Source organism: Pseudogracilibacillus auburnensis (genome assembly GCF_003201975.1).
Classification (GTDB): domain Bacteria; phylum Bacillota; class Bacilli; order Bacillales; family Amphibacillaceae; genus Pseudogracilibacillus; species Pseudogracilibacillus auburnensis.
The window spans coordinates 1-57,671 of record NZ_QJJQ01000022.1 but is presented as its reverse complement, the minus strand read 5'-3'; the positions used below and the strand labels follow the sequence as shown (position 1 = coordinate 57,671).

Annotated in this window: 58 protein-coding genes and 1 riboswitch; of the genes, 33 read left to right on the top strand and 25 right to left on the bottom strand. The window is 35.2% G+C overall.

Going from position 1 to position 57,671, the window contains the following annotated elements; genetic code table 11:
- Nucleotides 1–556 precede the first annotated feature (556 nt).
- The 7 genes from DFR56_RS20875 to DFR56_RS20845 all read left to right on the top strand — a co-directional run bounded on the left by DFR56_RS20875 (nucleotide 557) and on the right by DFR56_RS20845 (nucleotide 6,886).
- Nucleotides 557–1,387 carry a sulfite exporter TauE/SafE family protein gene (locus DFR56_RS20875; RefSeq protein WP_307786946.1) on the top strand — a complete coding sequence of 277 codons (831 nt, stop codon included), beginning with the start codon at nucleotides 557–559 and terminating at the stop codon, nucleotides 1,385–1,387.
- Nucleotides 1,388–1,399: 12 nt separating this feature from the next.
- Nucleotides 1,400–2,797, top strand: coding sequence for a bifunctional metallophosphatase/5'-nucleotidase (locus DFR56_RS20870; protein ID WP_110397393.1), 1,398 nt, complete (start codon nucleotides 1,400–1,402; stop codon nucleotides 2,795–2,797).
- 57 nt (nucleotides 2,798–2,854) lie between these two features.
- Complete coding sequence (locus DFR56_RS20865) at nucleotides 2,855–3,160, top strand: YunC family protein (RefSeq protein WP_110397392.1); 306 nt, start codon at nucleotides 2,855–2,857, stop codon at nucleotides 3,158–3,160.
- 102 nt (nucleotides 3,161–3,262) lie between these two features.
- Nucleotides 3,263–4,048, top strand: coding sequence for a sporulation protein YunB (gene yunB, locus DFR56_RS20860; RefSeq protein ID WP_110397391.1), 786 nt, complete (start codon nucleotides 3,263–3,265; stop codon nucleotides 4,046–4,048).
- Nucleotides 4,049–4,249: 201 nt separating this feature from the next.
- Complete coding sequence (locus DFR56_RS20855) at nucleotides 4,250–5,788, top strand: sodium-dependent transporter (RefSeq protein ID WP_110397390.1); 1,539 nt, start codon at nucleotides 4,250–4,252, stop codon at nucleotides 5,786–5,788.
- A 38-nt stretch (nucleotides 5,789–5,826) separates the two neighbouring features.
- Nucleotides 5,827–5,934, top strand: a complete 108-nt coding sequence (locus DFR56_RS20850) for a methionine/alanine import family NSS transporter small subunit (protein WP_110397389.1) — start codon at nucleotides 5,827–5,829, stop codon at nucleotides 5,932–5,934.
- Between the two features lie 349 nt (nucleotides 5,935–6,283).
- Nucleotides 6,284–6,886 carry a GNAT family N-acetyltransferase gene (locus DFR56_RS20845; protein ID WP_110397388.1) on the top strand — a complete coding sequence of 201 codons (603 nt, stop codon included), beginning with the start codon at nucleotides 6,284–6,286 and terminating at the stop codon, nucleotides 6,884–6,886.
- Nucleotides 6,887–6,952: 66 nt separating this feature from the next.
- Here the strand turns inward: DFR56_RS20845 and DFR56_RS20840 are convergent, their stop codons facing one another.
- Nucleotides 6,953–7,942: a M23 family metallopeptidase gene (locus DFR56_RS20840; protein WP_110397387.1), complete on the bottom strand. Its 990-nt coding sequence runs from the start codon at nucleotides 7,940–7,942 to the stop codon at nucleotides 6,953–6,955.
- A gap of 260 nt (nucleotides 7,943–8,202) precedes the next feature.
- On the opposite strand from DFR56_RS20840, the gene DFR56_RS20835 reads away from it, so the two are divergent.
- Nucleotides 8,203–8,475 (top strand): YutD family protein, encoded by a 273-nt coding sequence (locus DFR56_RS20835; RefSeq protein WP_110397386.1) that lies wholly within the window; start codon nucleotides 8,203–8,205, stop codon nucleotides 8,473–8,475.
- 158 nt (nucleotides 8,476–8,633) lie between these two features.
- On the opposite strand, the gene DFR56_RS20830 is transcribed toward DFR56_RS20835, so the two are convergent.
- From DFR56_RS20830 to DFR56_RS20820, 3 genes are all read right to left on the bottom strand, one after another.
- Nucleotides 8,634–8,903, bottom strand: coding sequence for a hypothetical protein (locus tag DFR56_RS20830; protein WP_110397385.1), 270 nt, complete (start codon nucleotides 8,901–8,903; stop codon nucleotides 8,634–8,636).
- An 88-nt stretch (nucleotides 8,904–8,991) separates the two neighbouring features.
- On the bottom strand, nucleotides 8,992–10,443 hold the full coding sequence (locus DFR56_RS20825) for an amidase (RefSeq protein WP_242694852.1): 1,452 nt from the start codon (nucleotides 10,441–10,443) through the stop codon (nucleotides 8,992–8,994).
- A gap of 529 nt (nucleotides 10,444–10,972) precedes the next feature.
- A complete protein-coding gene (locus tag DFR56_RS20820) occupies nucleotides 10,973–11,173 on the bottom strand; it encodes a hypothetical protein (RefSeq protein WP_110397384.1) in 201 nt (66 codons plus the stop codon).
- Nucleotides 11,174–13,285: 2,112 nt separating this feature from the next.
- Between DFR56_RS20820 and DFR56_RS20810 the strand changes: the two genes are divergently transcribed.
- On the top strand, nucleotides 13,286–13,840 hold the full coding sequence (locus DFR56_RS20810; protein ID WP_146214346.1) for a PepSY-associated TM helix domain-containing protein: 555 nt from the start codon (nucleotides 13,286–13,288) through the stop codon (nucleotides 13,838–13,840).
- Between the two features lie 153 nt (nucleotides 13,841–13,993).
- Here DFR56_RS20810 and DFR56_RS23795 read toward each other — a convergent pair whose 3' ends face one another.
- Entirely contained in the window at nucleotides 13,994–14,122 is a 129-nt protein-coding gene (locus tag DFR56_RS23795; RefSeq protein ID WP_280523484.1) for a hypothetical protein, read from the bottom strand.
- Nucleotides 14,123–14,533: 411 nt separating this feature from the next.
- Between DFR56_RS23795 and DFR56_RS20800 the strand changes: the two genes are divergently transcribed.
- Genes DFR56_RS20800 through DFR56_RS20790 form a run of 3 tightly spaced genes read left to right on the top strand, consistent with a single transcriptional unit; the run spans nucleotide 14,534 to nucleotide 16,441 of the window.
- Nucleotides 14,534–14,977 carry a DUF86 domain-containing protein gene (locus tag DFR56_RS20800; protein ID WP_110397381.1) on the top strand — a complete coding sequence of 148 codons (444 nt, stop codon included), beginning with the start codon at nucleotides 14,534–14,536 and terminating at the stop codon, nucleotides 14,975–14,977.
- A gap of 11 nt (nucleotides 14,978–14,988) precedes the next feature.
- Nucleotides 14,989–15,618 (top strand): helix-turn-helix transcriptional regulator, encoded by a 630-nt coding sequence (locus DFR56_RS20795; protein ID WP_158525747.1) that lies wholly within the window; start codon nucleotides 14,989–14,991, stop codon nucleotides 15,616–15,618.
- A 55-nt stretch (nucleotides 15,619–15,673) separates the two neighbouring features.
- A complete protein-coding gene (locus DFR56_RS20790) occupies nucleotides 15,674–16,441 on the top strand; it encodes a TIGR01457 family HAD-type hydrolase (protein ID WP_146214345.1) in 768 nt (255 codons plus the stop codon).
- Nucleotides 16,442–16,493: 52 nt separating this feature from the next.
- Here DFR56_RS20790 and DFR56_RS20785 read toward each other — a convergent pair whose 3' ends face one another.
- On the bottom strand, nucleotides 16,494–17,003 hold the full coding sequence (locus DFR56_RS20785; protein ID WP_110397378.1) for a phosphatidylglycerophosphatase A family protein: 510 nt from the start codon (nucleotides 17,001–17,003) through the stop codon (nucleotides 16,494–16,496).
- 177 nt (nucleotides 17,004–17,180) lie between these two features.
- On the opposite strand from DFR56_RS20785, the gene DFR56_RS20780 reads away from it, so the two are divergent.
- Nucleotides 17,181–18,143 (top strand): 2-hydroxyacid dehydrogenase, encoded by a 963-nt coding sequence (locus DFR56_RS20780; protein WP_110397377.1) that lies wholly within the window; start codon nucleotides 17,181–17,183, stop codon nucleotides 18,141–18,143.
- 91 nt (nucleotides 18,144–18,234) lie between these two features.
- Here DFR56_RS20780 and DFR56_RS20775 read toward each other — a convergent pair whose 3' ends face one another.
- A complete protein-coding gene (locus DFR56_RS20775; RefSeq protein ID WP_110397376.1) occupies nucleotides 18,235–18,459 on the bottom strand; it encodes a NifU family protein in 225 nt (74 codons plus the stop codon).
- 164 nt (nucleotides 18,460–18,623) lie between these two features.
- Between DFR56_RS20775 and DFR56_RS20770 the strand changes: the two genes are divergently transcribed.
- Together DFR56_RS20770 and DFR56_RS20765 are read left to right on the top strand one after the other, a co-directional pair.
- Entirely contained in the window at nucleotides 18,624–18,941 is a 318-nt protein-coding gene (locus DFR56_RS20770) for a YuzD family protein (protein WP_110397375.1), read from the top strand.
- Nucleotides 18,942–19,026: 85 nt separating this feature from the next.
- Nucleotides 19,027–19,383: a HesB/IscA family protein gene (locus DFR56_RS20765; RefSeq protein ID WP_110397374.1), complete on the top strand. Its 357-nt coding sequence runs from the start codon at nucleotides 19,027–19,029 to the stop codon at nucleotides 19,381–19,383.
- A 131-nt stretch (nucleotides 19,384–19,514) separates the two neighbouring features.
- Here the strand turns inward: DFR56_RS20765 and DFR56_RS20760 are convergent, their stop codons facing one another.
- Nucleotides 19,515–20,501, bottom strand: a complete 987-nt coding sequence (locus DFR56_RS20760) for an NAD(P)/FAD-dependent oxidoreductase (RefSeq protein ID WP_110397373.1) — start codon at nucleotides 20,499–20,501, stop codon at nucleotides 19,515–19,517.
- A gap of 241 nt (nucleotides 20,502–20,742) precedes the next feature.
- Here DFR56_RS20760 and DFR56_RS20755 point away from each other — a divergent pair, with 241 nt between their 5' ends.
- Entirely contained in the window at nucleotides 20,743–21,072 is a 330-nt protein-coding gene (locus tag DFR56_RS20755) for a YuiB family protein (RefSeq protein ID WP_110397412.1), read from the top strand.
- Nucleotides 21,073–21,198: 126 nt separating this feature from the next.
- Entirely contained in the window at nucleotides 21,199–21,873 is a 675-nt protein-coding gene (locus tag DFR56_RS20750) for a 3D domain-containing protein (RefSeq protein ID WP_110397372.1), read from the top strand.
- A 189-nt stretch (nucleotides 21,874–22,062) separates the two neighbouring features.
- Here the strand turns inward: DFR56_RS20750 and DFR56_RS20745 are convergent, their stop codons facing one another.
- Nucleotides 22,063–23,940, bottom strand: coding sequence for a GTP-binding protein (locus tag DFR56_RS20745; RefSeq protein ID WP_110397371.1), 1,878 nt, complete (start codon nucleotides 23,938–23,940; stop codon nucleotides 22,063–22,065).
- Nucleotides 23,941–24,762: 822 nt separating this feature from the next.
- On the opposite strand from DFR56_RS20745, the gene DFR56_RS20740 reads away from it, so the two are divergent.
- The gene (locus tag DFR56_RS20740; RefSeq protein ID WP_110397370.1) at nucleotides 24,763–24,966 is read left to right on the top strand and encodes a hypothetical protein; all 204 of its coding nucleotides are present in this window, start codon (nucleotides 24,763–24,765) and stop codon (nucleotides 24,964–24,966) included.
- 18 nt (nucleotides 24,967–24,984) lie between these two features.
- Complete coding sequence (locus DFR56_RS20735) at nucleotides 24,985–25,251, top strand: DUF4368 domain-containing protein (protein ID WP_110397369.1); 267 nt, start codon at nucleotides 24,985–24,987, stop codon at nucleotides 25,249–25,251.
- A 61-nt stretch (nucleotides 25,252–25,312) separates the two neighbouring features.
- Here the strand turns inward: DFR56_RS20735 and DFR56_RS20730 are convergent, their stop codons facing one another.
- The 4 genes from DFR56_RS20730 to DFR56_RS20715 all read right to left on the bottom strand — a co-directional run bounded on the left by DFR56_RS20730 (nucleotide 25,313) and on the right by DFR56_RS20715 (nucleotide 27,823).
- Nucleotides 25,313–25,792 (bottom strand): divergent PAP2 family protein, encoded by a 480-nt coding sequence (locus DFR56_RS20730; protein ID WP_110397368.1) that lies wholly within the window; start codon nucleotides 25,790–25,792, stop codon nucleotides 25,313–25,315.
- Between the two features lie 126 nt (nucleotides 25,793–25,918).
- Nucleotides 25,919–26,626, bottom strand: coding sequence for a purine-nucleoside phosphorylase (gene deoD, locus DFR56_RS20725; protein ID WP_110397367.1), 708 nt, complete (start codon nucleotides 26,624–26,626; stop codon nucleotides 25,919–25,921).
- A gap of 18 nt (nucleotides 26,627–26,644) precedes the next feature.
- Entirely contained in the window at nucleotides 26,645–27,037 is a 393-nt protein-coding gene (kapB, locus tag DFR56_RS20720) for a kinase-associated lipoprotein KapB (protein WP_244916603.1), read from the bottom strand.
- Between the two features lie 243 nt (nucleotides 27,038–27,280).
- Complete coding sequence (locus DFR56_RS20715) at nucleotides 27,281–27,823, bottom strand: hypothetical protein (protein WP_110397366.1); 543 nt, start codon at nucleotides 27,821–27,823, stop codon at nucleotides 27,281–27,283.
- Nucleotides 27,824–28,477: 654 nt separating this feature from the next.
- Here DFR56_RS20715 and DFR56_RS20710 point away from each other — a divergent pair.
- Nucleotides 28,478–28,678: a hypothetical protein gene (locus DFR56_RS20710; protein ID WP_242694853.1), complete on the top strand. Its 201-nt coding sequence runs from the start codon at nucleotides 28,478–28,480 to the stop codon at nucleotides 28,676–28,678.
- 134 nt (nucleotides 28,679–28,812) lie between these two features.
- Nucleotides 28,813–29,397 carry a superoxide dismutase family protein gene (locus tag DFR56_RS20705; protein ID WP_110397365.1) on the top strand — a complete coding sequence of 195 codons (585 nt, stop codon included), beginning with the start codon at nucleotides 28,813–28,815 and terminating at the stop codon, nucleotides 29,395–29,397.
- A gap of 14 nt (nucleotides 29,398–29,411) precedes the next feature.
- On the opposite strand, the gene DFR56_RS20700 is transcribed toward DFR56_RS20705, so the two are convergent.
- The 3 genes from DFR56_RS20700 to DFR56_RS20690 form a co-directional block, all read right to left on the bottom strand.
- Nucleotides 29,412–30,590: a MalY/PatB family protein gene (locus DFR56_RS20700; RefSeq protein WP_110397364.1), complete on the bottom strand. Its 1,179-nt coding sequence runs from the start codon at nucleotides 30,588–30,590 to the stop codon at nucleotides 29,412–29,414.
- Between the two features lie 257 nt (nucleotides 30,591–30,847).
- Nucleotides 30,848–32,161 (bottom strand): glucose-6-phosphate isomerase, encoded by a 1,314-nt coding sequence (locus DFR56_RS20695; protein WP_110397409.1) that lies wholly within the window; start codon nucleotides 32,159–32,161, stop codon nucleotides 30,848–30,850.
- Nucleotides 32,162–32,647: 486 nt separating this feature from the next.
- Nucleotides 32,648–33,184, bottom strand: a complete 537-nt coding sequence (locus DFR56_RS20690) for a thioredoxin family protein (protein WP_158525746.1) — start codon at nucleotides 33,182–33,184, stop codon at nucleotides 32,648–32,650.
- 162 nt (nucleotides 33,185–33,346) lie between these two features.
- Between DFR56_RS20690 and DFR56_RS20685 the strand changes: the two genes are divergently transcribed.
- From DFR56_RS20685 to DFR56_RS23595, 3 genes are all read left to right on the top strand, one after another.
- Nucleotides 33,347–33,811: a GNAT family N-acetyltransferase gene (locus tag DFR56_RS20685; RefSeq protein ID WP_110397362.1), complete on the top strand. Its 465-nt coding sequence runs from the start codon at nucleotides 33,347–33,349 to the stop codon at nucleotides 33,809–33,811.
- A gap of 335 nt (nucleotides 33,812–34,146) precedes the next feature.
- On the top strand, nucleotides 34,147–34,356 hold the full coding sequence (locus DFR56_RS23600) for a hypothetical protein (protein ID WP_244916602.1): 210 nt from the start codon (nucleotides 34,147–34,149) through the stop codon (nucleotides 34,354–34,356).
- A 26-nt stretch (nucleotides 34,357–34,382) separates the two neighbouring features.
- Complete coding sequence (locus DFR56_RS23595; protein ID WP_244916601.1) at nucleotides 34,383–34,577, top strand: DinB family protein; 195 nt, start codon at nucleotides 34,383–34,385, stop codon at nucleotides 34,575–34,577.
- Nucleotides 34,578–35,090: 513 nt separating this feature from the next.
- Here DFR56_RS23595 and DFR56_RS20675 read toward each other — a convergent pair.
- Nucleotides 35,091–35,441 (bottom strand): YhjD family protein, encoded by a 351-nt coding sequence (locus DFR56_RS20675; RefSeq protein ID WP_110397361.1) that lies wholly within the window; start codon nucleotides 35,439–35,441, stop codon nucleotides 35,091–35,093.
- Nucleotides 35,442–37,176: 1,735 nt separating this feature from the next.
- Between DFR56_RS20675 and DFR56_RS20670 the strand changes: the two genes are divergently transcribed.
- Entirely contained in the window at nucleotides 37,177–37,947 is a 771-nt protein-coding gene (locus DFR56_RS20670) for a divergent polysaccharide deacetylase family protein (RefSeq protein WP_110397360.1), read from the top strand.
- 334 nt (nucleotides 37,948–38,281) lie between these two features.
- Here DFR56_RS20670 and DFR56_RS20665 read toward each other — a convergent pair whose 3' ends face one another.
- Nucleotides 38,282–39,007, bottom strand: coding sequence for a polysaccharide deacetylase family protein (locus DFR56_RS20665; protein WP_110397359.1), 726 nt, complete (start codon nucleotides 39,005–39,007; stop codon nucleotides 38,282–38,284).
- 606 nt (nucleotides 39,008–39,613) lie between these two features.
- Nucleotides 39,614–39,763: riboswitch (FMN riboswitch) on the top strand.
- Nucleotides 39,764–39,911: 148 nt separating this feature from the next.
- Between DFR56_RS20665 and DFR56_RS20660 the strand changes: the two genes are divergently transcribed.
- The gene (locus DFR56_RS20660; RefSeq protein WP_110397358.1) at nucleotides 39,912–40,496 is read left to right on the top strand and encodes an ECF transporter S component; all 585 of its coding nucleotides are present in this window, start codon (nucleotides 39,912–39,914) and stop codon (nucleotides 40,494–40,496) included.
- A 338-nt stretch (nucleotides 40,497–40,834) separates the two neighbouring features.
- Here the strand turns inward: DFR56_RS20660 and DFR56_RS20655 are convergent, their stop codons facing one another.
- From DFR56_RS20655 to DFR56_RS20645, 3 genes are read right to left on the bottom strand one after another with little or no spacing between them, the layout of a single operon-like run.
- The gene (locus DFR56_RS20655; protein WP_110397357.1) at nucleotides 40,835–41,599 is read right to left on the bottom strand and encodes an NRDE family protein; all 765 of its coding nucleotides are present in this window, start codon (nucleotides 41,597–41,599) and stop codon (nucleotides 40,835–40,837) included.
- Between the two features lie 15 nt (nucleotides 41,600–41,614).
- The gene (locus DFR56_RS20650) at nucleotides 41,615–42,001 is read right to left on the bottom strand and encodes a hotdog fold thioesterase (protein WP_110397356.1); all 387 of its coding nucleotides are present in this window, start codon (nucleotides 41,999–42,001) and stop codon (nucleotides 41,615–41,617) included.
- A 12-nt stretch (nucleotides 42,002–42,013) separates the two neighbouring features.
- Entirely contained in the window at nucleotides 42,014–42,949 is a 936-nt protein-coding gene (locus tag DFR56_RS20645; RefSeq protein ID WP_110397355.1) for a 1,4-dihydroxy-2-naphthoate polyprenyltransferase, read from the bottom strand.
- A 259-nt stretch (nucleotides 42,950–43,208) separates the two neighbouring features.
- Here DFR56_RS20645 and DFR56_RS20640 point away from each other — a divergent pair, with 259 nt between their 5' ends.
- From DFR56_RS20640 to ytkD, 7 genes are all read left to right on the top strand, one after another.
- Nucleotides 43,209–44,609 (top strand): isochorismate synthase, encoded by a 1,401-nt coding sequence (locus tag DFR56_RS20640; protein ID WP_110397354.1) that lies wholly within the window; start codon nucleotides 43,209–43,211, stop codon nucleotides 44,607–44,609.
- Nucleotides 44,596–46,338 (top strand): 2-succinyl-5-enolpyruvyl-6-hydroxy-3-cyclohexene-1-carboxylic-acid synthase, encoded by a 1,743-nt coding sequence (gene menD / locus DFR56_RS20635; protein WP_110397353.1) that lies wholly within the window; start codon nucleotides 44,596–44,598, stop codon nucleotides 46,336–46,338. The genes DFR56_RS20640 and menD overlap by 14 nt, the downstream gene beginning before the upstream one ends.
- Nucleotides 46,331–47,167, top strand: coding sequence for a 2-succinyl-6-hydroxy-2,4-cyclohexadiene-1-carboxylate synthase (gene menH / locus DFR56_RS20630; RefSeq protein ID WP_110397352.1), 837 nt, complete (start codon nucleotides 46,331–46,333; stop codon nucleotides 47,165–47,167). The genes menD and menH overlap by 8 nt, the downstream gene beginning before the upstream one ends.
- Complete coding sequence (gene menB / locus DFR56_RS20625; RefSeq protein WP_110397351.1) at nucleotides 47,164–47,982, top strand: 1,4-dihydroxy-2-naphthoyl-CoA synthase; 819 nt, start codon at nucleotides 47,164–47,166, stop codon at nucleotides 47,980–47,982. Before menH ends, menB begins: the two co-directional genes overlap by 4 nt.
- A 1,124-nt stretch (nucleotides 47,983–49,106) precedes the next feature.
- On the top strand, nucleotides 49,107–50,561 hold the full coding sequence (locus DFR56_RS20615) for an o-succinylbenzoate--CoA ligase (RefSeq protein WP_110397349.1): 1,455 nt from the start codon (nucleotides 49,107–49,109) through the stop codon (nucleotides 50,559–50,561).
- Between the two features lie 72 nt (nucleotides 50,562–50,633).
- A complete protein-coding gene (locus tag DFR56_RS20610) occupies nucleotides 50,634–50,966 on the top strand; it encodes a hydrolase (protein ID WP_110397348.1) in 333 nt (110 codons plus the stop codon).
- A gap of 96 nt (nucleotides 50,967–51,062) precedes the next feature.
- Nucleotides 51,063–51,539: an RNA deprotection pyrophosphohydrolase gene (gene ytkD, locus DFR56_RS20605; protein WP_110397347.1), complete on the top strand. Its 477-nt coding sequence runs from the start codon at nucleotides 51,063–51,065 to the stop codon at nucleotides 51,537–51,539.
- A 93-nt stretch (nucleotides 51,540–51,632) separates the two neighbouring features.
- Here the strand turns inward: ytkD and DFR56_RS20600 are convergent, their stop codons facing one another.
- From DFR56_RS20600 to pckA, 4 genes are all read right to left on the bottom strand, one after another.
- The gene (locus DFR56_RS20600; protein WP_110397346.1) at nucleotides 51,633–52,439 is read right to left on the bottom strand and encodes an ABC transporter permease; all 807 of its coding nucleotides are present in this window, start codon (nucleotides 52,437–52,439) and stop codon (nucleotides 51,633–51,635) included.
- Nucleotides 52,423–53,214 carry an ABC transporter ATP-binding protein gene (locus DFR56_RS20595; RefSeq protein WP_110397345.1) on the bottom strand — a complete coding sequence of 264 codons (792 nt, stop codon included), beginning with the start codon at nucleotides 53,212–53,214 and terminating at the stop codon, nucleotides 52,423–52,425. The genes DFR56_RS20600 and DFR56_RS20595 overlap by 17 nt, the downstream gene beginning before the upstream one ends.
- An 11-nt stretch (nucleotides 53,215–53,225) precedes the next feature.
- Nucleotides 53,226–54,215 (bottom strand): ABC transporter substrate-binding protein, encoded by a 990-nt coding sequence (locus DFR56_RS20590; RefSeq protein ID WP_110397344.1) that lies wholly within the window; start codon nucleotides 54,213–54,215, stop codon nucleotides 53,226–53,228.
- Between the two features lie 1,179 nt (nucleotides 54,216–55,394).
- Complete coding sequence (pckA, locus tag DFR56_RS20585; protein ID WP_110397343.1) at nucleotides 55,395–56,978, bottom strand: phosphoenolpyruvate carboxykinase (ATP); 1,584 nt, start codon at nucleotides 56,976–56,978, stop codon at nucleotides 55,395–55,397.
- Nucleotides 56,979–57,671: the final 693 nt, after the last annotated feature.

The window sequence follows — 57,671 nt, the reverse complement described above, 5'->3', positions numbered from 1 at the left end:
ATTGATCCGGCGAGTTGATTATTCTTATTTTGAAATCAAGAACAAGGTTTGATTACATTTCCGAAATCATAAAGCTGATTGGGATATAGTATACTGTTGATAGGGGATAACCTCCTCAGCTGTCAAACTCTTATCATTGTCTTTTTTACAAAGTGCAGTGATAAGGGTTATTTTCTTATGAGAAAAAGGACCGCTGTAAAAGCGATCTTAAAACGTGCCATTTTCAAGCCATATTTAATAAATGTCATTTAAACAAAAAATATTAACTTACTTTTCTAGAAATCAAATTCGATGGATGCTACTATAGAAAGTATATGATTCCTGTTCCAAGAAATTGGGTGATTTTTATTTAATGGCAGCTAAGAAACTGTAAAATCTTCTTAGCTACATAGTGCAACTAAAGCTTTCGCCTAAAGACCTAGTAAATAAGCAACTATTTATTTACATAAGTGCAACATCACTTAGTCACCGCCTCGACGGCTTGCCAATCGGTGTATGTTCTTTAGCGATAAGCCAAGTTTCCTAATAATTTTACACCAATAAATAAAAAGGATTGGTGATTTGTTTGGTTATTATCATAGCGTTACTTATCGGATTTTTATCAGCCTTTGTTGGAAGTCTTGTTGGTCTAGGTGGAGGAATCGTTTTAGTACCAGCAATGTTATTTTTGTATGATAATTTTTCCAGTTTTTCATGGGCAAATCCGCAAGCAATAGTTGGAATTTCACTTATTACGATGGTGTTTACAGGACTTTCTTCCACTTTGGCATATTATCGCTTGAAAAGAGTCGATATTAAAACGGGTGTCATTTTTCTAATTGGAAGTCTTCCGGGAAGTGTTGTCGGTTCTTGGATCAATACACGACTGGAGACAGATCAATTTTCACTTTATTTTGGTATTTTAATGATCATTATTTTTATCATGATGCTAGTGGATAGAGAAAAACTGAGAAAAAATAAACCATTAGAAATTACCGATCAAACACGAACATTTATGATCGATGGAGAGACACATCAATATAATATTACCTATGTTCCGGCTATTATTTTATCGTTTGCGGTTGGGTTATTATCTGGTTTATTCGGTATTGGTGGTGGAACGATTAGTGTTCCCGCGATGATTCTCTTTTTCGGAATTCCGGTACAAATTGCGATTGCAACATCGATGTTTATGATCTTTTTTATTAGTATTATTAGTGCGTCGGCACATATTGTTTTAGGTCATATCGTTTGGAGTTATGTGTTGTTTTTCGTTATCGGTTCGTATATCGGTGGTACTGTTGGAGCTAAAACGAGTAAACTATTTAAAGGTAAAACATTAGAATGGATTTTAAGAATTGTGATTGTTATTGCAGCCATTCGGTTAATAATCGAAAGTTTTCATTAGGGAGTAAACAGCATGAAGGAAACAGTCCATTTTTATTATACGAATGATTTACATAGTTATTTTGATCATTGGTCACAAGTTGCCACTTTCATCAAAAATAAGCAGCATGAAAGTAAAGAAAAAAATGAATCTTCTTGGACAATCGATATTGGTGATCATCTGGATCGGGTTCATCCAATTACCGAGGCTACGATGGGAAAAGCGAACGTTAAGTTAATGAATAATTTAGGCTATGATTTTGTGACGATCGGAAATAATGAAGGGATTACTCTTTCACATCAAAATTTATTTCATCTATATGACGATGCACAGTTTGATGTTATTTGTTCCAATTTGAGGTGTACGATATCTGAAAATCCACATTGGCTTCAAACATCAAAAATTGTCTCGTCTAACCACGGAATCAAAATCGGAATAATTGGTCTTACAGCAAGATTTAATCCCTACTATCATTTATTGGGTTGGGATGTTCAACCACCATATGAAGTGATAGCCAAGGAATTAAAAAAACTTGAAAAAGAAACAAATATTATTGTTTTACTATCACATTTAGGGATAAATGAAGATCAAGCAATCGCAACTAAATTCCCACAAATTGATTGTATTATTGGTGGGCATACACATCATTTATTACGTACAGGAGAAATGGTAAATGAAACGATTATTACTGCTGCTGGAAAACACTGCTCGTTTGTTGGAGAAGTATTATTAACATGGGATCATGAAAAACAACAGTTAATTGATAAGCAAGCATATACGACAAATATTACCCATCTCCCGAAAGATTTAACAACAGAACAACGTTTAATGGAATTAAAGGAAGAAGCAGATTTGATTTTAAGTAAAAAAATTATCCATACAGATGAAAGGATGAAAGTGAATTGGTTTAAAGAAACGCCGATCATGAAAAAATTTACGGAAAAATTGCGCGTTTGGACAGATGCAGATTGCGCGATGCTAAATGCTGGATTATTATTAGATGATTTTCAGCCTGGGAATATAACATATAAAGATGTTCACCGTATTTGCCCACACCCGATAAATCCTTGTGTTGTTGTATTGAATGGAGACGAGTTGCTTGAAGTAGTAAGGGCTTCTTTATCAAAACAATTGATGGAACTAGAGCTCAAAGGTTTTGGGTTTCGGGGAGAAATGATTGGAAGAATGGTCTTTGCTAATTTAGACGTGCAAACAGATTTTCATCCAAATGGTCTTGAATTTGTAAAAGCAGTACTTTTTAACGGTGAACCACTTGATTCAGACAAGAAATATAAAGTTGCTACCGCTGATACATTTACATTTGGTCGCCTACTTCCTGAAATAGCTAAATCGGAAGTAAAGCAATTATTTTTGCCTGAATTAATTCGTGAATTACTCGTACAAACACTACTTGAATATGAGCAGGATTAAGTATTTGTGACATATCTCTTCTTGATGCATACATTATAGTGGCGAAGGGGTGAGGATATGATTACAATAAATCCTGTTGATATTGAAGGGATTATTTTTACCGCAATTCGAGTCGAACTTCCGAAAACAAATTTACTTGTTGTCTGTAATGAAATTGGCTACATTATGTGTGCAGCATTAGATGTAGATATTTTAAATGAAAAATTAAAAGAAAGAAAAGTGATCGCAGGAAGGGGTATGGGTGTTAGAACGATTGACGACTTGCTTCATGCTCCTTTAGAAAGTGTCACAGATGCGGCAAAGGAACAATACGGCTGGGAAGTAGGCATGATCGGAAAGGATGCCTTATTAAAAATAGCTTAACTCTAATGGAGGAAGTTTTGCCAATTATCGATGAAAACTTCATAAGACAAACTAGTCTAACCCCCTTAAAACAATCATACATTGTTTTAAGGGGGTTTTTATGTGCGACATCGCAATATATTCTCACAAAGAAGAAGATATCCACCTCCAAGAAGGCATATCTTATTGTTGACCACAATTATTTTTCTTAGTGTCATTATGCTAAGTTTGTGGTTGATTGACAGAGGGATCAGACCGGCATTAATGGATATTGCAGAATTAAAAACGATTGAATTTGCAACGAGAACAATCAATTCTGCTGTAAAATCTACTGAAAATATTAGTTTTGATGATCTTGTTGAAATTAATATGGACAATAATGGGAATGTAGCTACATTAGGATGGAATTCAGAGGCAGTAAATCGTGCGTTACGTTCGGCAACGGAGCGAGCGGAATATTTTTTATATGGAATGAATAAAGGAGAGCAAATTGATTTAGATGATCCAGATTTACAGCCAATTGAATTTGGCGATTCGGTCGGTGATCTTGCCTCAAAAGATCCAACGGTTGTAGAAATACCTATTGGTCAAGCAACGGGAAATACCATTTTAGCAAATCTCGGTCCCAAAATACCAGTTCACTTTGAAATTGTCGGAAGTTTACGTTCAGACGTAGTTCATGAAGTGAAAGAATTTGGGGTGAATGCCGCACTTGTAGAAATTTATATACCAGTAGATGTAAGTATTCAAATTGTTATTCCTTTTTCTACATCAACAGCCGAAGTAAGTACGCGGGTTTTTATCGATTCGCGGGTCATTATGGGAGATGTACCAGAGTTTTACAATGCAGGAGACGGTGGTGGACCATCGATCTCGGTTCCTAGAAGTATCAAGGAAGAAGAAAACTAATATAGTGATAAATATAAATTGCGAGAAAATAAAATGTATTTTGACATAACGGTGAACAATTGCTATAATAAGAGAAAATTCAGACAGGTATTTATTGGTTAGTGAGAGAGTTATTGTGAAAAAAGTACGTTTACGGACATTTACACATTTTCTTTTTCACTATTTCATTAAATACCTTAAAAATAAGAGGGAGGTATAGAAATGGAAGAACGTTCACAATGGGGCACAAGGGCAGGTTTTGTGTTAGCCGCTATTGGTTCAGCTGTTGGTTTAGGGAATATTTGGCGTTTTCCGGCTGTAGCTTATGAAAACGGGGGAGGAGCATTTTTTATTCCTTACTTGTTTGCTTTATTAACAGCAGGTATCCCAATACTTATTATGGAATTCACGATGGGACATAAATATCGTGGATCGGCACCACTCACCTTTCGAAAAATCAATAAAAGGACAGAAGGAATTGGTTGGTGGGCAGTTTTAGTAGCATTTATAATTTCTACGTACTATTCTGTTATCATTGCCTGGGCAATATCGTACTCATACTTTTCATTCAATTTAGCTTGGGGCGAAGATACAGAAGGCTTTTTATTTGGTGACTATTTAAAATTGGCAGACACACCGGGGGAATTTGGTAGTTTAGTACCGGGCGTATTCATTCCACTCATCATTGTTTGGATTATTGTACTAGGTGTGCTCGTTCGTGGAGTGAAACGAGGAATTGAAATTGCTAACCGTATTATGATTCCAACACTTGTCGTCGTCTTTTTAATTATTGTTATAAGAGCGGTTACATTACCCGGAGCAATAACTGGTTTAGATGCATTTTTTAAACCTGATTTCACGGAAATTTTATCCCCAACTGTATGGGTAGCAGCTTATGGGCAAATATTCTTTAGTTTATCCATTGCATTTGCGATTATGATTACGTATTCAAGTTACTTACCGAAAAAATCAGATATTACGAATAATGCATTTATCACTGGTTTTAGTAACTCTGGATTTGAGCTTTTAGCAGGTATTGGCGTTTTTGCCATCTTAGGATTTATGGCAACTTCTCAAGGAGTAGGAATTGACGAGGTTGTTGCAGGTGGAGTAGGGCTTGCGTTTGTCGTATTCCCTGCCATTATTAATGAATTTCCAGCATTTAAAGAATTCTTTGGTTTGCTATTCTTTTTATCCTTAGTTCTAGCGGGATTAACATCCTTAATTTCAATTATAGAAACATACGTTGCTGGTCTCTCTGAGAAATTTAATATTTCAAGAACAAAATCTGTCTTATTTGGTGGCGGTTTGGCCGCAATTCTTTCGCTAATTTTTGCAACTCAAGGCGGACTCTTCTTCCTAGATGCTGCCGACTATTTTATTAACCAATTTGGAGTAGCCGCATTAGGGCTTGTGGAAGTAATCTTAATTGCATGGATTTTACGTAAATTAGGTGTATTTAAATCTCATGCAAATGAAATATCCGATATTCGAATTGGCTCATGGTGGACGATTAGTATTGGGGTTATTACTCCGATCGTATTAGGGTATATGATGTTTGAATTGTTACGCTTAAACATTACAAAAGGCTTTGATACAGATACTGGAAACTATGAAGGTTACTCAGACGCGTTTATTATGTGGGGCGGCTGGGCAGTTGCCATAGGTGCTTTAGTAATCGGTATTATCTTCTCCTTCGTAAAATGGAAATCAAATGAAACAGAGGCAGAAGAAGAAAGTGCAGATGTTAATGTGAAATAGATGGTTATGAATAATAATCCTGAGGAAGGGTGAACAATATGTCTGCTAGTGCGCTTATTATGATGGTTATAGGTATTGTTATTATTTGGGGAGGATTAGTTGCAAGTATAGTAAATGCCATTAATAAGGCAAAAAGTAATCGATAGATAAGACCGTAAAGAAACGAAAAGGTACATCACTAATGGATAGTGGTGTACTTTTATCGTTTTCTAGGAAATTATATTTGCATTTACTTGTGGATAAAATTTATTTACGAAATGATCTATGTTTAGCTTCGACGCACAGAACGTGCTAGTACAACTGGTTTTCGATGGGACGAGTATTTAGCGGAGTCCCAAATCTTTACGTTGGGACGAGTAATCCCAGTCCCAGGACGTCGCGCTTTTAGTCTGTAAGAGCGCTTGCGCCTTTGTTCTTTTATTTCTAACTTTGTATTATATTATTGGAGATCGATAAAATGAATGATAAAATTTAGGAAGAAAAGGAGGTAATGAAATGGATATAGCACTTGATGAATTGGAAGGGAAATATATTCGAGTTGTTCCAATGGAAAGGAACCATATACAAGGTTTATATGAAGCAAGTAATGATTTAAATATTTGGACACATCTACCAAAAACGATAAAAACATTAAATGATATGGAAGGATTGGTCGATGAAGCTTTATCAAATAAGGAACTTGGTACAGAATTTCCATTTGTAATTTTACTACGCGAAAACAACAAGCTAATTGGATCAACAAGATTTCTTGATATATCAAATGTAAATAAAAATCTAGAAATTGGATGGACTTGGTTATCTCCATTCGTTTGGGGAAGTCAAATAAACATAGAATGCAAATACTTATTATTAGCTTATTGTTTTGATACGTTACAAATGATACGTGTTCAGTTTAAAACCGATCATCAAAATATTCGATCCCAAAAAGCAATTGAACGAATAGGTGGGGTAAAGGAAGGGATTTTGAGAAATCATAAAATTCGTAAAGATGGTACATTCCGACACTCTGTCTTTTATAGTATTATAGAAAGTGAATGGCCAGCTGTAAAGCTTAATTTGGAAAAGTATTACGTGAAAAAGTTTAGACACCTTCAATAACGGAGGGGATAGCAAAAAGGATAGACTTACATTTAGCACCTATCCTTTTTAACGTTTTAAGGTCACTCAAGATGAACGTCTTTTTTCTCGAGCAATCCTTTCCCATCTTTTTAAATAATGATATGGATCAAATGACCACTCACTTCTGCCATTATCTTTATACATTCCATAATGTAAATGAGGTGGAAATTTACCAGCTGTTCCAGGTGGTCCGTATCCACTTGATCCGACACTACCAAGAACATCACCAGGTTTTACAATATCTCCCACTTGTATATCGTCATGATAACTGTTTAAATGTGCATAGTAGTGGTAAATGTTGTAAATATCTCTGATACCGATTCGCCAACCGCCATAAAGATTCCAACCTTTTAATTCCACGACACCATACGTTGTTGATTTTACCGGTGTCCCATAATTTGCGAAAATATCAGTACCTTCATGTATACGGTTGCCGCCAAATCCGCGTCGATACCCCCATGTGCTACGGTAACTATAATTATGACCAATGGAAACTGGAAAATCTCGATCTGTTAAAATGGTTGTTTGAAAATGTTTAAATACTTTAGCAGTGTTTGTAATGGTTTTAACGGATAAGTCACGTTGATAAAAATTCCATAAACCGATTTTTATGTCATCCTCTGAAATTCCGAACGATTCTAAATAAGCAGCCATTGTATATAAAACATCTTCGCCATTTTTAAGATCGGCTTTACCATCCCCATTCCCATCTAGACCGATACCGTTAAAAAGTTGGATAATTGCTACATTTGGATCCATAGCAGCATTCCCGATACCATACCAAACTTCGTCAGCAAAGTGGATGGAAATAAGCTCTTCATCTTCTTTTGAATTACTTTTCATATTTCGTTCATATTGATCAATTGCTGCTAAGTAGTACCACGGAATATTGGAGACTGCTGCTGTTTTTTTATATAGCGCTAATCGTTCTTCATAAAGTGATTCATCACCATAAACATAGGATTGGAAAGAAATTTGTTGTACAATAAATAAACAACAAATAATGACGAAGCATCGTATTATTGCATGTATCATGTTTTTCTCCTTTGTTATGAATATTTCATATATGAGAGTGAAAAACCTCTTCTGTACTAAATGAGAAGCTGATAAAGTGTCAAATGATACGCCATAAGTTTTAAGATCATTACCGAAAGCATACCAGTAGTATACGCAAAAACGTTTATCCAAGCATATGAATCAAGTCCTTTATTATTGTGCAATATTTTTGTCAATTCATACATTCAATTTATTTTCAAAATATGATAAACTAAACGTAACATATGAGGTGATTCCACATGATTGAAATAAATGGAAAAAAATACGAACTAATTGAAGATATAAAAAATGGATTCCAGGAAGAAGCGGTTCATGAACGCTATGCAGATATATTAAAGAAGTACGACTATATTGTTGGTGATTGGGGTTACAACCAATTAAGACTAAAAGGTTTTTATAGACGTGAACATGGAAAGACGTCATTCGATTCAAATATTGATATGCTAGACGATTATTTATATGAATATTGTAATTTCGGCTGTGCTTATTTTGTTTTAAAAAAAGTAGATTAAAAAAAGAGCCCTTGTTGTGATAATGCCCCTTTAAAGGAGTATATCACTGTAACATGGCTCTTTTATTTTGTAGAAATTAGCTTAATGGTGACACTTCGTAGTTCGCCACCTAGACCGATGATGGGCACTCTTCTCATTTAAATCCATCCAGTAATTTTTTATTCATCATGTAATGGATGAGCGCCAGGAGCTCGACGTGGTAAATCGTCATGTCTTTCTTTATCGGGATAGATAAATGCACTGGATCGTTGTTGCCCTTGTTCCCATTCAGTCGATTTGCTTTCGATCTTAGTATGCTTATTCATCGGAGAACCGAATGCCCCTTCAGGAAACTCTTCAGGAATAAGCATATCGTGCATTTTTTCCACGTTTGAAATTTCTGAAAAACGATTATCAACCTTTTCGTCATAATCTTTATCTTTGGCCATATTTATCATCCTCTCAAGGATTAGTTTATCTCTCCCTGAAAGATGTATGTATCACTACTAAAAAAAGGCACTCATTCATGCGATATAACTAATCATAGATCGTGCTCCGTACATATCCGCCGAATTTATTTTCTAATAATTGTCCAAGTTTAAAGATTGCATCTTCATTGCCATTTTTGCTCATTATTTGGATACCAACAGGCAAATTTTTATCATCAAAACCGATAGGAACGGTTAACGATGGTAATCCCCAAACATTAGCATAAGCAATATAAGGCATGAATTTTGTATACGTTTTTTGAATGGAGAAGATTTCTTTAAATAATTCTCCATGTCTGAGCGCACTGCGGTGGTACACTGGAAAAATTAACAGACGGTTTTTTAAATAACTATGGAGCGCGCGATCTCCTTCTTCGATAAAACTGTCAATTTCTTTTTTCCTTTTTTGAGAAGGCTTAAATAAGTTCGCTCCAATTAAAGCCCAAGATAAAAAGGCATGTGTGGCCGTATTATTCGTCATTTTTTCTTTTAAATAATGTTTCCAAACGTTGACACGATCCGTATTAAACGCTAAATCTTTAATTTCCTTTCCACCATCAATGGACATAATTTCTTGCCAAATAACAGCACTATCATTGAAATATGGTGGAATTGATAAGTTCGCTTGATAAATAGTACTCACATACTCATATACTTGATCCATCAATGACGCAGTCTGTTCATTTAATGGAAATCCGTTATCGTTTGGTAACATTTCAATTTGCATTTTTTCAAAAAAACTTTTCTTTACTTTTGATTTTAAAATCAGATTGTAAACGAGTTTAACGTCGCGAACAGATTTACCAATCGGGCCGATGCTCGACATCCTTGTTTTTAGTGGAATATTGTCCGCTGGTAAATGCCCTTCCGATGAAACTTGAAATTTACCCGGTTTAAAACCGACTACTCCATTAAAGTGACTAGGAAAGCGAATCGATCCTCCAATGTCAGAACTCATTCCAATCGGTGTTCCTCCAACTCCAATAAGCGCAGCTTCTCCTCCACTTGATCCACCCGCTGTTCGCTTTTTATTCCATGCATTATTAGTACGACCATATAATTTATTATCTGTTTCATGGCAAAAGCAAAGTGCTGGTGTGTTCGTTTTACATAAGATAATTGCTCCTGCATTTTTTAATCGTTCAACGACTTCCGCATCTTTTGACATAATGATATCTTTACGGTGTGCCACTCCACCTGTTGTTTTCATTCCTTTGACATGAAATGATTCTTTAATACTAACAGGAACACCATATAGTGGCTTATTATTTATGTTTATATGATTCATATTTTGGTCAGCGTCCTTGGCTTCTTCTAATGCATCTGAAAAACGTTCTTCTACAACAGCATTTAAACTAGGATTGACTTTTTTTATATGATCAATGAATGTTTTTGTTATTTCTTCGCTCGAAATTTGTCCATCTTTAATTAAAGCAGCTATTTCGGTCGCATCCAAATTTAATAGATTATTTTTAATCTGAAGGTTCATCACTTTACTCATGCCACTCATCCTTTCAAAAGTAGACGTACTATTAATTATAGCATGTAAGGACTTGATTGCTAACTTTTTCTGGTAATTCAATCATTATTAATATAATTGTAATATAACTGAGACACAATTAAGAATCTTGTTAGATCAACGGTTGTATGAGTAAGTGAATTTTTAACCCAAAACTATACAATTTTATTAAAAAATAAGAGATCGGAGTCATACAATATTATTGTGGTGGTTATATTAAAAGAAAACATCCTGAACTTTTCGATAGTTATAAGTCTATAAAAAATTGGTGGTGTCGATATTTATGACAAATACGTTTAGGCGAACTTTGAAGCGTTTGTTTCTTTATCTGTGACAGTCCGAATGATTTATTATGATCATTATTTGTATAACATTCAAAAGGGGAAGCATCCTCCTTTTGAATGTCTACCAAATTTATTACCATAAGCCTTTCAGAAAAAAAGATGTAGCTACGTTGTGATGCCGTTAATGTTTTTAATAACTGCTAAAATATTTAAATGTAGTTTGTTACTTAAAAGAAAAGCGAACCCAACAGTACTAAAGACGCAATAGTTAAGAATGGGAAGAATATTGGATCAGATCCTGTATCTATATAGACACCATTCTCTGTAACATCTTCTATAGTACCTCGATAACTTTCTCCATAACAATCCCTAATTTCCACAGGACTACCTTTATATTCACAAGCTGTGCGATAGAGTGGGTGATGCATTATTCATCCTCCTTTCTAGTGCAATTACATTAATATATGAGAAAGTAGATAAGATGTGGAGGACAAAGTTCCAAAGGCTAATGTGGAATTTTAAATATATGTACCTGTTATGTTTTGAGTGATAATTTAGTGAAACATTTAGAAATGAAAGGGATGGAGTGAATGGGGAGGAAAGAAAAGATTATGAAGTTGAATGGAATGCGCATGGCATTGCTTTCAATTACAACGGAAAGGTAAAAGTCTGGGCTTTGGACGAAAGTGACGTAAAAGAAAGAGCAATGCGAGAAGGATCAAGAAAACTGGTTATGTCTCCCCCGGTTGATTGACATTAAATCAGTACAACCTATTTACTATACATTTCGTTCATGAAGTTCACATTAAACGCAACTAGGGGAGCAGTTACTCCCTTAGCAGATCCATCTTGGTGGTAGTACCATTCGAAGTTAATCGGTACATGCCAAGCACAATTGGATTAGCATGAACCAAACCTTCACGTATTAAGTCTTTAAGGAATTGATTTACGTTGGATGGAGCCCCACTCGCTTTTGGGAGTTGGCTAGCAACCTGTATTGCTGTCTGCCACTCAGTGATTAATACAAGTAACACAGATTGTTGATTTGGGGTTAAGTTCATACTATAAACTTCCTTTCTTTGTATCGCTATTCTCTGAAGACCGATAAAATTATGTTACCATTTTATAAAAAACATGTCGCATGCCGGATTTTAAGTGAAGGAGGAGAAGGCATGATACGTTCACGTAGCCTATCAAATAAAATAATTTGAATAGAGTGCTAATACAAATAGAAGGGAATTGCACTTTAACTGTGACGGAAAGAAATGATAATTTTGAAGGTGAGGCTTTTTTTTTGAAAATAGATTGCGGTAACACGCATATATTTAACTCTTTCGAATTATGTTTCTCTTGTTTTTCCGCATCTAACACATTTGCTAGTAAAGTAATTATATTTATGATTCCTTAATAATATACAAATTAATATTTTTATGTTCATTTGATTTATCTCCTTCTTGAGTGTTACTAAAGAATATCAAATGAACATTAACAGGTGGTTACAATCAATTTAAGAAACAATAAAAAAATATTTTAAAGATGAAATATATCTTTTTTGTTGCGTTAGAACATCATGCGAAACAGAGATGATGAAGAAAATAACATTATTTATAATAAATAGAACCTTCAGTTCATATTAATGCGGGGTACGGTCAGGTTATAAGGATTATATATTTAATGGAAATGTAAGTAGCCGTATATCTTTATTTAGAGATACTGTACATGTAGAAATGATGAAAGAAGTTGACTTTAGAAACTGTGGTACGAAAAGGGCGAATTTTGCGGTGTTAAGACAAATATATCGTCAATCTTTACTGAACATGGATTTATTGACACTGCAGATGTTGACAAATTAAAATCAAGTGCTATATTGCGAAATTCATGCGGAAGGGATTGCAAGAGTATTTAATTTAAGAAGAAAAAGTAATGCTACAGCGTCTGTTAAAATATTAGAACTGACGGTCTAAGTAATGAAATGCTATTTGAAGTATTAGATTATATGCGTAGACGCGGGTGGAGACAGATAACGCTAAATAATGATGGAAATCCTACGCTTTTGACAGGTGGACTTTATCCTAGAATGAGTTCACAACTCGAGACGTGACTAAAGGTAAAAAAAGGTCGGATAAGATTGAAAAATAAAAAATACGAGGCTGGAACATAACTAAAACGACCAAATCTAAAGACGAACAATGTATTGCCTTGGCGTAGTATCTTTCCAGAGCGGGTTATATGCAGCTACCATTGTTCTGGTTTTTCTTTGGTGAAAACACTTTTGTCCTAGCCTCATATAACAATAAGTTGGAACATCTGTAAAACTAATGATTTAATACATACAATTATTATAGATGCAACTATATACTATATTAAGAAGGAATTATCTAGTCAGAGGGCTTAATTGCCCTCTTTTATGTTGTTTTTTGTTATAATACAACAATATTCATTAAATCGTAACAAAAAATCACAAAAATCCATTGAAATAAAAAGTGAATTCTTTAAAATATGTATAAATACAAAAATTAATCAGGGGTGGATTTAAAATATTGAGAAAAACGATCTTGAATGTGCATCTATACGTTGGATTAATACTAGGTGTTACTATATTAATGTTGTCGGTTACGGGATTATATTTAAATCATCAACATGATTGGTTTCATAAGCAAAATATTCACTACATAAACCCTAATTATGATGAAATTACCGAAGAAGCTATTCAATTAGCCCATCAAGGAGAAAGGAACGTTCCGAATGCTGTTGAAGTTGCTACAACATCTAATTTATTCACAATTGAAGATATAGTAAGTGTCAATTATGCTTACCATGGTTTGGGGTATTTTTATTATGTTCATTTAAATGATGAACTGGGAACCATTGCTGTTGTAACTGAACAAGGAGAAGTTGCAAAACTGTATAGTGATCCAGCTATTAAGAAGTGGATGCATGACTTACATACCGGAATAGTTGATGGTTTTAACTTTATTTTTATTAATGACATAACCACTGTAGGGATTATTCTCCTAACAGTAACAGGCATTATATTATCCTTTCGTATTTTAAAAGCACGTACAAAAGTAAAAAGAAAATATAAAACGAATTAGAGGGCTAAGTTGCCCTCTGATAGTTTCTTCAATGCATTTTGTAACATAGCCGAATAAATGACATCAGCTCCTTTTGCGACATTATCTAACCATTTAGGAATAGTTAGTCTTTTTAATTGACTTGTTCATCATCTTATCTCTAAATGGCACCATCTACACATCAACTAACACCACTGCTTGATTTACCCCATTTGTGACATCTTTTAATTTTGTTCCATTAGGTATTTCACTTCCATCAGCTTCATCACTATATAAACGAAGCATTAAAGTAACTTTCGCCATAATTAAAGCTTCTTCCTCATTATCTCCTGTGGTAATGCAACTAGGTTAAGTAAGGGAAAGTTACAGTAATCCTATCGTCTGCATAATCGGAGTTATTTTACTATGACCCGTTGAAGGGTTATTTTTTTATGGAGAAAAAAGACCGCCTAAGCGATCTTTGATTTCTATAACATCTACCCACGTATTATTTTTAGCCCCAATTTTAGCCCCAATTTTAGTCCCAATTTTAGTCCCAAATACATTCATTTTAGTTCATTAACTTGCATTGTTAAATGAATCTTGCAATACCCCCAACCCTTACTAAATCAACACTTTATGATGTATTACAATGTTTCTTATGTTGCTGTGACATAATTGTAATATATATGATATGATAGAGAGGAAAGGAATGTAAAAGAGTGAGGGATAAGAATGTACTTTGTCAATCGTAGCGAGATCGAACAAACGATTACACATATTGATAAATTGTTAAATGAAGTGAAAGATACGACAACATTTTCAAGTAATATTGAAAAGTTAGGATTAGAGCGTCTCATTCACCTTGTCATCGAATCGATTTTAGACGTCGGGAATTTAATGATTGACGGCTTTATTATGCGTGATCCAGGAAGCTATCATGATATTATTGATATTTTAATTGATGAAAAAGTCATACCATTAAAAGAAGAGAATAATTATAAATCATTTATTGATACAAGACAAATGCTCGTCCAAGATTATTTAGCTATCGATCATACGTATTTAAATGAAGTTCTATTTTCAAATATCCATGTGCTAAAACAATTTAGTACACATATACGAACATATTTAACAAACGAGTTAGGAGTTGCAAATGCATTTTCAAATGAGCCCTAGGGGGGATCATCGTGAAGAAAAGAAGGACAACGAAAGATAAAGTTTTGCATATTTTAAAAAAAGATAATGAAATTTCGATAAAGGATTTAATGGAATATTTCACTATTTCGGAAATTGCCGTTAGAAGGCATTTGAATGACTTAATCCGTCAACAATTTATTAAGGAACGAGTGGTGAAACAAAATATAGGTAGACCGTATCATTTATATTCTTTAACGAAAAAAGGTCATGACACATTTCCAAACCAGTATGAACAGTTACCAGTGGAATTATTAAAGGATTTGGAAATGTTACAAGGAAAAAAAGCAGTCCATGACGTATTGAAAAAGAGAAAAGAACGGGAAGAGACAGAACTAGAAGCTGAGTTAACTAAAAAAAGCTTTGGAGAAAAAATAGAAAAAATGGCGGAATATCAAGAAGAAAAAGGCTATATGCTTGAATATGAGCAGACAGCTGAAGGGCATTATGAAATAAAAAACTTTAACTGTCCTATTTATAATCTTGCTAATTCATATGGAATCGTATGTGCCAACGAAAAAGATATGTATAGAAAGATTTTCCCGAATAGTGAAGTTATTTCACATTCATGTATGACGAAGGGAAGTAAATATTGTTGTTGGACAATTACAAAGCCAAAATAACGAAGGTGGTATGAGACATATATCATCTTTTTTATATGGGAAGAGGAGGATAGGCTTGCAATATAAAGGATATTTAATTGATTTAGATGGAACAATGTACCGAGGAAATCATGAGATAGAAGGAGCCAAAAAATTTATTCACCATTTAAACACGCACGCCATTCCATACTTATTTATTACGAATAATTCCACATTAACGAGAGAAGCGGTCGTACAAAAATTAGCAAGCTTTGGTATTACAACAACTATTCATCATATTTTGACGTCGGCAGTTGCCACAGCTAAATATATTAAGGGTCAAAATAAACAGGCTGCATGTTTCATCATTGGTGAAGTGGGACTTATAACTGCTTTTGAAGAAGCGGGACTTACTATTACTGATCAGAATTGTGACTATGTGATTGTCGGTCTGGATAGAGAAATCACGTATGATAAATTAGCGAAAGCAAGCCTTTTGATTCGTCAAGGTGCTCAGTTCATTTCCACCAATAGCGATGCGGCGATTCCGACTGAAGCAGGGCTACTACCAGGTAATGGATCATTAACAGCGGCAATTTCAACAAGTACAGGGGTTCAACCAATTTTTGTCGGTAAGCCTGAAAACATCATTATGGAAGAAGCAATGAAACTGATCGGACTTGATCGTGATAATGTGCTAATGATCGGTGATAATTACGAAACAGATATATTGGCTGGAATAAACGCCAATATCGACACATTAATGGTTTTAACAGGCTTTAGCACATTGGAGGATTTAGAAGCCGTAACGAAAAAACCTACCTATATTAAAAAAGATTTGATCGAATGGATGCACGTAAAATAAGCGTAAGGAAATGCCTTACGCTTATTAGTTTGCGATTTTATATATAAGTATGTCAAATTTTATCTTCAATAATATCGCCTGCAGATGAATGGGCAAGGCGGCTTGATGCAGCTGCAGCAATAGCTCCTACGATATCATCTAAAAACGTATGAACTTTTCCATCCGAATGTTCATTCAATTTTTTTAAGATGCCGGGCTTTTGTTTGTCAATATATCCATAGCTAGTAAAGCCAATCGAACCATATACATTGACGATCGATAGTGCAATCACTTCATCAATGCCATAGAGGCCTTCATCTCGCCGAATAATATCTTGTAGCGGTTCTTTTAATAGGCCTTTTTCCGCTAGTTCATCTAATTGAATACCTGATAAAATGGCATGTTGAACTTCTCTTTTAGAAAGAACACGATTTACATTGTGAATACAAACATCCATATTTAAGTTTTCAAAATATCTTGATTGTAAATAGTATACGAGTTCGGCAATATCATTTATTGTAACACCTCTATTTTCTAACCATTCTCGTGCAATTATCTCGAGTTCACTTTGTTTTTCTTGCATCAATACCACCACTCTTTCTATGATCGTAAAAAAGCATTAGTTATTATATTCATACTTGATTGAAATATATTCGCTTTTCCTTATAGTTTAGCACTTCTTTTTATATCTTGACAATGAATCATCTACAAAGCTGTGATAAAATGGATGAAAATAGACTTTAATTTGGGGTGAAGGAACTTGAATAAGCCAACAATTTATATTACTAGAAAGATTCCTCCGTATTTAATCGAACCGTTTAGTCAGTATTTTCAGTTTCAGATGTGGGAGGATGAACATACTCCTATTCCAAGAGAGATTTTAATGAGAGAAGCGAAGGAAGCGGACGGATTGCTCTGTTTATTAACGGAAAAAATAGATCGCGCTTTTCTTGACCATGCATCCCATTTAAAAATTATTGCTAATATGGCTGTAGGATATGACAATATTGATGTGGAAGCAGCGAAAGAAAAAGGGATTATTGTTACAAATACACCTGATGTATTAACAGAGACGACCGCTGATTTAACATTTGCTTTATTGATGGCAACTGCCCGAAGATTAGTAGAAGCCAACCATTTTATCTATCAGGATAAATGGGGAGAGTGGTCGCCATTTTTATTAGCTGGTACAGATATCCATCATAAAACAATTGGAATTGTAGGAATGGGACGGATTGGGGAGGCAGTTGCAAGACGTGCGAAAGGATTTCAGATGAATCTTTTATACCATAATCGAACACGTAAAAAAACTGTCGAACAAGAACTAGATGTATCCTATGTTTCTTTTGAGGAATTACTTGAAAAATCAGACTTTGTCGTGTCTTTATTACCTTTATCCGAACAGACAGAAAATATTTTTGATAAAAGGGCATTCGAACAAATGAAATCTTCTGCTATTTTTATTAATGTTTCGCGTGGTGGAGTCGTAGATGAAAAAGCATTATACGATGCTTTAAAAAACAAAGTGATTACGGCAGCTGGTTTAGATGTATTTAAAGATGAGCCGATCCCATCATCCCATCCGTTCACCTCACTCTCAAATGTTGTTCTACTTCCCCATATAGGGTCAGCAAGTATAACGACAAGAGAAAACATGCTTACACTTTGTTTGGAAAATATTCGTGCTGTTTTTCAACATGAAGCGCCGATTAGCCCCGTTTAGAAGGCAGATATCCGTGTGAAAACTTTCTAATCAGTATTGTAGAAAAATAAAAACAGTTGGAGACTATAGCCTTTCTCCAACTGCATTTCCTTTAAAACACTTGTTCAATTTCTGTAACTCCTGGAACTTCCGAAGTTAATGCTCGCTCAATCCCTGCTTTTAACGTAATTGCTGAGCTGGGACAGTTTCCACAAGCACCCATTAATCGTAAAAGCACTACACCATTTTCATCTACGTCAATTAATTCAACGTCGCCACCATCTCTAAGTAAAAAAGGGCGCAATTTATTTAACACTTCTTGTACTTGTTCTTTCATTCGTAATTTCTCCTTCCCATTATGATTACATATAGGATCAACAGTGATATAATATATGAAGTAATTATTAATATAGTTATTCTAGTTTCATTTTATCTTTTTTTATGCATTTTGTAAATGAAAAGAATTTGTCTATTTAATAAACATGCAGGAGGTAGATGAAAATGAGTAACAATAAATTATCTATAACGGTATATGGTAAGGAGCAAATTTGCGCAAGTTGTGTCGGTGCACCAGGTTCTTGGGATACGTATGAATGGCTTCAAGCGGCAATAGGACGCAAATTTGGTAGCGAAAAATTCACGTATGAATATATTGATATAGATGAAACCAAACATCTCAATCAACATAAGCAAATAATAGAGCGTATCGAGGCCGAAGATTTATTTTATCCACTTGTTTTATTGAATGGAGATGTTATCGCAGAGGGAGTCCCTCACCTAAAAGACATATACAACGCGATCAAAAGCCACGGGGTATAAGGAAAGAAAAAGTGTATATTATTTGAAGGAAAGGAAGTCCATTTGTATACTTAATATATACAGTAATAATAGAGGAGGTCATACGTTGGTTATTAAAATTACAGATGATGCTCGTCAACAGATTAAAGAAATGTTAAAAAATGAGTCAAAAGAAAGTAGACTCCGCTTTGGAGTGAAAGGCGGAGGGTGTAGTGGTCTTTCTTACTCATTAGGATTTGATGATGAAGTAAATGAAGAGCTTGATATGATAGATGAAATAAATGAAATTCCTTTCGTTATTTCAAAACTAGATATTCCGATTATCGAAAATACGGAAATCGACTTTAAGCAAAATATGATGGGTGGAGGATTTAGCATTAATAATCCAAATGCCATTATTTCTTGTGGGTGTGGTTCTTCATTTAGAACGAAAGATAAGGTTGGCACACCAGGAGATTGTTAACGGGTATTGATACGCATGATAAAGATTACTAAGGTAATAAATAAAAACAACTTTTTAACGTATAACATAGGTTAAAAAGTTGTTTTTTTGTAAAAAGAGGTATCTATCATCTGAAAACCCTTTTGCGATACTTAAAACATACTCGTTGAGTGGCGTGGTTGAATTCTTGCCTTAGGATCAATAAACTGCATAGCGTTATTTACGGCTGTAGGACCTTCACCAAATCCGGTGGCAATTAATTTAACCTTCCCATCAAATGTATTAATGTCACCTACTGCATAAATTCCAGGAATAGTGGTTTCCATTTTTGAATTTACGACAATACTGTTACGTTCAATTTCTAGACCCCAATTTGCAATTGGACCTAGTCTTGAGATGAATCCATAATTACAAATAACAGCATCGACATCGATTTTCATGATGTTTTCGCCTCTCGTTTCTTGTAGGACGAGACGTTCAATTTGATCGTCCCCTTCAATATCTGTCGGGACGTAAGGAGTTAAAATGTTCACGGATGATTGTTTTAATTGTTCGATACTATGTTCATGTGCTCTAAATTCATCGCGACGGTGAACGAGGGTTACTTTTTTTGCAATTGGTTCAAGCATCAGCGCCCAATCAACGGCAGAATCTCCTCCACCTAAAATAACGACATGTTGATCTTTATATTGACTCATATCCTTGACATAATAATGTAAATTCGTATCCTCAAATTTCTCACAATTATTTATATTTAAACGACGCGGCTCAAATGCACCGTTACCTGCTGTTATAATAATGACCTTTGAATAGTGGACTTCTTTATTTTGTGCTGTTAACTTAAATGTTCCATCGGCTAATTTTTCAACCGTTTCGATCGTTTCCCCTAAACAAATAGTTGAATCAAAAATATCTAACTGTTTTTCTAAATTATTTACTAACTCTTGGGCACGAATTTTTGGAAATCCAGCTACATCGTAAATATATTTTTCAGGATATAAAGCAGTTAGCTGCCCTCCAGTATGTGGCAAACTTTCGATTAATTTTACGCTAGCTTGCCTCATTCCTCCATAAAATGCTGTAAATAGACCAGCTGGTCCTGCACCGATTATTGTTATATCATATATTTTTTCTGTCATCGTTTTCCCTCCACACTATATCGACCATTTTACACCATTTTCTTTTTTTCATAAACAAATGTGACTTCAATGAAGGAAAAAGGTGTGGAACAAAATAAAAATGTGCTACATTATTCATAGTTAACGTATCGAAAAGGGAAAGAAGGCGCTTGTCTTTGCATTTTTCATGTTCAAACTATAAAATAATATGAGGATTAAGAAATGATCGAACTTAAGTGATGGCATGTTTTATATAAATGGTATGGAAGGGGACATTGTTTTGATTCAACTTATTGTATCGGTGTTGTTATATTTTGTTATTTTCTTTGGAATCGCATTTATTTTAAATATGTTACTTAGACGAACATGGCTTATGGCTATTTTATATCCATTTGTTATTTCATTAATAGTTGGTGATAGTTCATTTAGCGAATATTTTACCAATACGGGTGAGGCTTTTTCTAGTACTTTTACAAAAATGACTTCACTTGCTCCAGTTGATATTATTATATTATCTTCTGGTTTAGTTGGTACAATTGTGTCTGGATTTGTCATTAAATTTTTACGAAAAAGTGGCTATCAAATGTTTTAATCCCAAAAATTTAGTAAAAAATGAATATATTACTCCATTATTGGAAAAGATGACATCCTAAAGAGAGTTTATAAAGGTGTATCTTTATTCTCCTTTTGAACTCGTACTTAAAAAGAGGTGTTATCTATGTCTATTCGAAAATTATCGTATAAAACGATGATGGCCTTTTTGTTTCTAGGAGCTGTTTATACAACTTTAAGTACCTTATCAAATGTAAGTATATTTGATATAACGGAAAGTTTAGCAGCAGAAGTAAGTACGAAAAACACGACAACAGAAAAGCAAACGTATTTACCAGAGAAAGAATTCAATAAATTAATAGAACAAAAAAAGTATATCTCAAGTGAGCAAATTGCAGAACCTAGAACATTAGAAGAGGCAATTGATTTTAATCAATATCCAAGTACAAAAGTAATGGCAACAGGATATACAGCAGGTGTTGAATCAACAGGAAAAACTCCAGATCATCCTGAATATGGAATCACTTACTCGGGTGTGAAAGTAAAAAGGGATCTATATTCAACCATTGCAGCAGACTTAGACGTGTTTCCACTTGGAACAATATTATACATCCCAAACTACGGCTATGGTGTTGTAACAGATATTGGTGGAGCGATTAAAGGCAATAAAATTGATTTATACTTTGACACAGTAGAAGAAGTTTATAATCAATGGGGAAAAAAAGAGGTTGAAGTTTTTGTCGTTCAAAAAGGGGACGGCAAAATTACAGAAAAAGAAATTGAAGTATTGAATGAAAATGAAACCTTACAAGTATTTAGAGATCAATTTAGAGAATCTTAATATGTGAAGTAAAAAGACCTAGTGAGCTAGGTCTTTTTTTGAGCCTGTTGGCTGAATTTATTGCTTTTTCGCTGAATCATTCTCATTCGCGCTCTATTTTACTGCTTTCGCGCTGAATAAATCTAATTCTCGCTGAATTCTGTTGCCTTTGCGCTGAACATTCTTCTCTTAAGATTGTACATTAAATGCTTAAAATTCATTCTCTTTATTTTTCTCTTTTAACAGCATGGCTTTTATTTGGTCTACTTCATCCTGTTGATATAAGGATTTTTCTATCGTTGGTCTATATTTGCTTATTTGATATTTTAAATATCCTTCCCCGCTAAATAATTCATCCATAAGACTTTCTAATTTTAAAAATTTGGATTGATTTATATCTCCTTTAATAACTGATTCATCTTTTAATTCTTTAATATCTTGAATCTCGGCATTTTCCCGTCCAATTACACTAACTGCTTTTCCTAAAAGTCCTGTTGGAACAAACAATTCAAATGAAATATTTGGTTCCACTATGGTGGTCCCTGCTTGCAGTAGAGCTTTATAGAGAACATAAGGAGCTAATTTTCGAAAGTCAGATGGTGTACTTACAGGACTATAAAATAAAGCATCTTCCAATGTAATATCTATATCAATTAAAGCTAGGCCGTATAATCCTTTTTTTACTTCTTGATTAATCCCTTGTTCAATTGCCCGCTGAAAAGATTGTCTTAGATAACCTGTGGTTACTAAACTTTTATACCGTATACCTAAGCCTTCATTACCCTCCACTTTCAGCATGATTTCCGCCCAATATGGATTAATAGACTCCTCTATTTCAATTCGTCCCCATCCCGTTTTTTTCACCTTTTCCTTATATAATACTTGTGGTAAGGATAAAGACAATGTCTCAAACGGATACATTTGTCTTAAGGTGTCTTCAAGGAATTCTTGTTGTACCTTGCCATAAGTCATCATGCTAATCTCATTTGTCGTTGCATCAATTTGCAAATTTAACAACGGATCTTCTAAATAAAGGTTTCTTAACAGTTTTAATAAAATAAAACGTTCGTGTTCCCCAATATGAAAAGTTGTTTTTAAAGTTGGCAACTGGATTGGAATAGTTTTTTCTTTCAATGTATTTATAAAATCTCCAATTTTAAGGTCTTCTACATCGGGTAACATAAAAATGTCTCCACTATTTATCTTCGTTGCCTCTACAAATTGATTGTCTTTTAAACACAACAAGTTACTAATTTTTAATTTCGTCTCTGCGTTGATTTTTACATGCTCTCCTCTAGATAGCTTTCCAGAAAGCAAATTCAGGTAAGTCTGTTTTCGCTCGTTAATAAATTCCACTTTATAAACAATGGCAGACTGTACATCACTTACTTCATGCATGACATTAGCCGTCTCACAGATAAAGTCAAGTAACTCTTTTACACCCAAATTGTTAATGGCAGATCCTTTAAAAACAGGATACATGCTATGAGCAAGAAATCGATGCCTCAACTCTTCTGCTATCATCTTCGTTTCTATTTTATGATTATTAAGGTATTGCTCCAACAAATGATTACTATTCTCAATTACTTTCTCTCTCATTTCTGTTTCTTCTATTTTTTCCATTTCTACAAGCTGATCAGACAGCTTTTCATACATCTCTTCAATTAACTTTTTAGCATTTGCTGTTAATAAGTCTATTTTATTCACAAAAATAATTACTGGAATACCAGCTTCAAATAATACATCAAATATCCGCCTTGTTTGAGGCTGTAAAATATCATTACTCGATACCAAAAGAATAGCAATATCGACAACGGATAAAGAACGAATGACCTCTCCGAAAAATTCAATATGACCCGGCATATCTAAGATATTGATTTTTGTACCTTTCCATTCTATGGAAATAGAACTGGTCTTAATGGTAATCCCGCGTTCTTTTTCTATATTTAATGTATCAGTTAGTGTATTTTCCTTTTTTATACTTCCTTTTTGATAATCTGGATGTGCCAGACTATATATCGATTCGGTCAACGATGTTTTTCCGGCATCAACATGGGCGACAATTCCAACATTAATAATTTTTTTCATAAAAAAGAGACTTCTATGGGTTTGCTAAAAAACACTCTTGCCATACCATAGAAGTCTTTGATCAGTCCTTCATCATAGAGTCCAAGAGTATTTCTATCAAAGCACACCAAATAAACATAAGAATCATGTTTTTTAGTTTACTTATAAAGAAATACCTCGCCGCATACTGATCACTCGCTTTTCATTGATAAAGCAACTGTAACGAATTTTTCAACATCTGTCAACCTCATGGCGTATGGAGGAGAAATGAAATTTTATCGTAAATTTGCTGTGCGTATGATGTTTTCCAAGAAAGCTATAGACGATTCTTTTTTAACAAAATATACACTCCCAATTGTAGTAATAGTGAAGCGGGAAAATAGATAGCTTCTACATGAACATATAAAAAAAGTTTTTTTATCAAACATACCACTGACAGTCCTTTCGTGTCGGGACTTAGTGTGAAAGGAGATAAAAGAACAAAATTTTCTTCTACCTTCACTGGATCCTAAAGTTTTCATCTAATTATTTTGCTGGTACAGATAAAGAATACATTTTCCACTTATGAGTTCGTGACATTGGCTGGTAGTGTGGTGACCAAACACCAATGAAACGTAACAAGCTATCGCTAAATACAGTGAACCTTGAACGATAGCTCTAGTCGTTTTGACGGTACTATGAACAAGTGGTTTTAAGAAAGGGCAAGACTTCTACGTACCGAAAAAAACGTTTCTTATATGGACAAACGCATAGTATTCATTCGTACCGTCGTTTTAGAGGAGCTTGTATTAACCAATTTTAAGAGAGGCCCTTCAATATGTATCAGTTTATAAAGATGATTTTGTGCAAGTAGTATCTCAAGTACGTATGTCGGAAAAGGAAAACGAATTAACCAAGATACAGAATACACTATTACAAACGGAAAAACGTATCGCTGAACTAGATGTGATCTTCAAACATCTATATGAGGATAATATTTCGGGAAAACTGAGTGATAAACGGTTTATTCAGTTATCCAGTGAGTATGAGAAAGAACAGGAAGAATGAAAAGTCACCTTTGACAAATTGCAAAAAGAGTTAGATGGACAAGAGAAAAAGAAAATGAATGTCCGTAAGTTTGTCAATATGGCAAGAAAATATACGAAACTGGAAAAGTTGGATTCAACGATTGTAAGGGAATTTATTGACAAAATCTTGGTGTCAGCAAAAGATCGAAAAACAAAGACACAAGAAATTACAATCGTCTATCATTTTATTGGTGCGTTTGATTTTAATAAAGCCATCAATCAAACGAAGAAAGAAGATAAAAACAGTAAAGTTGGCGTGATTTAATACGACGCCAACTTTCGCACAAATGTTTTCTTAATCCATAGGGGCATTGTGCCCGATTTATTCATTGATATAAAGGATACACTAAAAATGCAATTGCAATACCTGTTAAAGCACCAACAAACACTTCAATTGGTTTATGGCCTAACAATGTTTTAAGTTCGGCCCTTTTTTCGTATTCACCTTTATTATGCCAATCAGAAGCTTCGGCCCGAAATGTTTGAAAATCTTTTACGAGCATATTTAAAACAACCGCATGCTCGCCAGCCTCCCGTCTTATTCCCGAAGCATCGAACATGGTAATAATACTAAACACAAATGCAATAGCAAAAGGAACGGAAGAAACTCCATTACTTATTCCTACTGCTGTTGTAAGCGCACATACAGCAGCTGAATGACTACTAGGCATACTACCAGTTCCAAAAACAAGACCTGGTGCAAATTCTCTTGTAGCAATAAGATGAATCGGTACTTTAATGACTTGCGCAATAATAATGGCAGCTAATGCTGAAATTAATGGGAAATTTGTTACGATATTGACCAATTGACTCACCCTCTCAGGACGGTGTTTAAAGTATACCACTTCTTTACTTGTCTAAACAAATGATTATGGGATTTTGGATTATCATAGGAGTAAAATGCCTTGTCATCCTATTTTCTAGTGACGCAATTATTTTAAAGCTGTTTCTAGTGCGAGTTCCATCATCGCATTAAATGATGTTTGTCTCTCTTCCGAAGTTGTAATTTCTCCAGTGATGACGTGATCTGATGCAGTTAAAATGGATAAAGCTTTTCGATTATATTTAGCGGCAAGTGTATATAATGCCGTTGTTTCCATTTCTACCGCTAAAACATTATAGTTAGCTAATAAACGGTTAACTTCTTCGCCATTATCACGGTAAAAAACATCACTTGTAAATACATTGCCAACATGGGTAGGTAAGCCTTTTTCAATTGCAATATCGTGCGCATTTTTTAATAAATTAAAATCAGCTAAAGGTGCATAATCGATGCCACCAAAAACAAGTCTGTTTACTTGTGAATCTGTCGTTGCCCCTTGTGCTAAAATAATGTCACGAACTTTTACATCTTCTTTCATCGCACCGGCAGTTCCAACACGAATTAATGTTTGTACATCATATTCATTAATTAATTCATTGACGTAAATAGAGATGGAAGGAACACCCATACCAGAACCTTGTACAGAAATACGTTCACCTTTATATGTACCTGTGTACCCATACATTCCCCTTACTTCATTATATTGAACAACGTCTTCAAAATACGTTTCTGCGATAAATTTTGCCCGTAATGGATCACCTGGTAATAGAATTGTTTCAGCAATATCACCTTTTTGTGCACCAATATGAATACTCATAACATCCTCGCTCCTTTTTTAATTATATATTTTATGATAATAATGTTTCTCTAAATCAGCAATTCTTGATAGCGATAAAGTATTAAAGGCTGTATCTTCTTGTTGTAATTGTACTTTTATTGTTTCCACAGCTTTCCGTAACGAATCTTTATACGGCGGGATGTCCCCATCATAAATTTGTGTATCTCTTTTTCTTGCATTCATTTTTTCTTCAAATGCTAGTGCCTTTCGTTCATGAAAAGCTACTCCTTCTACTTGGCCACGGCTATGTAAATCACCCTGTGTCGGATGAACAACGACTGCAAGTACTTTGACAAGTAGAAAATTTCGTTTATCTTCCAGTACTTCTCCAATATATGTACCAGAATTATAACTTGTTTTTACCATATCACCAACATTTATTTGTTGCACCTGTTTTACCTCCCAATAAATGTTCTTATCTCTATTGTGGCAAAAATATAACCACCTGTCTAATGGTTTACGAAACTTATCCTATCACATGAGAAAAAATAAAAAAAGGAAGGGAAAAATAAAGGAGAGGGACTTAGAGGTTTGATTGGAAAGAGAAACCTATTTGGTGAACGATTTAGTACTAGGTGATCAGTTAAAAAGGCGTCTTTTAGTAGAACAAATTCACGGACTATCAAGGATCTTTCAATTTTTAAATATAGTTTTCAATTCCTCTTCATCTAGATCATCAATAAGGTATATTTTTTTTCGTAATGGGTCATAGACAATTTCAATCGATTGTCCAACATATGGGGCCGAAAACCAGTAGAAAACTTTTTTTACTGTTTTTTTAATATAGGTCCCTTTATAGACAAACCCGATCGTAATACGGTATTGTGGATTATCATTCATTTCAAAGGCTGTGCCAGTCAAAGAGGTAATTGCTGCCTTATATTTACCACCACCATTTTTAAATGCGCGTCTGATGTTTCTCCTTTTTTTCTTGGATCGAAACGTTCCAAGAAGAAAAAGGACAATAGGGATACTGGAAAAAAGAATAAAATACATACCTAACTGCTGTCCTACAGGGTCATTTTTGAGAAATGAAAGATACTTTTCTAGGGTGATTCGCTTACCCTTATCTTCTAGCTCTTTGATTTTTGTTTCCTTTTGTTCGATAATGTTTTTTGACTGCTCGGCATTTGACGAGGTTGAATCATATTTCTTCGGAAAGAGTATTGATTTCATTTTTAAGCAAAACAATTTCTGCTTGATACTGATTATAATCCATCGACGTTAAAAACACGATCACACCAAAAACTACGAACAGAACTAAATAAGACTACTCTTGTCATAAACATTTTCTCCTTTTATAAACTTATTATTTTAATCATAACGAACTAAAGTAAGCAGGATACTAATGTAATGTTATTTTTGGGTAAATTTTAGAAGTATAGAGAGAAGATCAAGATGATAGTACCGAGTAGAATGGATAATGTAACATGAAAAAAGTACATGCTAGCATTATCTGCAAATTTACTTGATAAAAAGGGCTAACAAATGGAAAAATATTATTTGGTTTTATCTAAAATCTATATTTCATATTTTAAGTGCGTGTTCAAAAAGATCGATAAAAGAAGACCTGAGAAGTTCAAAGCGGCGTAGCTCCTAAGAAACTCGCGTATGCTTTTACATACGTGAGTACCGGAAAAGCAAGCCAACGCAGAAATTCGATGTGTCATTTTTGTTGGACTTTTTTTTGAACATCCTCTTTAATGATATTATTCACTTGATAAAACTAATATTGTGGCAAAAATATAACAAATTTGCGAATAATGCAGCGTTTGATTAATGTATGAGAAGAATTTTGCTATAATAGACTAGAAGAAGGAAGTGATTAGGATGTTTATGGAATTTTTATATTTCCCAGAAGATAAATCAGAGTATATCCCGGCCTTTATTACGCTCGTCATTTTCATGATTGGGGCACTGGCAACGATGTACTTATTTTATAAAAAATCAAAAAAAGATGAAAAAATGTTCGATGAACAATATGATATCAATAAATATAAAATAGATCATGATGAGAAAGTAAATAAATAAAAAGGACTCCTTAGGAATGTACCGTTGCAGTAAGTCACGGTACATGCAATACTAGGGAGTTTTTTAATATTCGTTTAGAACGAATATTTCTACATATACTAATGATTCAGAAACGAAATAAAGGGAGTAATAACATGCGCTTTTTTATCGTTATCATTAGTATATTTTTATTATCATCTTGTCATTTAATGGCAAAACCGAAAACAGCAATAAAAGTTGATATGTATAATACGACAGGTGATATGGTTGGAACTGCTAACTTAACAGAAGATCCAAAAGGGGTAAAAATTAAACTAAAACTAGAAGGTTTAACCCCTGGGTTTCATGGATTACATATTCATGAAGTGGCTAAATGTGAACAGCCTGATTTTAAAAGTGCTGGAAATCATTTTAATCCAGAAAATAAAAAGCATGGTTTATTACATCCAAAAGGGGCCCATTTAGGGGATTTAAAAAATATTGAAGCAGATCATAATGGAGCGGTTGATGTTGACGTTTTAGCACCTGATGCAACATTATTAAAGGGAAGTAATAAATCACTTACAGACCAAGGTGGAACCTCGTTAATTGTTACGAGTGAACCTGATGATGGAATGTCACAAATAAGTGGAAATTCAGGAGATCGCATCATTTGTGGAGAAATAAAAGAAAATAAAAATGAAATTGATCAGGAAAAGCCGACAGATCCAACGGACAAAAAAGACGAAAAGAAAAAGTGACGTTTCTCATGACGTCACTTTTTTAAATGGTTTACAGCGCGAATAATTCGATTTATTCCATCTTCTAATGTTGCCTTTGGACAAGCAATATTGATGCGCATAAATTGTTCTCCATCTTTTCCATAAGCGGAACCAGGATTTAGTCCAACTTTCGCTTGTTCGATCATAAATGTTTGCAAATCTTTATCGTCTATATGAAGTTTACTACAATCGACCCAAAGTAAGTATGTAGCTTCCGAATCAATTACTTTTAATATGCCATTTGTTTCTTCTTCAAGTTTTTTCTTCGCATACCGTTTATGTTCCAATAAAACGTCCATTAAGTCGGTAAGCCAAGGTTTTCCGCTTTCATAAGCGGCTTCTAAAGCGATGACACCCATTGTATTTAGCATACTAAAACCTTGTTGTGCAAGTTCACGATTTATTACGACTCTCTTTTTCCTATCTGTTGTAACGATAAAAGATGCTTGCAATCCTGCTAAATTAAATGTTTTAGTGGGGGACATACATGTAATCGTTTGTTCAGCAATTTCTTCTGATATAGATGCCATCGGAATATGTGTATACCCATCAAAGACTAAATCAGCATGGATTTCATCGGCAAATAGTAAAACATCATATTTGATACACAGTTTTGCCATTTTAAGTAGTTCATCTTTTGTCCAGACTCGTCCAACTGGATTATGTGGGGAACAAAGGATAAATGCTTTCACACCTTGTTGTAACTTCTGTTCAAAATCAGCAAAATCAATTTCATATTTTTCTCCATTGTACACAAGTGGATTTTCGACGACTTCACGATTCCCATTGCGGATTATATTAAAAAAAGGTGTATATACTGGTGTTTGCAATAATATTTTATCATTTGCTTTCGTAAAAGATTGAATGGCTACATGTAAACTTGTAATGACACCAGGGCTAAAAGAAAGCCAATCAGTCTCGATGTCCCAGTTATGCTTATATTGAACCCAGTTTTTTACACTATTTTTAATATCATCATTTATAATGGTATATCCATAGATACCGTGTTCAGCCCGTTCTTTTAGTGCTTGATTCACCGCTTCTGGTGCTTTAAAGTCCATATCGGCAACCCACATCGGGAGTATGTCATCTGTTTGAAAAACGGTTTGTACGTGATCCCATTTATATGAATGGGTATTTTTTCTATTGTAAATTGTTTGAAAATCGCTCATCATAAACCCTCCTCACTGTACTTCTATGTCTATTATAAAGCATAACGTAAAAAAATGAATAATACTACTATTTGGATATGATTAAAAAGAAGACCGAATTTTTCACAAAAAAAGAGCAAAGCGTTTACCGCTTTGCCTACAGGGGGAATACGAGAAAGTCTTACATACTAAAGTATACCCATCTATAAAAAATTTAAACAAAAAAGGTACAATTATTTTTCGAAATGTGTAACTTTTTATTAAAAAGGCGTAATTCATTAAAAAGTCGGTTTACCTAATAGGCGAAACATATTCCTTTTATAGTCTTCTACACCAGGCTGATCAAATGGATTAACTCCTAGTAAGTAACCACTAATAGCACATGCCTTTTCAAAAAAGTAAACTAAATAACCGAAAGTAAATGCATCAAGTTTTGGAAGTTGAATAACAAAGCTCGGTACACCGCCTTCTGTATGAGCAAGTAAGGCACCTTCAAACGCTTTATCATTTACTTCATTTACTGTTTTTCCAACCAAATAGTTTAAACCATCTTCATTTGATTCATCATATTCAATAGAAATATCAGATTTTGGCTCCTCGACATGGATGATCGTTTGAAATAAATGACGTTCTCCGTCTTGAATATATTGTCCAAGTGAATGAAGATCTGTTGAGAAACTTGCAGCAGCCGGGAAAATTCCTTTTCCATTTTTGCCTTCACTCTCGCCGAATAATTGTTTCCACCATTCTTGAAAATAATGAAAGCTTGGTTCATAGCTAACAAGTAGTTCAATCAATTTACCACGTTCATATAGAATGTTTCGAACCGCAGCATATTGATAACAAGGATTTTCTTCTAGGTTTCGATTAGATAGCTCCTCTGATGCTTTTTTTGCGCCATCCATCATTTCATCGATTGAAATTCCGCTAACAGCGATTGGAAGTAGTCCAACAGAAGTAAGAACAGAATACCGACCACCGACATCATCTGGTATAACAAATGTTTGATACTTTTCTTTGTTTGCAATTGTTTTTAATGCGCCACGCTCTTGATCAGTTGTTACATAAATACGTTTACGAACTTCATCTTTTCCATATTTTTTTTCCATATATTTTTTAAAAATACGAAAAGCAATCGCTGATTCTGTCGTTGTTCCACTTTTTGATATAACATTGATCGATACATCCTGTCCATCAAGCATCTCAATTAAATCATTTATATAGGTAGCGCTCATATGGTGTCCAACAAAGATGACTTTTGGTACAGAGCGTTTTTTATTCGTTAATTCATTTTGGAAAGAATGGGTGAGTAACTCAATCGCAGCTCGGGCACCTAAATAAGATCCACCTATCCCAATGACGAGTAAAATATCGCTATTACGCTGGATTTCTTTCGCACATTGCTCTATTTTTTGATATTCTGATTTGTCATATGTATTCGGTAAGTCTAGCCAACCTAAATAATCATTTCCCGCTCCGGTCTTTTCATGAAGCTTTTCGTGAGCAGCATTTGTGTTGTCTTGAACAGATAGAATATCGTTTTTAGAAATAAACTGTTTTGCATTTTCAACATTAAAGGTAAGATACGTCATAATTTCCTCCAAAAAAATATAGTGAAAAGGAAAGGGCTGCACAATTAATCGAAAAACTGGCTCCCTTCCATGAGAAACAAGAATATTCACAGCGTCAGGACATGTTACTTGAAAAGTCATAGTAGAGTAATGGATTACTCCCTATCATTTTCATCATCCAAAGCACTTTTTTTGCGTGACTCAATAAGTAGCTATTCGTGTTCTCAAAGGTCAAATATCAAAAAAAAACGATCACAAGTAGCAGTTATTTATACCCTAAACGGTGTAAAGGTCAAGGATTCGGTCACGCTTTGTTGTCATTCGTACGTTACAAAATCCAAAACTCCATTTCACGGTCATGGTTAAACAACATTAATGTTACGCATTGATCGCAAAAGAAATATAGTTGGACGAACTCCGTAAGTCCACGTATTTTTGATTGAACGGGAGTGTCGCTTTTTCGTCGACCTACATTTTTTACTGAATTTTTTGATTGTCCATTTATATTTAAGGTAATGACTTTATCATATCTTCATATACATAATTCCAATAAGCTGCATCATGTCGAAATACATCAACTATTTCTTTTACATATTGACGAAAAGCCCCTTCGTAATCTGGGGAATCTTTTGTTGGTACATTTACTTTTAACTTTTCAACTAACTCTTTCACCTCAGGAGCCATTGGTCCCCATTTGGCGACTTCATTGCCTTCTTGGTCAATAAAAATAACAATTGGGATATAGCGTTTTCCGTCAACTGTATATTGATCCATTAATTCTAAGTTTTCATCACGCGGTAAAAAGCGGATTGGGATGTTGGCTTGTTCTGTTAAACGCAGTAGTATTGGGATATTGAGCATACAATGCCCACACCACTCTTCAGCAAGGACGATTGTACGAATATTTTCTTTATTCGACAAGGAATCAGAAGTTGGAACTGAAAAGTTTTCATAAATATGTAAAAAATTATCACGATGTTTTTGTAAAGAATCAATATACTCTTCTTTACTAATGCCACGTTCAAACCATTCATTTAAACTCATTTTCATCGCTCCTATTCAGTATATTTACCTATAAGTGTACTTGAATTAAAGAATAACGTAAAGATTTGTCACTCTCTTTTGAATGTAAGATGTTTCAAGTGTAAAATAGTCAATTGAGATGCAATACATCATCTATATTTAGTAAAGAAGAAGAGGATGACGATGGAGATAAAAGTTGCACATGAACACGATGCTTCAATTATTCATCAAATTATGATGAAGGCATTTATGAGATATAAAGACGATGCGTATCCTTCAAGTGCATTAGAGGAAAGAATAGAGTCTATTCGAGAAGCAATGTTAAATGGTGAGCAAGCTTTAATAAGTTATGTTGATGAGAAAACTGTTGGTATGGTTCGTTTTCGCCAAACGGTAAAAGAAATTTACTTTTACCGATTAGCTGTTATCCCGACGGAACAGGGAAAAGGATATGCGAAAAAAATATTAGCTTATCTAGAAAACTATGCTAGAAAAAATGGTGTGAAGATTATTTGCTGTGATGTACGGAAGTCTGAAAAAAGTAATATGAACTTATATCGATCGATTGGATTTGAAGTTAGTGGAGAAAGCTATGTGGAAAAAGAAAATGGAAAGTTGCAGATTGTTTCGATGAGAAAACATCTCTAAAGTGCGATATGGAAGGTCGTCCCCATGTGCTAAAATACATACGGATGACTTTCATGTTTATTTGGATTCGCCATATAATTCGCAAGACGCGCCATATAAACGCGAAGATTCGCCATATGGATGCTAAACTTCGCCATATTATTAGCTACATACGCTATATAAACACAAACTTGCGCCAGATTAGGATATCGAGCAAACTACTTCACAAAGTTTAGTCAATAATTATTACTAGGTGATTACCACTCACACGATTTATGAAACAGGCAAAAAATATCATTTGAATATAAAAGTTGTTGGAATTTGGTGGTAAAATGATATAAAGGGGGAGACTAGTTATGGAGACAAATGGCTTTACATACGCAGCAAATATGACGAACGCTTTAGCAAATGAGATTTCAGAAGTTAAGTGGGACATTCAATTAATACCCGAACTAGGTTCATTGAGAAAGCTCTTTATGCATATGGTTCGAGTAAGGGATGTTTATCGAGATGGACTCAAAACTGGAACAGTTCAATTCCCTGGTAACTTACCATCAAGAAAATAAAGGTAATAGAAGAATTAGAACGAAGCATGGAAGAATTAGCTAACGAATTTATCCAGTCTAAATTTGACAAAATAAAAATGGGGACAGATTATTTAACAAAAATGGAATTATTAGGCACAGCTATTCAGCATGAGGGTATTCATCAAGGACAATATTATGTAGCTCTTAAACAATCAGGATATAACTTACCCAAACAATGGGTTCAAGATTGGGATTTATAAAATGTCATTTCCAAGTTATTTTTAACAATACGTCTCTGTTAATATGAAATAACATTCAATTATTATTGCATTAAATATTAGTACAATCTACTTGTTTCCTAATAAAATGTATACCTCTTAAATACACTTCCCTCAAGGGCTAGAATGATGAATAAAAAGAGTGAAAATATCAGGGTAGATGGTAGAATCTTACATTTTCTTGGGAAGTCGTAACAGTGAAAAGTAGTAAAGATGAATGAGTGAAGGCATCGATTGGGGTACTCTTGTCAAGCTTAAAATTCCATTCAGATGATGGTGTAATGAAAGTTAGGCAAGCGACCATTTAATCCATATATCATTACGATATAAACATAGCGGAGATTGTGAGGTATTTAAAGAGAATTCGCTGACGTAGGTATAATAACTGTAAGAGATTAGCATGATGTACTATGTTAATAATATTATCACGGTACTATTGGTAAAAACACTAAATTACTTAAAAAATAACGTCGCAGTGGCATACGCTATCGAGGGTTACTTTTCATTACTTTCTTTTATTAATTTTTCTATTATTTCTTCCACATACTTTTTAATTACCTGATTTATAAATGGTACTTCTTTTTCTCCTGCATTTGAAACGACTTGATAAGTTGTAAAAAGACCTTTTTTATGTAAATAATTTACTTGAATCTTTCGTTTATACATAATGCCTTTTAGTTTCCTACGTTCATTTATTGCTTTTGAGATCATTCTCTCCATCAACTCTATATAGGGAGCTTTTATTTTAAATGGCCCATTTTTAACGTACTGTAGATCGAGCTCCAAATTTTTAATTGCTAAATTTATAAATAAATAACGATAAGCAATTTTAAGATCGTTTTGCATTTAAATCACCTTGTAAAGAATGTTTGTTTTTATTTTGGATGAGTCAATTGCAAAAAAGCTAATTCCAAGGGTAAATCCGAACATTACATATTAAAGGATCTTACTATTCGTGTATGCTAATGAAAACCTAATAGTTGGAACGGCAAGCGGTCGACTCCTATTCAGCTAAAAGCGGTCACGTCCTGAGACCGGGACTGCGCTTACTCGTCCCATCGAAAAGTGTTCGTGACCAACGCCCGACACTAGCACGTCCTGAGATTGCGATAAAATCTCGTCCCATCGAAAACATTGTGTGTCGCGGAAGGAAAGGCACAGGTGAGACTAGGGGGCTTTAGCTCAGGCGTTGGCTTAACGGCCGCTCGCTAAAAAGCGATCACATAGAGTCGAAACCAATAACTAATTTTCGTTGTTCCGATTTTTAACTGAAATATTAAATTTATTGTAGTTAAAAGGAATTGATAAGGTAAAAAAAGAGCCCCAATCATGGGACTCACTAACGGGGGACATGTTATAAGTTTCACCTAATACAATAAATATGATACGTTTAAATTGAAAAATATAGGCAACATGGTGACGAATTGTTGCCCAAATTCAACCTGAAACAGCAGCATAAAATTGCCTAGAATAGTGAAAAGGCAAAACAATTATTAAAACTAGTTATTAAAATACCTATGATAAAAACAAAACCAGAAACGAAATATATGTATGACGTCGTTCTGTTTTTTGTTTGTAAATGATTACCTTCAAACAGAAGTAGTGCCATTCCAAAAAGGAAAATGGCGATAGTGTAATTGAAAACTACAATGACAATTGAAAAAATGCAAGGACAAGTCCAATCCTTTCATTCATCCCTAAATAAATAACTTTCCATCGCATGTAGTATCATTTAAAGAAAATAAATACATATTTTTCTGGTTAACCTTTCTGGAAAGATATAAGTGCTGTAACTAAATAAAGGCTAACAGGATGAAACGACGCTTGAACGGGACGGTTTGCTTACTCAAGTATGATGATTCTCCATATATTAGTATTGATAGTTGCCTGTTTTAATACTTATAAGGAGAGTGAAACTGGTGAGTCGTAGAAATGAATTTATATCAGGAGAACGCGATTGGGAAAAAAGAAACAGACGTGACAGATTTGTTTGTGGATGTCGGAAAGAAAACGATGTGAGAGATGAAAGCTTTCGTCATTGTGGATGTCTAGATTGCAGACGGCGAAGAAATAGGGGAGCGATATGAAGGGATAGAGAAATAAAAAATCTATAAATCCTAATCTTAAAGCTATGAAGGATATGATCCACTGTTAAAAAGAGATTAATCCTCTCTGCTCTTAAGCCCTGATCATTGCAAAATGCTTAGAAAGTATTTGTGCTTGCAATGATCAGGGCTATTTATATAACATCTCAACTATACTCCAAAAACATCTGCAACTTCTGAAGGTAAAATCGACTGTTCACTACTTAACGTCAATGGTAGATAGAGGAGATAATCATCGTGCTAAACTAACGACATGTCATAGAGTATCAAAATGACCGCGGTACTGTTTGCTCAAACTCGGTATTATTTAAAAAGATGGGGGACGAAAGAAGCTTTTTATTCAGATAGATTACTTCCTCAAGATTGTATGATTATTCCTGTAATGGGCATTAATTATGCTAATAAAATTACTCATTAAATATTTATCAATGGAAAAACTAATGATAAAAATTTTTATATTAGGGGATGTGGTATAAATGAATTATTTAACAGCCGTCTTTAGTCTATTCTTATTAACGTTGATATTACCTATTGATAATGTGCACTTAGAAAAAAAATCCTTAAAAGATTTGGCTATTGTGATTGATGATTTAGGAAATAATATGAAGGGAACAGATGAAATACTTAACTTACCAATACCATTAACAGTCGCAATTATGCCCTTTATGCCGACGACAAAAAGAGATGCTGAATTGGCACATAAAAATGGGCATGAAGTAATTGTGCATATGCCAATGGAGCCACAAAGGGGAAAGAAAAGCTGGCTAGGACCGGGTGCAATAACGTCAGATTTAAGTGATGAAGAGGTGAGACAACGAGTTCTAGATGCTTTTACTGATGTTCCTCATGCAGTAGGAATGAACAATCATATGGGCTCTAAAATAACAGAAGATGAGAGAATAATGAAAATAGTGCTTGAAGTATGTCAAGAAAATGGGATGTTTTATCTTGATATCAAAACCTCAAGCAAAAGTGTTGTAAAAAAGTTAGCAAATGAAATGAATATACCCTATTTAGAAAATAATTTATTTTTTGATGAAGTTTATTCGGTGAGTCATATTAAAAATCAAGCAAAATTGTTAGCAAGAAATATAACCTTTTTTGACCAATTTATTGCAATCGGTCACGTTGGAACATCTGGAGAAATGATCTACGAAGTATTAAATGAATACATCCCTGCATATAAAGAAGTGGCAAATTTTGTTACATTAACAGAATTAGTACCAGATCTGCAATTAGTAAAATAAAAGGTTGGGACAAAAGTGTGTTTGTTAATGAAGAGTCCGAACAATGGTAACAGTATATAACTCGCTCTGGAAATATATTTTACGCACCTTAAGGCATCTGGGCTGATGAGCTTCATCATGCTAGCGCACTATGGTTCTCACGGATGCCTTTCCTTCAGCAACGCACAATGTTTTCGATAGGACGAGATTTTATCAAGTCCCAGGACGTGCTAGTCGGCGATGGTAACATGGACGTGACCTTTCTAACCGATCTGGAGTCTAGTCTACGTATATTTCCGGAGCTAAGATAATGTATTGGTCTTTTTAGATTTGATCGTTTAAGTTATTCTCAGCCTTATTTATATTTTGTGTGACTTATTTTTATTAGTTCAGAAACAGTGACAAATTGGTAACCTTCTTCCTTTAAAACGGTAAGTATTTCATCCAGTGCCTTAACTGTTTGAGAACGATTTCCACCAGCATCATGTAATAAGACAATATCACCTGGTTGAACATTAGATGTAACGTGATTTACAATATTATTTACACTAGGCGATTTCCAATCTTTTGTATCTTGATGCCAAGACCACATAATAACGTCATACCCATTCTCTATTGCTGTATGAATAATTAAATCATTATAAATACCACCAACCGGTCGAAAGAGATTCGTTTTTTTTCCGGTGATTTCGTGAATGGCCTTTTTCGTATGATCAAGTTCATCCTTTAGTTGATCGGAATTTTTTTGATGATAAATATGGTTAAACGTGTGGTTGCCTATTTCATGACCTTCTACAGCTTGCCGTTTAATTATATCTGGATATTTTTTTGCATGAGCCCCCATGACAAAAAAAGTTGCTTTTGCTTGATGTTTTAACAACACATCTAATATTTGAGGTGTATAAGCAGGATGTGGGCCATCATCAAAAGTAAGTGCTATAAATTTTTCTTCTAAGTCCACATCCCAAAAAACTTTTCCTAACTTTTCATATTCCTCTCGATTTTTAGTGGAAGCATCGACCAGATGGGTGTAATTAAAACTAAATAAAACACAAAATACGATGAGAACTTTTTTAATCAATTGATCACCTCTTTTAAATCATTAACTTTATATTATGTTTTTTTCTATTCTTTAACCGAAAACCTGATAGTATTTTTAAAATTAATCGACATTTTGAATAAGGTCTTATGAATTTTCTAATCCAATTATGGGGTTGTTTTTTATAAGGAAAAAAGAACGCAAATAGTGTTCATTTAGCTTCATATCTTATCATGTTTTCTAACTGGAGCAGCATCTTATTATCATTTTCATTTCCTATTAACTTATGTAATAATTTGTCTATTTGCTCGTTTGTCAGAACAACAGACATGCTTGTTGCATCATTTTGATAAAGTCTTTTATCATGTGCCTTTTCATTTACCGGCATTTGTAAAATAAGTAAAGAGAAAGGCCGTAATTAAGCGTTCCAATGAATAATATCTCTTGGGTACAATATATGGATGAATGCGATAATGGAATTACATATAAGGTAGGTAATTTAGATCGATTTTATATTTTGAATTGTTTCCAAATTCGGCATAAAGTAGGCTAGTCAAGCCTAAAATAGCGAATAGGCAAACCAATAAAGTTTTCCCACTTGTCATTTTAACGCATTTAAGCTATAGTAAATATACAACAACATATCGATTTCATTTTCGGGGCAGGGCGTAATTCCCGACCGACGGTAAAAAGTTATCATAACTTTAAGCCCGTGACCTGCTATTTATTTTATAAATAGTGGCTGATCTGGTGTAAGTCCAGAGCCGACAGTTATAGTCTGGATGGGAGAAGATGAAGCTAAAAGTACAATATATTTTGTGCTTAATTTCCCTATGAAAAATGCCCTAAAACGATTTGTTTTAGGGTTTTATTATTGTAAGGAAATCATTAGCTTATCCTTCATCAATGTTTATGAATCGATATAGGGATGGAGGAGGAGATGATGATGCAGATGACAAATCGCTCATCAAAATTAGTTAAACTTGTCGTATTATCATTACTTGCAACTGTGTCACTTATTTTATTTTTTATTAGTTTTCCGTTACCAATGCTACCACCTTATTTAAAAGTAGATTTTAGTGATATTCCAGCGTTAATAGCAGGACTAATTTTTTCACCACTTGCTGGAATCTTCGTTGTATTTATGAAAAATGTTCTTTATTTTGCTTTTTCTGGTGCAACAGATCCAATAGGCGTTATTGCTAACTTTATTGCCGGAACACTATTTATTTTCCCAGTTGCTTATTTATATCACCGATACAAAGGGGTAAAAAGTGTTATTTCAGGACTCGTTATTGGGACAGCAGGGATGGCAATCATTATGAGTGTGTTAAACTATGTCATTATTTTACCGGCGTATTCGTGGCTTATTGGAATGGAAATGAATAATACGATCAAATGGACATCCGTAATTGTTGGTATTTTACCATTTAATATCTTAAAAGGGATTATAGTCAGTATGTTATTTATTCCGCTGTTTATCAAATTAAAACAGTGGATCGAACAAAAACGAGTAGAGGTAGTTGGATAAAAATAAATAAAAAAACTCCCCATAAGGCTGTAAAAATCTTAATGGGGAGTTTTTTTAATACGTGAACTATTTTGTTAACTTCGCCTTTTTATTGATTTCGCTGGGAAATCGTATATTTTCTCCGACCCATGATGATTAATTTCCCTTTTTTTAACAGTCGTTTTCGTTGTAGTTAGTGCGGGCTGTTTTTCAGATGGTCATCTCACCCTACGAAGTCGTTTATCAGATGTTCATTTTAATTGGGTATGCAACATTTATTTATTTTCGATTTGAAACAATATTTCTTTCCTTTTCTGTAATTGAAACCCTCTTTTGCTATCCTTGAAACGGTAGTGCCTTTATTTTATCCGAAAAGTAAATTTATTTTCCTTTTTAAAGGAGCCTTCGTTATATGTGCGCTCAATAAATGTGACCTCATTATCCTGATTAATGAGTAAAACAGTAGAAGACCTTGTACCATACCCATCCGTTTTAATGAAGATTGGAGATAATTTTCGTTCTAAATCCATTCCAATACCCGTATTCGGAAGTGATTCATCTGGAGCAATTTCACGGTAAGCTAATTGCTCAAATAAAGCATCCACATCTATCTCTTCATGAGTAGTTACATATTTCTGCAACATGGTTCGCGCTTTTTCTACTTTCGGCCATGGTGTATTTAATAAATGATTACTAACAGTATATGTTCCGCCGTTTAATTTCACGATGTCGGTTTGTCTATTTCCGTAATAATACAATTCATCTACGGTGCCAACAATAATGTTAAAACCGTTATAATCATCTTTTCTTTTCCGTAATTCTTTTAAAAAATCTGTTGTAGATGTTCCACCTGTCAAAAAGGATGTAACGATTTGACCACGGGAGTTTTTATTTGGATGTTCGTTCGTAGGATCACGATAATTCGTTAATGCAGCAAATCGACCTTGTTTCGTTATCCCTAGCCATGTACCCATTCTTTCTAAATCACGGCCCGCCAAAAGCTCAGGTGCATCATCCCAAAACCCTGCCTCTTTAGTCGGACGTTCGTAAAACTCATCGCGGTTTGCCGCAATAATTAATTTATATTGGGCATGATCTTGAAAATGGAGACTAATAATACACATGATTATTCCTGCTTTCTATTTGGCGTTCTTCTTCTGAACGACTCCAACTGTACAACGTGAAACACAAATTAACTTGTTTTGTTCATCGGTAATTTTTACATCCCAAACCATTGTCGTTCTACCTACATGGAGTGGGGTGGCTGTTGCAGTTACTAGTCCTTCACGCTTACTTTTTACATGGTTTGCATTAATTTCGATTCCAAAGACAGATTGCTTTTCTTCATCTACATTTAATAAACCACCGATACTTGCAGCAGTTTCCGCCAATAATACGCTTGCCCCACCATGCAAAAATCCAGCAGGCTGGTGTGTACGTTCATCTACAGGCATGGTCATGATGACTTGATCTTTATCGAGCTTTATCACTTCAATTCCAAGTGCATTCATTAATGTGTTATTCATGTAAACATCCCCCTATATTAATTTACTTAAAAGTAAAGAAAATCCTAATAAAAACCCATAAATAGAGTTTGTCTTACCAGTATTGATCATTGCCGGCATCATTTCAAGTGGCTTTGTTTTACCACGGAAGCCATGAATGACGTCCATTGCTTTTTTTATACTTAAAAAAGTCAGAAGAGACCAAAGTGGGAGGATTCCCATAAAGATAAATGTTGCAGTCAAAAGGTATGCAACAAAGAATAAACTCCCTAAAAATCGAATCGCATTTATTCTACCGAGTAAAATGGCAATCGTTTTTCGACCATTTTCTTTATCATTATCTAAATCACGAATATTGTTTGCAAGTAAAATCGCGCCGATAAAAATGGCGATAGGAATAGAAATGAGAATAACTTCTTTCGTCATCGTTAATGTTTGAATATAGTAACTAATCGCGATAATGACTGTTCCCATTAACAGACCCGCAAATAATTCACCAAATGGAGTATAGGCAATGGGGATTGGCCCACCCGTGTATAAATAGCCGATAAACATGGATGCAGCACCGATTATTGCAATCCACCAACTAGATGCGAAACAAATATACACTCCGAGTAAAATGGCGATCCCGAAAAAAGTTAATCCTAAGCGGAGTACTGTTTTGGGTGCAATCCCATCACGGACAATCGTTCCACCAATTCCGACTGACTCTTCATTATCTAAGCCCCGGACATAATCATAATATTCATTAAACATATTCGTTGCAGCCTGAATTAATATGGAAGCAAATAACATGGCTAAAAACAAATTCACTTGAAAAATATTTTCACTTACAAATGCAAACATCGTACCGACAAAGACAGGGATAAACGAAGCAGTTAACGTATGAGGCCTTAACAATCGCCACCATACTTGAAACCCGTCTTGTTCATTCAAAGCTTGTTTGATATCTGTTTTATCTTGACTCATCTTTAATCTCCCTTGGTGATTGTTGAAGTTTTTGGTAAAATAACTGTCATATTAAACAATGTAAAAGCTTTTTCTTTGAAAATAAAATTGTCATCTTCCTCTTCATATTATGGAAATCATTTGCACATGTCAATGTAACGAGTTCATTATAAGAATTTACATTCACTTTGTAAAAAATGAGCCTTTCCTTGAGAATCCACTTAAAAGAGAATAAAATAGAGTAGTGGCCTATATGCTGCGTATTATTGGAGGTATATACATGATTGAACTTGAGGAAAAGACTTTACAATCCTTTTTATATAAAGCAATCGATGAAGCGATCTCTTTACGAAAACAACCATTGTTTAGTTGGACAAAGAAGATCGATAAAGTTGATTTAATAGATGTGTTTCAAGCTGCAAAAAATACGAAGAAAGATCGTTTGTTTTGGACAAATAGTTCGAATGATTTTGCACTTGTTGGAGTCGGTTGTACACATAAAGTGATTGGACATGAAGACCGATTTGAACAATTGCAAAAAGAATGGAAAAATATCCTTCAAGAGGCAATCATTCATGATCACTTTAAAGAAGTTGGGACAGGTTTAGTTGCACTCGGTGGTATGTCTTTTGATCCGAAAAGGGAGAAAAGTGGACTATGGGCAAAGTATCCGACAAGTCAATTAACAATTCCAGCGTATATGGTCGTTAAAAATAATAGTAACTATTATTTAACGATGAATCGTTATTTAACAAATAAGGACAATATTGAACAGATTATTCATGAAGTAAATACGATGGAGAAAATTTTATTAACCGAAACAGAGCACCATCATAGCACGCAAAAAGTGATTGCCAAAAAAGAAATCGCACCAAACACATGGAAAAAAACTGTTCAAAAAGCAGTCGATGAAATAAAACAAAATCGAGCTAAAAAAATTGTACTCGCGCGAGAGATGCGTCTAAAGTTAAATAAAGACGCAAATATTGCGGGCATGTTAAAAAAACTAATTAACACGCAACCAAATAGTTATATCTTTGCATTTGAGCAAGATGATAATTGCTTTTTAGGAGCAACTCCCGAAAGGCTTGTTCAAGTACAAGGTGATAAGCTATTGTCTACGTGTTTGGCAGGGACAGCTCCACGTGGAAAAACGAAAGAAGAAGATGCAACAATTGCACGAAGTTTACTATTTGATCAAAAGAATCGTGAAGAACATGATTATGTTGTGCAAATGATTAAACAAAATATTGAAAAATATTGTGAAGCAATCGATATTCCAAAGGAGCCGGTAATCTATCCACTCCGAAACCTACAACACTTATACACTCCGGTAACAGCGAAGTTAAAGCCAAGTTATACAGTGTTTGATATCATAAAAAAATTGCACCCAACTCCTGCATTAGGAGGAGTTCCAAGGGAAAAAGCATTAGCGTTTATTCGAGAAGAAGAACGTTTAGATCGAGGCTGGTATGGAGCACCGATCGGCTGGCTTGATAGCAATAAAAATAGTGAATTCGCCGTTGCTATTCGTTCAGGATTGATCCAAAAAGATGAGGTTTCCCTTTTTGCCGGTTGTGGTGTAATGCGTGATTCAGATCCAGAAATGGAATACGATGAAACGAACGTGAAATTTTTACCGATGCTTCATATTATGGAGGCCAATGATGAGTCATATTGAAAATTTAACTCGCTATACTGCAAGCTTTGTTGATGAATTAGTTTGTAGTGGGCTTACCCATGTTGTTGTTTCACCTGGGTCAAGATCCACTCCGCTTGCAGTATTATGTGCAGAACATCAGCGTATAAAGGAATGGGTTATCATCGATGAACGTTCTGCAGCCTATTTTGCATTAGGTATTGCAAAACAAACGAATAAACCTGTTGCACTTGTCTGTACATCGGGAACAGCAGCAGCTAATTATTTTCCCGCAATCGTTGAAGCATATTATGCTCGTGTCCCGCTCATTGTATTGACGGCAGACCGCCCTCATGAATTACGGGGAGTCGGGGCTTCCCAAACAATCACTCAAATAAATATGTATGGACAGTTTGTCAAAGATTTTCAAGAAATGGCGTTACCAGATCGTTCACCTGAAATGCTTCGCTATGTACGTAGTAGTGCCGCACGGGCAGTTCGAAAAGCAATGCAAGGAAATCCAGGCCCTGTTCATTATAATTTTCCATTTCGAGAACCGTTAATGCCCAATGTGCATATGGACGGTTTATGGGGGGAACGCACTGGAAATTGTTATAATAGTGTATATGACGGAAAAAAACGATTACAGGAACAGCAATTACAACTGTTCGTTCAAAAGCTTGCTACACATAAAAAAGGGGTGATTGTTTGTGGTCCCCAAGTGGACGAATCATTAGGAATGCATCTTACCGCACTTAGTGAGCAGTTACAAATTCCTGTACTTGCCGATCCATTATCACAGCTACGAGCAGGCGGGCACGGGAAAAATACGATTATTTCTACGTATGACGCGATGTTACGTTCAAAAGAACTGCGAGCAAAGCTAACACCTGATTATATTATTCGTTTTGGTGCGATGCCAATTTCAAAAAATTATTTGTTTTATTTAGAGGAACATGAAGACGTGTTACAAATCGTCGTGGAAGATAATGAAGCGATGCGCGAACCAACCAATCATCATAGTGAATATATTTTTGCAGATGGTAGCTTACTATGTAAAGATGTACTACCACTTTTCCGTCAGGTGAAGAGAGACGATACTTGGTTATCCAAATGGCGAAAGCTGAATGAAATCGTCATGGAGGAATTGGAAGATAGGGAAGCAGATGCGTTGTTAACGGAAGGAAAAGCTGTCCAACATGTACTACAAATGATTCCAAACGAAAGTGTTATTTTTGTAGCAAACAGCATGCCAGTTAGAGATTTAGATACATTTTTTACTCCGAATGATAAACAAATGACCGTACATGCAAATCGTGGAGTTAGTGGAATCGATGGGACAGTGTCTAGTGCACTTGGCGTTGCCGCAACAACAGATAAACATGTCACGTTAATCGTAGGGGACTTAAGTTTTTATCATGATTTAAATAGTTTACTTGTTGCCAAACAATATAAAATAAGGCTAACAATTTTACTTATTAATAATAATGGTGGGGGAATCTTTTCATTTTTACCACAAGCGAATGAAAAGAAACATTTTGAAGCTCTATTCGGTACGCCTCTAAACATTGACTTTGAAAAAGCAGTATCCATGTATGGTGGATCATATGAACTTGTATTAAATCATGCTAGTTTAGAAGCAGCTTTACAAAAGGCCTATAAGATAAGCGGTTTATCTGTCATTGAAGTACAAACAGATCGAGCGGAAAATGTTGCCTGGCATCGAGAACTTTTTGGAAAAATAGAGCAGAGGTTACTGAAAAATGAATGATAATTTGATAGCAGTTGAAGATACCACTTATGGTTACACTAAGCAGGGAAGTGGCGAACCAATCGTTTTACTACATGGGTTTACAGGGAGTAGTAAAACGTGGGAAAATGTAGTTCCGAATTTGGCAAAAGAATATCAAGTCATTACGATTGATTTACCAGGTCATGGCAGAACGACTGGTTCCTCCCCTAAGACGATGGAAGCATTTTGCCGTGATTTAAAACAAATGCTTACATTCTTACAGATTGAAACATGTCATTTGCTCGGCTATTCACTTGGTGGACGTACAGCATTATCTTTTGCCATGTATTATCCTGAAATCGTAAAAACACTTATCTTAGAAAGTGCGTCACCAGGTTTGAAAACGGAAGAAGAAAGAAAAGCCCGGATAGAAAAGGATGCTAAGTTAGCAGAGCAAATCATGGTAAACGGAGTAGCTAGCTTTGTTCATTATTGGGAGAATATCCCGCTTTTTCAGTCGCAAAAACGGTTACCGCAAGACGTCCGCGATAAAATCCGTATGGAACGAATGAAACAAACAGAGGAAGGTCTAGCTAATTCACTATTATATATGGGGACTGGAAAACAACCATCTTGGTGGAAACAATTGCAACAAGTAATTGTACCAGTTTTATTAATTGCTGGAGCGAAGGATCAGAAATTTGTCCAAATAACTAAAGAAATGGATTCCCAAATAAAAGATGCACAACTTTCCATCATAAAAGATACTGGTCATGCTGTTCATGTTGAACAAGTTGAAAAGTTTGCTAAAATAGTAAGGGAGTTCTTGAGAGAAAAAATATACATAAAAGAGGGTGCTCGAAAGTGACAGTACAATGGGAAAAAGTAAGAGAATATAAGGAAATCATTTTTGAAAAATATAATGGTGTCGCTAAAATTACGATGAATCGACCAGAGAAACATAATGCTTTTACTCCACTCACTGTAAATGAAATGATCGATGCTTTTGCCGATGCAAGAGATGATTCTTCGATTGGAGTCATTGTTTTAACAGGTGCAGGAGAGAAAGCATTTTGTTCGGGTGGTGACCAATCTGTTCGTGGTCATGGAGGATATGTAGGAGATGACCAAGTACCGCGACTAAACGTGTTAGATTTACAGCGCCTTATCCGCACCATTCCAAAACCTGTCATTGCAATGGTAAATGGGTATGCCATTGGCGGTGGACATGTACTTCACATTATTTGTGATTTAACGATTGCTTCAGAAAACGCAACATTTGGACAAACTGGACCGAAAGTTGGTAGCTTTGATGCGGGATATGGTGCAGGTTATTTAGCGCGTATGGTTGGACATAAACGTGCGCGTGAAATTTGGTATTTATGCCGTCAATATAGTGCAGCTGATGCATATGAAATGGGGATGGTCAATACCGTTGTACCACTAGAAAAATTAGAAGAAGAAACATTACAATGGTGTGAAGAAATTTTGGAAAAATCACCAACGGCATTACGATTCTTAAAAGCATCCTTTAACGCGGATACAGATGGACTTGCAGGTTTGCAGCAAATGGGCGGAGATGCAACACTTCTTTACTATACGACAGACGAAGCAAAAGAAGGAAGAGATGCATTCAAAGAAAAACGTAAACCAGATTTTGATCAATTCCCACGTTTTCCTTAAACGAAATTAGTTGTTGAAATGAAGGCTGCGGTATAACAAATCGATACACCCAAAAGACGAACGATTATAGAAAAGAAAGTTAAGATTATCACTTTTATAGCGGTTGGATGATAAATATAAACGTAGTTGAAATAAACTGCGCAGTAACTTCTAGGTTGTTTTCCGCTGCGGATCATTGCTTTTTAGCGGGCACGGCTTCAGCCCTCCGACGCACAATGTTTATTGTGACGAGTAATCGCAGTCGCAGGACGTGCTAGTGCAAATCTTTACGTTGGGACGAGTAATCACAGTCCCAGCCCCAGGACGTCGCGTACTTAACCTACCTCGGAAGAAAACCACTTCCTGCGGGGTCTTCAGACATGTGGGACTATGCTAAATGCTCGTCTCATCGAAGAACATTTGCTTTTCCCGTAGGAGTCAATGATCCTCCGCTCCAAACAACCACCAGAATAGTGGAAGCACGTGCATCGTACTGTTTATATACTAGCGAAGAAATGCACGGAGACTCCTGTGGGAGGAAAGGGAGGCTACTGAAAAACTAAAGGTTATGAGCATACTTAGTTGATTGGAACGTAAGGTGGCGACTCCAGCGGAAAAAGCAACAGAGGAACGCAGACTAAGAACGCCACGTCCTTATGTCTTCGTCTGCGCTAGTACATCCTGTACGTCAGAAAATCCCGCAGGAAGCGCACTTTGCTTCCGAGGAAGCCCGGGGTTGCCCGCAGAAAGCGTCCATCTGAAGTGGAATCAACAGCCAAGGGACTTTTTCAGTGCTATCAGGAAAGGCATTGGTGAGACTACGCAGTGCGATATTTAAGGAAGGCCAACTAAAACCGCCCTTTGCGGGCAACGTCGGCATACCCCTTGTCGGGGCACCGCCCACGGTAAAGGAGACACTGTGAAAACCAAGCGGTAGCGCAGGAAGAACAGATGTCGCTCTTATGCCCTATGGTGAAAGCGCAGTGCATTTTCGTAGCGGTCTGATAATTGACACCAAGTTATAAAACGGGCAAATGAAAAGTTTGAATGAATGCAAATATTTTATCGAAGAAATATAGTTCGGATTATTTTCGGACTAAAACACTTCTTTCCAAGCTTCTGTCAGTGTAGAAGGAGATTTTTATATGTTGAATGAAACGATGCCTCATTGGTTAACAAAACAAGCAGAATTATCCCCTCATAAAATTGCCATCGAAAATACGGATGATCGTACACTTTCTTTTTTGCAGTTGGAACAAGAAAGTAAAACTTTTGCTAAAAAGATTGCTACTTTAGGAATCGGAGAAAATGCAAAAGTAGCCATCTTATCGACGAATCGAACCGATATGGTAATTGCGATCCACGCACTTTCCTATTTAAAAGCAGTGGCAGTGTTACTTAATACACGACTTTCAAAACAAGAATTACAGTATCAATTAAAACAGTCAGAAACAACTTTAGTGATAACGACAGAAAGACTTCGTAACGACAAAAAACTTGATTTTCCACTTCAAAAAACCTATTCTGACATACAAGTGTTGAATGAAGCGGAAATAAAACTGCCAACGCAAATAAATGTACAAGATCCTTTTACGATGATGTTTACATCAGGGACGACGGGCAATCCGAAAGGGGTCATCCATACATATGGTAACCATTGGGCAAGTGCTATCGGCTCTATGTTAAATCTTGGGCTTAATAAGGACGATAAATGGTTATTAACATTACCAATTTTTCATGTTGGTGGTTTATCGATCTTACTCCGCAGTGTTATTTATGGGATGACTGTTTTTTTAATGGAAAAATATGATTCGAACCAATTTTATGAAACAATTATGGAGAAAAAAATAACGATCATATCACTTGTAACGCTAATGTTAAAACAATTTCTTAAAAAGGTAGGAAAAACTCCTTTACCAAATCATGTCCGTTGTTTTTTACTTGGTGGTGGATCTGTACCTGAACCAATTTTAAAACAAGTGGCTGAAAAACAAATTCCACTGTTTCAGTCTTATGGCATGACAGAAACAAGTTCACAAATTGTAACATTGAGTGCTGACTATGCATTTGAAAAATTAGGTTCAGCTGGGAAACCTTTATTTCAAGCAGCCCTTAAAATATGGAATCAAAATGAAGAAGGGATAGGAGAAATTGTTGTAAAAGGTCCGATGGTAATGAAAGGTTATGTGAACAACGAACAAGCGAATGAATCGTCTTTTGAAGATGGTTGGTTTAAGACAGGAGATTTGGGTTATCTAGACGAAGATAACTTTTTATATGTAGTTGATCGTAGAACGGATTTAATTATATCGGGCGGAGAAAATATTTATCCATCTGAAATTGAAAATGTGATTCTAGGTGTTGAAGGAATAGTAGAAGTTGCTGTTATTGGAAGAAAAGATGAAACATGGGGGCAAGTTCCTGTTGCATTTGTTGTTCGATCATGTAGTGACGTTTCACAACAAATGATTGATGAGCACATCAAAATAAAGCTAGCCTCATTTAAATTACCTAAAAAAATGTATTTTGTACAATCTTTACCAAGAAATGCTTCTAATAAAATAATGCGTCATAAACTTAAAGACTTGTTAGAGGAATAGACAGCAGATTAATTTTTATATCTTGCATGTATTTTCTATTATGAGACAAATTATAGTAGGAGGTGCTTGCAGGTGGAAAAAAAGAAATATTATGTTAGTTTACAATCGAGAGAAATATCACAAGTAAAACATGGAAACAATGCGGATTTTACCATTCATGCAACGGAAGCCGAAGTCACCATGCTAAGGAAAAAGTTAGACGATATTCATGCTGCTGAATTGGATACGTATTGGCGAGCCCACGTCCCTATTATGCCTTATCACAATGATCCTTCAAATGATCGTTATGACAAGTCATTATCGGAAGCGTTTGAGATGATTTATCAATTAGGCGATGACCAAGCAAAGTCCTTTATTGAAGAAAGTGGATTTTTAAGTGATAGGCCGATTGACCCTAATGGATAAAGTCATGTAACAGCACAATCATTTCTATTTTGAGCCGTTAATGATATTATACAATAGAGGAACAGTAACGGACGTAAAAAGGTAGTTGTTGTTGTCATGAATTATACATTTAGAGATTTTTACCATAATGAAGTACAATTATCGTTTGAACATCAACCATTTTCAAAAACACCAAAACATGTATGGGTCATCTGTAAGTATAAAAAGCAATGGCTTCTTACAAAGCATGGAAGTAGAGGACTGGAATTTCCGGGTGGGAAAGTGGAAGAAGGGGAGACTGCCCAAGAAGCAGCAATCCGTGAAGTGATGGAAGAAACCGGTGGTGTAGTGAAAGACCTTCATTATATTGCGCAATATTTTGTCTCTGGAAAAAGTGGTACGATTATAAAAAATGTCTACTTTGCACATATAGATTCGTTAGTTGAACAAGATACGTATTATGAAACAGACGGTCCAAAGCTTCTCAATCATATTCCGACCAATGTGAAAAAGAGTCATCGCTACAGTTTTATGATGAAAGATGATGTACTTTCACACTGTCTACAATTTGTAGTAGAAAAATATTGCCAATAAAAAATTGCCTTTCCCGCCAAGTGCAGGGGCAATTTTTTATTTGGCGTGCGCTTGCACTAATCCTGCATGTGGATGAAAAAACAAGATTTTGAGTTAGGCTGTATGTTTGATTAGCCAACTTTCCAACTTTTCAACGATTTTATACATGATAGCAGCAAGTAGTGCAATCACAACTAAACTGGACATAACTAATGTAAAGTCAAACACTTGGAATCCATAAATAATTAAATACCCGAGTCCTTTATTGGAAACGAGAAACTCTCCTACGATTACACCAACCCAGCTAAGGCCAACGTTCACTTTTAAGGTAGAAATCATCGTTGGTAAAGTTGCTGGGAAAATCGCCTCTTTAAAACATTGCCGTCTTGTTGCTCCAAAACTTTTTAATACTTTTTCATAGTTTGGATCGACTTCATTAAATGCAGAATAAACGACTAATGTTGTAATAATAACGGATATAATCGCCCCCATCATAATGATAGACAGATACCCTGGTCCAAATGCAACAATAATGATTGGTCCTAAAGCCACTTTGGGCATGGCATTAAAAATAACTAAATAAGGATCAGCTATTTTCGCAAGTCTTACAGATGACCAGAGTATAGAGGCGAGAATAATCCCTAAAACAGTACCGATAATAAATCCTAATACTGTTTCAAATAATGTTACTTGTAAAGCATTCAACATAGAACCATCTAATACTTTTTCGTATAGTAATGATGAAACCTTCGTTGGCGAACTAAAGAGTAACGGATCGATTAAATGCAGGCGACTTGCTATTTCCCACAGACTTAAAAACAATAGAAACAATACAATTTGCCAAAATGTAACGATCCTTTTTTCGATTTTTATTTTTCGTAAATAATTATCGTGAAATATGCGATCAATCGTTTCTTTCATGAAGCGTCATTCCTTTCTCCTTATTTAAATGTTGCCAAACTTCATCAAATAAGGCTTGATATTTTGGATGACGTCTAACAAAAAAAGGTTCTTCCTCCCGTAATTCTTTTGGAACAAAAAATGTCTTGATGATTTTTCCTGGAGTAGCGTCCATTAAAAAAATTCGATCACTCATCGAAATTGCTTCTCCAAGGTCATGTGTTACTAAAATAGCTGTTTTGTTATATGTTTTCATCATTTTTGCGACTAAATTTTCGAGCTTAAGTTTTGTTACATAATCAAGTGCAGAAAATGGCTCATCGAACAATAAAATTTCAGGATTTTTAATCAAAGTGCGAACGAGAGCAACACGTTGTCTCATCCCACCAGAAAGTTCAGATGGATAATCATGTTCCGTATGTTTTAAATTCACTTCATCTAATAATTTTCTCGCTTGGGAAATGGTATTTTCCGTTATATTATTACTAACTTTTGGCCCGAGTAAAATATTAGCCATAATCGTTTTCCAAGGAAATAAATAATCTTGCTGCAACATATAACCAATATTTAAAGGGGAATTCATTAATGATTCTTTTTTTAACGTAATTTCCCCTTCTGTCTGCTTCATTAAACGAGCAATGATCGATAAAATGGTTGATTTTCCGCATCCGCTAGGCCCGATAATGGAGACAAATTCTCCTTCTTCAATAGATAAAGAAATGTCATCTAGCGCTTTCGTATATCCCGATGTTGAAAAATAGTAGTGTGATACTTTATCTAAGGTTAAAAATGTCATGCCTTTTCCCCCTAGTCTTCTGTAACCTCGTTTGCAATATCCGTATTCACTAATTCATCATATGGTGCCTGTTTCGGAAGTTCCCCAGCTTCTTCCATTATTGTTTGTAAATGATTCCACGATTCTTCAGATAATAACGGTGTTTCTGCAAAGGAGTCTTGCTGTTTGTAACGTTCAATCGAGGAGGCAAGTATGTCAAGCTCCGTATCTTCAAAATATGGTTGCACCACTTTTGCGATTTCCTCTGAATCAGTTTCCTGTACCCATTGTTGGGCTTTATAAATAGCTTTTGTGAAACTTTTTACGATGTCTTCATTTTCGACTAGATAACTTTCTTTTGTCATAAATACTGTATATGGTAAAAAATCTGATTCTTCACCGAATGATGCAATAACATGCCCTTTACCTTCTTTTTCAAACATACTTGCAGTAGGTTCAAATAATTGAACATATTCGGCATCACCAGAAACAAATGCACCAGGAATATTAGCAAAGTCAATATTTTGAATCAGCTCTAAATCGTCATGTGGATCAATATTGTGTTTCTTTAACACAAATTCTCCAACCATTTGTGGCATTCCACCTTTTCGTTGACCTAAAAAGATGCTATCTTTTGTGTCCTCCCATGTAAAATTGGGCTTATCTGATTTTGAAACTAAAAAGGTACCATCTGTTTGGGTAAGCTGCGCGAAGTTAATCACTATGTCGGATGCATCTTGTGCATAAACATAAATCGATGTTTCAGAACCGACTAGTGCAATATCCGCATTATCTGATAAAAGAGCAGTCATTGTTTTATCGCCACCCCAAGTCGTTTGAAGATCCACCTCTAATCCTTCCTCTTCAAAATAGCCATTTTCAATTGCAACATATTGAGGGGTATAAAATACAGAACGAGTAACTTCAGCCAGTTTAATTTCAGAAACATCTTTACTAGAACATGCACTAAATAAAGTGAGCATGATGAATGTGAAGCAACATAACAAGGTGATCCTTTTCATCCGATTCGACTCCTTTACATTTATCGTATATCAACATCAGCCTATGCAAAAAAGGAGGAATTTGTGAAAAAGAAATTGACAAATGACAGGTGTAACTATGTGCAAAAATAAGATAGATTTTGTAGAGAGGTAGATCACTATGAAAAGATAATGTTCTCCTTTAGAAGAATGTTCAAAAAGTCCACCAAAAATCACCCAAGGGATGATTCCTCAGGCATGAAATTTATGGAAAGCCGTAAAGTGTAACCCGTTGCAGTATCCTTCGTGTATGAATTTCATGGAAAGCCGTAAGAAGTAACCCGTTGCAGTTCCCCTCGTGTATGAATTTCATGGAAAGCCGTAAGAAGTAACCCGTTGCGGCTTCCTTCGTGTATGAATTTCATGGAAAGCCGTAAGAAGTAACCCGTTGCGGCTTCCTTCGGGTATGAATTTCATGGAAAGCCGTAAGAAGTAACCCGTTGCAGTTCCCCTCGTGTATAAATTTCATGGAAAGCCGTAAGAAGTAACCCGTTGCGGTTTCCCTCGTGTATGAATTTCATGGAAAGCCGTAAGAAGTAACCCGTTGCAGTTCCCCTCGTGTATAAATTTCATGGAAAGCCGTAAGAAGTAACCCGTTGCAGTATCCTTCGTGTATGAATTTCATGGAAAGCCGTAAGAAGTAACCCGTTGCAGTATCCTTCGTGTATGAATTTCATGGAAAGCCGTAAGAAGTAACCCGTTGCGGTTACCCTCGTGTATGAATTTCATTGAAAGCCGCAAGAAGTAACCCGTTGCGGTTTCCCTCGTGTATGAATTTCATGGAAAACCGTAAGAAGTAACCCGTTGCGGCTTCCTTCGTGTATGAATTTCATGGAAAGCCGTAAGAAGTAACCCGTTGCAGTTCCCCTCGTGTACGAATTTCATGGAAAGCCGTAAGAAGTACCCCGTTGCAGTTCCTCTCGTGTATGAATTTCATGGAAAGCCGTAAGAAGTAACCCGTTGCGGTATCCTTCGTGTATGAATTTCATGGAAAGCCGTAAGAAGTAACCCGTTGCGGTTACCCTCGTGTATGAATTTCATGGAAAGACGTAAAAAAATAACCCGCAACTGTCGCCAGTGGGGCTGAACCAGAAAAAGATTTGGGTAGCAAGTGAATAGTTAAAAACCGACCCATTCAGAGGAGTCGGTTTTCGTTCTAGTTTATTTGAAAATTGGACCAGCATTTTTAATATCATCACTTGCGTGTGTGAATTTTTCAAAGTTTTTGTGGAATTCATTTGCTAAGTTTTGTGCTGTTTTGTCATATGCCTCTTTATCTTCCCAAGTGTTTCTAGGAACCAATACTTCATCTGGTACCCCTGGAACGTGTGCAGGAATATTTAGTCCGAAAATGTCATCTTGAACTGTTTCAATCGTATTTAATTCACCCTCTAAAGCTGCATGGATCATCGCACGTGTGTAGGAAAGCTTCATACGATTTCCCACACCATAAGGCCCGCCAGTCCAACCAGTATTAACTAAAAATACATTTGAATTAAATTGGTCGATTTTTTCACCAAGCATTTGTGCATACTTATCAGGTGAAAGTGGTAAAAATGGAGAGCCAAAGCATGCTGAGAACGTTGCTTCTGGTTCCGTAATTCCACGTTCTGTTCCCGCTAATTTACTCGTGTAGCCACTTAAGAAATGATACATTGCTTGTTCTTTCGTAAGTTTACTAATCGGCGGTAAAGTACCGGATGCATCAGCAGTTAAGAAAATAATTGTATTTGGATGTCCAGCAACACTTGGGACAACGATATTATCAATATTTTCTAATGGGTATGCTGCTCTTGTGTTTTCTGTTAAAGAAGTATCAGCATAATTTGGTTCACGAGTATCTTCATCAAGTACTACGTTTTCTAGTACTGATCCAAATCGAATAGCACCATAAATTTGTGGTTCTTTTTCTTGTGATAAATCAACACATTTTGCATAACAGCCACCTTCAATATTGAAGACACCATTCGGGCTCCAGCCATGCTCATCATCACCGATTAATTTACGGTATGGATCAGCAGAAAGAGTTGTTTTTCCTGTTCCTGAAAGACCGAAGAATAATGAAACATCACCTTCTTCACCAACATTTGCGGAACAATGCATTGAGAGTACGTTCTGCTGTGGTAATAAGTAGTTCATGACAGAAAAGATCGACTTTTTAATTTCACCAGCATATTCTGTTCCTCCAATAAGAACGACACGCTTTTTAAATGAAATAACGATAAATGTTTCTGAATTTGTTCCATCTTCAACAGGATCTGCTTTACAATTAGGTGCAGAAAGAACGGTAAACTCAGATTGGTGATTTTTTAACTCTTCTTCCGTTGGCGTAATAAATAATTGACGGGCAAATAAATTATGCCATGCGTATTCATTGACTACTTCAACTGGTAGGCGATATTTTGGATCAGCGCCAGCGAACCCTTTAAAAGAAAATAATTCATTATTCTCTTTTAAATGTGTCATCACTTTATTGTATAATTTTTCAAAAGAAGCTTCTTCAAGAGGTTGGTTCACTGATCCCCAGTCAACGATGTTTTCAGTAACATTATCACGAACGATAAAACGGTCTTTAGGGGAACGACCTGTATATTTTCCCGTAGTAGCTCGAACCGAACCAGTTGCAGTTAAAACACCTTCATCATTGGATAAAATCTTTTCTACTAATAATGGAACGGATAAATTTGTATGAATATTATTATTTAAATGTTCTTGTGTCACAGTTGACTTTGCTGTCATGTTCATTACACTTACCATCCTTTTTTCGAGATTCTAGAATATAGTATAACACATTAGGTTAAATAGTCCATACTAATATTAAATGAAACAATGATTTTACAGAAATAAAAATGTACTTTTCGACCAAATATCCTTATTATATGCATAGTTAAGCGATATTATAAAATGTTTCAAATTTGTGAAATTACTCACAAACAATGAGTGCACCGTCAAAAATAAAAAAATGTGCTCCATTAATAAGTATGAGTCATTCATTATTCAATGAAGCAAGGATGAATCTGAACTATATAAATGGATTAAAACCGTTACTTTCTGCTCCAGGCGAACGCTTTTCTTAAGGTCTATTGGAGCCTCTGACGTACAATGTTTATTGCGACGAATAATCGTAAGTGCTAGTGTCAATGACGTCACAAATCTTAATGGTGATGCGAACGAATGTGCAAAGGCCTTCGATGGGAGGAGTAGGTGCAGTCCCAGTCCCAGGACGTGGTTTCCTTATTCCGCATTCCTCTTATGCTATTCCCATAGGAGTCGTCATCTTTCGCTACAAGAAATTTATTTAGCGTTTTTTATTCAAGGACATTTTACTTGAACCTCTCATGATTAAAGTCACGAGATTCTTGGGAACAAAGCATACTTGAGAGTGGTGGCATACACTACCCACAGTGGTTTCTCTTATACACCAAGCTATCTCCGCAG

Bases quoted from the DNA above. Each gene is read 5' to 3' on its own strand.
- DFR56_RS20715 (WP_110397366.1), bottom strand. From the start codon at position 27,823: ATGAAATCAATACTCTTTCCGAAGAAATATGATTCAACCTCGTCAAAT.
- DFR56_RS23600 (WP_244916602.1), top strand. From the start codon at position 34,147: ATGGAGACAAATGGCTTTACATACGCAGCAAATATGACGAACGCTTTA.
- DFR56_RS20775 (WP_110397376.1), bottom strand. From the start codon at position 18,459: ATGAAAGAACAAGTACAAGAAGTGTTAAATAAATTGCGCCCTTTTTTA.
- DFR56_RS20655 (WP_110397357.1), bottom strand. From the start codon at position 41,599: ATGTGTATTATTAGTCTCCATTTTCAAGATCATGCCCAATATAAATTA.
- DFR56_RS20700 (WP_110397364.1), bottom strand. From the start codon at position 30,590: ATGAGCGATTTTCAAACAATTTACAATAGAAAAAATACCCATTCATAT.
- DFR56_RS20690 (WP_158525746.1), bottom strand. From the start codon at position 33,184: ATGAGTTTAAATGAATGGTTTGAACGTGGCATTAGTAAAGAAGAGTAT.
- DFR56_RS20595 (WP_110397345.1), bottom strand. From the start codon at position 53,214: ATGACATTTTTAACCTTAGATAAAGTATCACACTACTATTTTTCAACA.
- DFR56_RS20825 (WP_242694852.1), bottom strand. From the start codon at position 10,443: ATGAGTAAAGTGATGAACCTTCAGATTAAAAATAATCTATTAAATTTG.
- DFR56_RS20615 (WP_110397349.1), top strand. From the start codon at position 49,107: ATGTTGAATGAAACGATGCCTCATTGGTTAACAAAACAAGCAGAATTA.
- DFR56_RS20830 (WP_110397385.1), bottom strand. From the start codon at position 8,903: ATGGCCAAAGATAAAGATTATGACGAAAAGGTTGATAATCGTTTTTCA.
- DFR56_RS20675 (WP_110397361.1), bottom strand. From the start codon at position 35,441: ATGCAAAACGATCTTAAAATTGCTTATCGTTATTTATTTATAAATTTA.
- DFR56_RS20870 (WP_110397393.1), top strand. From the start codon at position 1,400: ATGAAGGAAACAGTCCATTTTTATTATACGAATGATTTACATAGTTAT.
- DFR56_RS20800 (WP_110397381.1), top strand. From the start codon at position 14,534: ATGTACTTTGTCAATCGTAGCGAGATCGAACAAACGATTACACATATT.
- menD (WP_110397353.1), top strand. From the start codon at position 44,596: ATGAGTCATATTGAAAATTTAACTCGCTATACTGCAAGCTTTGTTGAT.
- DFR56_RS20650 (WP_110397356.1), bottom strand. From the start codon at position 42,001: ATGAATAACACATTAATGAATGCACTTGGAATTGAAGTGATAAAGCTC.
- pckA (WP_110397343.1), bottom strand. From the start codon at position 56,978: ATGAACATGACAGCAAAGTCAACTGTGACACAAGAACATTTAAATAAT.
- DFR56_RS20695 (WP_110397409.1), bottom strand. From the start codon at position 32,161: ATGACGTATCTTACCTTTAATGTTGAAAATGCAAAACAGTTTATTTCT.
- DFR56_RS20865 (WP_110397392.1), top strand. From the start codon at position 2,855: ATGATTACAATAAATCCTGTTGATATTGAAGGGATTATTTTTACCGCA.
- DFR56_RS20705 (WP_110397365.1), top strand. From the start codon at position 28,813: ATGCGCTTTTTTATCGTTATCATTAGTATATTTTTATTATCATCTTGT.
- deoD (WP_110397367.1), bottom strand. From the start codon at position 26,626: ATGAGTATTCATATTGGTGCACAAAAAGGTGATATTGCTGAAACAATT.
- DFR56_RS20750 (WP_110397372.1), top strand. From the start codon at position 21,199: ATGTCTATTCGAAAATTATCGTATAAAACGATGATGGCCTTTTTGTTT.
- DFR56_RS20670 (WP_110397360.1), top strand. From the start codon at position 37,177: ATGAATTATTTAACAGCCGTCTTTAGTCTATTCTTATTAACGTTGATA.
- DFR56_RS20685 (WP_110397362.1), top strand. From the start codon at position 33,347: ATGGAGATAAAAGTTGCACATGAACACGATGCTTCAATTATTCATCAA.
- DFR56_RS20745 (WP_110397371.1), bottom strand. From the start codon at position 23,940: ATGAAAAAAATTATTAATGTTGGAATTGTCGCCCATGTTGATGCCGGA.
- DFR56_RS20710 (WP_242694853.1), top strand. From the start codon at position 28,478: ATGTTTATGGAATTTTTATATTTCCCAGAAGATAAATCAGAGTATATC.
- DFR56_RS20855 (WP_110397390.1), top strand. From the start codon at position 4,250: ATGGAAGAACGTTCACAATGGGGCACAAGGGCAGGTTTTGTGTTAGCC.
- DFR56_RS20820 (WP_110397384.1), bottom strand. From the start codon at position 11,173: ATGCATCACCCACTCTATCGCACAGCTTGTGAATATAAAGGTAGTCCT.
- DFR56_RS20590 (WP_110397344.1), bottom strand. From the start codon at position 54,215: ATGAAAAGGATCACCTTGTTATGTTGCTTCACATTCATCATGCTCACT.
- DFR56_RS23795 (WP_280523484.1), bottom strand. From the start codon at position 14,122: ATGGCGAAAGTTACTTTAATGCTTCGTTTATATAGTGATGAAGCTGAT.
- DFR56_RS20835 (WP_110397386.1), top strand. From the start codon at position 8,203: ATGATTGAAATAAATGGAAAAAAATACGAACTAATTGAAGATATAAAA.
- DFR56_RS20640 (WP_110397354.1), top strand. From the start codon at position 43,209: ATGATTGAACTTGAGGAAAAGACTTTACAATCCTTTTTATATAAAGCA.
- DFR56_RS23595 (WP_244916601.1), top strand. From the start codon at position 34,383: ATGGAAGAATTAGCTAACGAATTTATCCAGTCTAAATTTGACAAAATA.
- DFR56_RS20760 (WP_110397373.1), bottom strand. From the start codon at position 20,501: ATGACAGAAAAAATATATGATATAACAATAATCGGTGCAGGACCAGCT.
- DFR56_RS20660 (WP_110397358.1), top strand. From the start codon at position 39,912: ATGCAGATGACAAATCGCTCATCAAAATTAGTTAAACTTGTCGTATTA.
- DFR56_RS20850 (WP_110397389.1), top strand. From the start codon at position 5,827: ATGTCTGCTAGTGCGCTTATTATGATGGTTATAGGTATTGTTATTATT.
- menH (WP_110397352.1), top strand. From the start codon at position 46,331: ATGAATGATAATTTGATAGCAGTTGAAGATACCACTTATGGTTACACT.
- DFR56_RS20600 (WP_110397346.1), bottom strand. From the start codon at position 52,439: ATGAAAGAAACGATTGATCGCATATTTCACGATAATTATTTACGAAAA.
- DFR56_RS20840 (WP_110397387.1), bottom strand. From the start codon at position 7,942: ATGATACATGCAATAATACGATGCTTCGTCATTATTTGTTGTTTATTT.
- DFR56_RS20755 (WP_110397412.1), top strand. From the start codon at position 20,743: ATGGAAGGGGACATTGTTTTGATTCAACTTATTGTATCGGTGTTGTTA.
- DFR56_RS20845 (WP_110397388.1), top strand. From the start codon at position 6,284: ATGGATATAGCACTTGATGAATTGGAAGGGAAATATATTCGAGTTGTT.
- DFR56_RS20770 (WP_110397375.1), top strand. From the start codon at position 18,624: ATGAGTAACAATAAATTATCTATAACGGTATATGGTAAGGAGCAAATT.
- DFR56_RS20785 (WP_110397378.1), bottom strand. From the start codon at position 17,003: ATGCAAGAAAAACAAAGTGAACTCGAGATAATTGCACGAGAATGGTTA.
- ytkD (WP_110397347.1), top strand. From the start codon at position 51,063: ATGAATTATACATTTAGAGATTTTTACCATAATGAAGTACAATTATCG.
- DFR56_RS20645 (WP_110397355.1), bottom strand. From the start codon at position 42,949: ATGAGTCAAGATAAAACAGATATCAAACAAGCTTTGAATGAACAAGAC.